Consider the following 50,949-nt stretch of genomic DNA (forward strand, 5'->3'; position numbering starts at 1 on the left):
AACCACCGAGCAGGCTCGTCGCTGGCGCTCCTCAGACCTCGCCCGCTGGACGGGTCAGGGGCGGACCAGCTTCACGACCAGCCCGTGCCCGGGCTCGGCCCGCACCTCGGCGGCCCGCAGCCCCTCGGGCAGCTCGTCGCCGAGCGCTCCGGTCTGGGCGACGGAGCCCAGCTGCAGCAGGGCGGCGCCGTCGGGGGCGAGGAGCCGGTCGATCACGGCGAGGCACTCGCGGGCGATGGCGAGGCCGTCGGTTCCACCGTCGATCGCGAGGACCGGGTCGGCGGGGAAGCAGGCGACGTGCTCGGTGAGGACCCACGGCGGGTCGGCGATGATCAGGCCGAAGGTGTGGTCGGCGTCGTACGCCGACAGGGCGACGTCGTGCACCTCGACGCGGGCGCTCAGCCCGGCGGCCTCCGCGTTCTCGAGGACGTAGCCGCAGGCGACCGGGTCCACGTCGACGCAGACGAGCCGGCGGTCGGTGCCGTGGATCGCGAGCAGGCCGATGTGGCCGACCCCGCTGCACAGCTCGAGCACGGGGCCGGGCGGCGCGGTGTCGAGGAGCTCGTGCGCCCAGTACGACTGCAGCGTGGTCCACGGGCGCGGCGTGAGCACGCGTTCGTCGTAGGTGATGTCCAGCGGGCCGAAGGCCACGGTCAGGGGGGTGGCGGGAGCGGGGAGCAGCTCGGTCATGGGGTCGTGCACCTGTCGCTGGGAGGAACGCAGCGACCCTGGGTCCGAGTCGCCTGGAGCGGCGTTACCCACGCTCCGGGGGTTCAGACCGGGTGGGGCACGGTCAGGTTCGGCGTCCGGCACAACCTCGCGACCGCGGCGCCGGCCACCCCGAGCAGCACCAGTGCCAGCACGCCGACGCCGCCCCACCCCCCTGCGGACCAGGCGGTGCCGCCGAGGGACCCGAAGACCGACGAGCCGACGTAGTAGGAGCAGAGGTAGAACGCCGCGGCCTGGCTCGAGCTCGCCCCGGCGAGGTGGGCGCGCACGGCGACCCAGCTGCTGGCGAGCCCGTGCATCACGAAGAAGCCCGCCGTCAGGCAGGCCAGCCCGACGACGACCGCCGGCAACGACGGCAGCAGGGTGCAGAGCACGCCGAGGACGGAGAGCAGGCAGCCGAACGGCAGCACCGAGCGCCGGCCGAAACGGTCGGCGAGCGCGCCCGACACCGACGAGCTGACGGTGCCGAGCGGGTAGACGAGGTACAGCAGGCTGATCGCACCCAGGCTGAGGTGGTACGGCGACGAGGTCAGCCGGAAGCCGAGGGCGTTGAAGACCGCGACGAGCGTCCCGACCGAGCAGGCGCCGAGGAGGTACAGGCTGCGCAGGGCCGGGTCGCGGAGGGCGATGCCCGACATGGCGAGGAAGCGGGCGCGGTCGTGCGGGCGTGGGGTGAAGCGACGTGAGGGCGGCAGCCAGACGGTGACCGCCAGGGCGCACAGCAGCGCGAGCGCGGCCGCCGCGGCCATCGCCCACCGCCACCCAGCGACGTCGGCGACGGGCGCGGTGACGAGGCGGCCGGCCATGCCGCCGATCGCCGTACCGCCGATGTAGAGGCCGGTGGCGCGGGCGACGGCGGAGGGCTGCAGCTCCTCGCGGAGGTACGCCGTCGCGACCGCCGGCAGCCCGGCGAGGGCCAGCCCCTCGACCAGCCGCAGGGCCAGGAAGGAGGACCACGACCAGGCGAACGGACACAGCCAGGCGACCGCGGTGGCCAGCCAGACGGAGCCCACGACCAGCGGCGTGCGGCCGAGGACCTCGGAGGCGGGACCGGCGACGAGCAGGCCGAGGGCGAGGCCGGCGGTGGTGAGCGACACGCTCAGCGTGGCCTGGGCCGGGCTGACTCCGAAGGTCGTGTGCAGCTCGGGCAGCAGGGCCTGGGTGGCGTAGAGCAGCACGAACGTCCCGAGGCCCGCGGCGAACATCGCCGCCATCACGCGCCGGTAGCCGGCACTCCCCGGTGCGTGCCCGTCGACGACCGGCGCCCCGGCCCTCTCGCTGATGCTCACCCGACGAGGGTCCGCCGGCGCAGGTCATACGTCCAATGCCTCCAACGGCGGAATCCCATACGTCAAACGTATGATGGCGGGCGTGCTGATCCGCGACCTCGACTGGATCGTGGCGCTCGCCGACACCGGGCACGTCACGGACACGGCGGCGGTCCTGGGCGTCAGCCAGCCGACCCTGTCGCGCGCGCTGGCCCGGGTCGAGGACGAGCTCGGCGTGCGGCTGTTCGAACGGGTGCCGACAGGCATCATCACCACGCCCGACGGAGAGCTGGTCGTCGAGTCGGCGCGCGAGGTGCTCGCGCGTCACCAGCAGCTGGAGCGCGAGCTGGCGGTACGACGCGACCCGGACCGGGGCGTCGTACGACTGGCCTTCCTCGACTCGATGGCGACCTCGCTGGTCCCGCAGGTGCTCCGGAGCTTCCACGAGCTGGCGCCGCTGGTCCGCGTCGAGCTGACGCAGGAGCCGGGCCACGACATCCTGCGCGACCTGCGCAGCGGGGCCGCCGAGCTGGCGATCACCTCCACCCGCCCGGAGGGCGACTTCGCCTGGGCACCCCTGCAGGAGGAGCGCCTCGTGGTGATCGTGGGCCGCAACCACCGGCTCCACCAGCGCAAGCAGGTCGCGCTGTCCGACCTCGCCGACGACGAACTCGTGACGACACCGGCCGGCTTCGGCCACCGGGTCCTCGTCGACGGGCTGCTCGCCGACGCGGGCGTCGCGCCGAAGGTGTCCTTCGAGAGCGCCGACCTGGTCACCATCGAGGGTCTCGTCGCCGCGGGCCTGGGGTTCGCGATCGTGCCCGAGGCGCAGGCCGGCCTATCGGGGACGATCAGCCTGCGGATCACGCAGGCCCGCGCCCGGCGGACGATCGGCCTGACCTGGCGCACCGACCGGCCGCTGGCGCCCGCGGCGGCACGGTTGCGCGACCACGTGGTCGACCACGCGCCGTACGGCACGACCCGCTGAGCTACGGCGCCGCGTGCAGCGGCCGCACCCGGCCGAACCCGCTGCGGTGGAACACCAGCGGGGTCTGGGTGCTCGCGTGGTCGACGTGGGCGACCGCGTGCAGCTCGAGCAGCACCAGCACGTGGTCGCCGGCCTCCACCTCGCGGTAGATCGTGCAGTCGAACTGCGCGAGGCCGTCGGCCACCAGGACCGCGCCCTCCGGCGTCGTCGTCAGCGGTACGCCGTCGAAGCGGCTGTCGACGGGACCGGCCAGCTGGCGGCAGACCACGTCGTGGTGGTCGGCGAGCACGGTGACGCCGAGGTGCGGGGCGGCGCGCAGGTCGGGCCAGGTCTTCGACGTCGCCGCGAGGTTGATCGACACGAGCGGCGGATCGAGGCTCACCGAGGTGAAGGAGCTGGCGGCCAGGCCGAGCGGACGGCCGCCGACCTCGGCCGCGACGGCCACGACGCCGCTGGGGAAGACGCCGAAGGCCTGGCGGAGCCGGGCCGGGTCGAGGTCCTGGTTGGTCGCGAGGACGGTCATCGAGCACCGCTCGTGGCCGGCTCGCTGACCACGTCGGGCAGCTCGGGTCCCAGCTTGAGCGACTCGAGGAAGAGCACGATGGTCGCGGCGACGGACCGGTGGGAGGCGTCGTTGAGGACGTCGTGGCGGCCGCCGTTGACCAGCCGGACACGGACGTCGGGCACGCCGTCGTAGAGGGCGAGGGCGTCGGTGGGCGCGGTCACCGGGTCGGCGGAGCCGTGCAGCACGAGCACCGGCTTGCCCGGGCCCTCGGGCGCCACGGACGCCCACGGCAGCGGCAGGTTGAGGCCGCCGCGGGCGAAGCCGGCGTCCTCGCCGATCACGCGGCGGTGGACGGGGCAGGCGGTGCGGGCCTCGACCTCGTCCTCCCACGAGCCGACACCGGCCGAGCCGGGCAGGGCGACGCCGGCCACGACCACGCCGTCGACCGGCAGGGACGGCGCGAGCAGCGCGGCGAGGGCCGCGCCGGAGTCGGTGCCGACCAGCACCTTCGGCGCCGGGAGCGACTCGTCGGCGAGCAGCTTCTCGACCTGCTCGTGGGCCGCGTCGAGGTCGTCGAGGTCGACGGGCACCAGGCGCACGCGCCAGGCGTCCGCGGACAGCCGGCGCCCGAAGCGCTCGTACGACGCGGGGGTCTCGCCCCGTCCGGGCAGCACGACCAGGGTGCCGCGCGGCGTACCGCCGGCGGGCTCGTCCCAGGCAGTCACGGTCATCGGTGGCTCTCCTTCTCAGCGGCCGGACGTGCCCACGTGGACGTGAACCAGTGGACGGCGCCGGTGTCGGGGTCGTAGGAACGGCGCGGCAGGGTGCCGATGTCGGCGCCGTAGACGTGGATGCCGACGACCGGCACGTCACCGCCGCAGCGGACCTGGTGGACGTCGTCGTCGGTGGTGCAGCAGACGGTCACCTGGCCGGTGGTCCACTCGTCGGTGCCCTCCTCGACCAGCGGCACGTCGGGCACGGTCGGCTTGGCGAAGCGGGTCTCGACCTCGGTGCCACTGTGGATCCCGACCACGCCCCACGTCTCGTGGCCGTGCACGGGCGTGCCCTGGCCGACGTTCCAGACCGCGCTGGCGATCGAGAAGGAGCCGTCGGCGGCGACGTGCAGTGGGTACATCACGTAGCGCTGCGGGTCCGGCACGGTCTTGTCGGCCGGCAGCGCGAAGCCGGCGGCGAGGGTCGCCTCCAGGTCGTCGCGGACCGCCGCGGTGAGTGCCTGCTCGTCGATGCCGTCCGCGATCAGCCCCGCCACCCGCTCGGCGAAGGCGGCGAGCTCCGGGACGTCGGTCTCGACGGGGACGATCTGCTGCTGGGTCATGCGTTCTCCTTCGTCAGGGTCGCCCGGTAGGCGGCGATCCGGTCCCGAAGACCGGGTACGGCGACCGAGCGGGCCAGGGCCGCGAGCTCGGCGTCGCTGTCGTGGGGTGGGCGGGGCGGGTGGGGCGCGCGCAGCACGTCGGGCAACGCGGCCGGCACGCCGGTGGTCAGGTCGGGCCCCATCTCGGCCCGGCGCACGGTGCCGAGCGCGACGCCGAACGCGGAGCCGGGGAAGCGCAGGGTGACCGAGGGGTCCACCAGCCGGTGGTCGCAGGCGAGCACGAGATCGGCCCCCGCACCGACCGCGGCACCCTCCGCCACCGCGACGGTCGGGTACGGCGCCGCGACCAGCCGTTCCAGCAGCAGTCCGATGCGCAGGAAGCGCGACGCCAGCGAGGCGTCGGTCTCCGTGTCGAGCCCGCCGAGGTCGAAGCCGGCCGCGAAGTGCCGCGCGTTGCCGCGGAGCACCAGCGCCTCGGGTGGCGCCGTGGTGGCCTCGTCGAGCACGCCGTGCAGCGCCTCGACCAGCGCGGCGGACAGCGCGTTGGCGCGGTCGGGGCGGTCCAGGGTGACCGTCCAGACGTCGCCGCGCTCGACACGGACGCTCATCGGGCCGCCGCCCACTCGTCGTGCACGGCGTCGTCGGCGCCGAGGCGTGGCGCCCCACGGTCCAACCGCGGCGAGAGTCCCTCGACCCGGACCGGGAAGAGCACGGTCGGCGTCGGGCCCGCGACCGGTACGTCGAGCGTGCCGACCAGGCCGGTGGCCTCGACGTGCGGGTCAGCGAGGACCTCGCCGAAGGTGTTGACCGGACCGCACGGCACGCCACGCTCGCGCAGCGCGGTCAGCCAGTGGTCGCGCTTCTCCTCGGCGAACCGCTCCTGCAGCAGTCCCTCGAGCTCGTGCTGGTGGTGTACGCGGTCGAGCTGCGTGCGGAACCGGGGGTCCTGCACCAGGTCCGGTGCCCCGACGACCTCGGCGACCGCCGCCCAGAGCCGGTCGTTGCCCGCGGCCACCGTGAAGTCCCCGTCCGCGGCGGTGAATCCCTGGTAGGGCGCATTGCGCGGGTGCGCGGTGCCGAGCCGTCGCGGCTCGACGCCGGATCCCCAGTACTCGCTGGTCTGCAGCGCGGAGACCCCGAGCAGGCAGTCGAGCATCGGGCAGTCGACCCGCACCGACGTCCCGCTCCCCCGGACCTGGGGCAGCAACGCAGCGATCGTGTACGCCGCGTAGAGCCCGGCCGTGAAGTCGCCGACCGGCACGCCCGCCTTGACCGGTCCGCCGGCGGCCTCGCCGGTGACGCTCATCAGCCCGGACATCCCCTGGATCACGACGTCGTAGGCGCCGTCGTTGACGTACGGGCTGGACAGCCCGTAGCCCGAGATCGAGCAGTAGACCAGGCCCGGGTGGCCGACACGCACGGCGTCGTACCCGAGGCCGAGGCGATCGAGCACGCCCGGCCGGTAGTTCTCGACGACCACGTCGGCCGCCGCGACGAGCTGCTGCACGCGCGCCAGGTCGTCCGGGTCCTTGAGGTCGGCGACCACCGAGCGCTTGTTGCGGTTGACCGAGGCGAAGTTGTGGCTGAACCGCTCCTCGCCATCGTCGGCGAAGGGCGGCCAGGCTCGCATCTGGTCACCCGTCGGCGGCTCGACCTTGACCACGTCGGCGCCGAGGTCCGCGAGCAGCATGCCCGCGAACGGCCCCGCGGCGACATGCGCCAGCTCGACGACCCGCACTCCTTCCAACGGACGCACGGCTAGTGCACCGTCCCGGACGCCATCGGACGCTGCGCGCACACATGGCACGCACCTCGCGGCGTTGCCGCCACTTGCAAGACGGCCCGGTATGGCTGCGTGCCGGCGCCTTGCGATGCACGCACCCTGAGCACGCCCACCAGCCGACGGCATCCGGGACGGCACACTAGACAGCCGCCGTCTCGGTACGTCGGGTGGCGGCGCGGTGGGCGAGCTCCTGGCGGACCAGCGGCAGCAGGTCGCGGCCGTAGTCGATGGCGTCCTGCAACGGGTCGTAGCCGCGGATCAGCACGGTGTCGACGCCGATCTCGACGTAGTCGAGGATCGCGGCCGCGACGGTCTCCGGCGACCCGACGAGGGCGGTCGAGTTCCCGCCGCCGCCAACGGCCTGTGCCGTCGGGGTCCACAGGCAGCGGTCGTGCAGCTCGCCCTTCTCGGCGACGGCCAGCAGCCGCTGGGAGCCGGCGTTCTCGGGCGCCCGGCCCTGCGGGTGCATCTGGCCGACCTTCTGCTTGAACGCCGCCCCGACGGCGCCGTTGATCGTGTCGAGGATGCCGTGCGCCCGCTCCCACGCGGCCTCGTCGGTCGCGCCGAGGATCGGCCGGAAGGACACCGAGATCCTCGGTCGCTCCGGCCGGCCGGCCGCGGCGGCACTGGCGGCGACGGTGGCGACCTGCTCGCCGGTCTCCTTCAGCGGCTCCCCCCACAGCATGTAGGTGTCGGCGTGCCTGCCCCCGACGACGTACGCCGCCGGGGAGCTGCCGCCGAAGAAGAGCTCCAGGTGCCGGTCGTGGTGCGGGAAGACCTGCGGGGTGGCGCCCTCGAAGCGGTAGTAGCGGCCCTCGAAGTCGCGCGGTCCCTTCGTGTCCCACGCCGCGCGCAGGACCTGGAGGTACTCGTCGGTGCGGTCGTAGCGCTCGTCGTGCGGCAGGTAGTCGCCCTCGCGGCGCTGCTCGACGTCGCTGCTGCCGGTGACGATGTTCAGCGCCACGCGGCCCTTGCTGAACTGGTCGAGCGTCGTGAAGGTCCGCGCCGCCAGCGTCGGGTGGACCACGCCGGGGCGGTGCGCGACGAGCAGGCCGAGGCGCTCGGTGTGCGCGGCGGCGTACGCCGCGACCTGGCTGCCCTCGGCCCAGCCCGAGCCGTAGCCGATCAGGACACGGTCGAAGCCGCCGTCCTCGTGCGCCCTCGCGAAGCGGGCGGTGTAGTCGGGGTCGACGACGGCGGCGTTGCCGGGACGGATCTCGGAGGCGTCGGCCGTGCCGATCATGCCGAGGATCTCGACGTCGTGGTAGCGGGCGTCGTGGGTCATGCGGACTCCTTGTGGGGGTGGGGTGGGGCGAGGCGCTCGCGCCAGGTCGTCGCGACGTGGCAGGCGGCCTGCCGGGCAGGGGCGTGCGGGAGCGGAGCCGGGCGCGGCTGGTCGGCGCACGCGTCGTGGACGAACGGGCACCGGTGCGCGAACCCACAGCCGAGGTCGGCGGGCCACGCCGGCGCATCCGGCGCAGGCTTGAGCTGGTCGGGTCGCAGCCGGTCCTCGTCGCCGATGCTCGGCGCCGACGCGGTGAGCAGGGCCGTGTAGGGGTGGGCCGGGTCCTCGAGTACGTCGCGGATCGGGCCCTGCTCGACGATCCGGCCGCGGTAGAACACCGCGACCCGGTCGGCGATCCCGGCCAGGGAGCTCAGGTCGTGGGCGATGATCACGACCGCGAGGTCGAGGTCGCGGCGCAGCTGGTCGAGCAGGTTGAGCACGAGGTTGCGGTTGGACACGTCGAGCGCGGACACGGGCTCGTCGCAGAACAGCAGGCGCGGCCGGGTGCTGATCGCGCGGGCCAGCGAGGCGCGCTGCCGCTGACCGCCGGAGAGCTGGCGCGGGTGGCGGGCGAGGACGGCGTCGGGGTCGAGCCCGACCAGCCGCAGCGACTCGACCACCCGCTCCTGGCGCTCCGCACGGCTCAGCGTGCCGGCGATGTCCAGCGGCTCGCGGACGATCTCGCCGATGGTCAGGTCCGGGTCGAGCGAGCGCAGCGGGTCCTGGAAGACCAGCTGCACCTGGCCCGAGCGACGAAAGGCCCTGCGGGCGCGGCCGCGCAGGCCGCCGACGTCCGAGCCGGCGAACGCGATCGTGCCGGCTGCCGGGGCGACGAGGCCGACGGTGGCGCGGGCGAGCGTGGTCTTCCCCGACCCGGTCTCGCCGACGATGCCGACGATCTCCCCCGGTCGTACGTCGAGGTCGGCCTCGGCCAGGGCCGCGCCCGTGCCGAGGTGGGTGCCCTTGCGCGGCGCCGCGTAGGACACCGACAGGCCGCGCACGCTCAGCAGGGGCACGGGCAGCTCGTGGGCGGTGGTCATGCCGGCACCTTCTGTCCGGTCGTAGCGGTCGTGGCGGTCGTGGCGGTCGTCGCGGTCGTCAGCACGCACCGGCTGGTGCGGCCGGCCCCGAGGTCGGCGACCGGCACCGGGCCGGCCGTGCAGGACGCGCTCGCCTGCGCGCAGCGCGGCGCGAACCGGCAGCCGGGCATGTCCTCGCCGGCGGCCGGCGGCTGGCCGGGGATCACGTCGAGGCGCCGGCGGTGCCAGCTGCCGATCGTCGCGACACCCATCAACGCCCGCGTGTAGGGGTGCTGCGGGTTGCGCAGCACCTCCTCCGTCGGGCCGCTCTCGACCACCTGTCCGCCGTACATCACCAGGATGCGGTCGCAGCTCTCGGCGACCACGGCGAGGTCGTGGGTGACCAGCAGCAGCGACAGTCCGTGGGTCTCGCGCAGGCGCCGCAGCAGGGCGAGGATCTCGGCCTGGATCACGACGTCGAGCGCGGTCGTCGCCTCGTCGGCGATGAGCAGCTCCGGCTCGCACGAGACCGCGATCGCGATCAGGACGCGCTGCAGCATGCCGCCGGACAGCTGGTGCGGGTACTGGTGGAAGACGCCCGCCGGGTCGTGCAGGCCGACCTCGGCGAACAGCTCGACCGAGCGCTCGTGCGCCGCGCGCCGCGAGAGACCGGTCTTGATCCGCAGCTGCTCGGCGAGCTGGTGGCCGACCGTCAGCGACGGGTTGAGGTACGACGCCGGGTCCTGGAACACCGCACCCACCCGCGCCGCGCGGACGCGGTCCCACGTCGAGCGACGGGCGCCGGTGAGCTCCACCTCGTCCGCACCGTCCCCGAGCACGATCCGGCCGGCGTCGACGCGACCGGTCGCGGGCAGCAGGCCGAGCACGGCCCGGCAGGTGAGGGTCTTGCCGCTGCCGGACTCGCCGACCAGCCCGACGGACTCGCCGCGGCGGATGGCGAACGAGACGTCCTGGACGGCGACCAGGCCGTCCGCCACGGAGACCTGCAGGTCGTTGACCCGGAGCGTGTTCTCAGGCTGGGACGACATCGGGTCGCTCCTCTCGGACGGAGGTGGAGGGGGACGGGCGGGGACGGCGCCGGGGCGATGCGGTCGCGCCGGTGGCGTCGCGGATCGCGTCGGCGAGCAGGTTCAGGGACCCGACGGTCGCCATCATCAGCACGGCGGGGTACACCGGCGCCCAGGGCTGCTGCGCGAGGTAGCCGAGGTCGGATGAGAGCATCCCGCCCCACGTCGGCGCGGGCGGCGTCACGCCGAGGCCGAGGAAGGCGAGCGAGGCGACGACCAGCAGCGCGGACCCGGTGACGTGGGCGGCGGTGACGGCCACGTTCGGGAGCACCTTGCTCCAGATGTGCTTGCGCAGCGTCCACCACTCGGTGGCCCCCATCAGCTCGGCCGCCTCGACGTACTGGACCTTGCGCAGGCCCAGCGTCGCGGCCCTCGTGACGCGGTAGAAGATCGGGCTGATCAGCACGCCGATCGCGACCATCGCCTGCTGCAGGCCGTTGCCGAGGGTGCCGGCGACGGCGATCGCGAAGACGGTGAACGGCAGCACGACGAGGGTGTCGCTGATCCGCAGCGTCACCCACTCCAGGCGCGGCCCGAGCCACGCCGAGACCAGGCCGGCCGGGACGCCGAGCAGGCCGCCGATGGCGACCGCCTCGACCGCACCGACCACGGAGAGCCGGGTGCCCTCCATCAGGCGGCTGAGCACGTCGCGCCCGACGTAGTCGGTGCCGAGCAGGTGGTCCGCGCTCGGCCCCTGCAGGACGCGGTCGGTGTACTGCTGCAGCGGGTCGTGGGGCGCCAGGGCTCCGCCGAACAGGGCGAGGAAGCCGACGCCGGCCAGGACCAGCAGGGCGAAACGGGCGCTGGGCACCCGCCACAGGGCGAGGATCGTCGTGGGGTGGGTCATGACGCGGCTCCTACGGTCGTGCCGTCGCCGCGGCGGGCGACCGGGTTGAGCAGGGTCTGGAGCACGTTGATCACCAGGCTGGCGGCGACCACGACGACGGCGGTGACGAGCAGCGTCCCCAGCACGACCGGTACGTCGCCGCGCTCGGCGGACTGCAGGGCGAGCTGCGCGACGCCGGGGAGCCCGAAGAGCTTCTCGGTCATCACGGCACCGCCGATGATGAGCGGGATGGCGAGGCCGATCACCGCGAGGGTCGGGCCGGCGGCATTGCGCAGCACGTGCCCGAACAGGACCCGACGGCGGCCGAAGCCCCGCATCTCGGCCCCGATCGCGTAGTTCTCGCGCAGCTCCCCGGTGAGCGACGTGCGCAGCTGGCGGGCGATCGACGCGGCGACGTCGAGGCTCAGGGCGAGGCCGGGCAGGATCGAGAAGCGCAGCCACTCCAGCGGGTCCTGGCCGATCGGCACGTAGCCGCCGGCCGGCAGCACCTGCAGCTTGACGGCGAAGACGACGATCAGCGCCATGCCGATCACGAACGGCGGCAGCGTCCCCAGCAGGGAGCACACCAGCGTGACCACGCGGTCGAACACACCGCCGTTGCTCAGCGCGGCGCCGATGCCGGCACCGCCGCCGATCAGGATCGCCAGCACCAGCGCGAGGGCGGCGATCGACAGGTCGACCGGCAGCGCGGTGCGGATGCTGTCGGTGACCGGGATCGTCGTGAACCAGGAGCGACCGAGGTCGCCGGTCAGCGCGTGCCCGACCCAGCTGAAGTACTGCGCGACGAGCGAGCGGTCGAGGCCGAACTCGTGGTTGAGCCGGTCGATGTCCTCCTGCGTCGCGGTCTCCCCGAGCGCGGCGGCGGCAGGGTTGCTGTCGCTCAGCGCACCGAGGGCGAAGGTGATCACGGACGCCAGCAGGAGCACGGTGACCGTGACGGCCACGATGCCGGCCAGCGAGCGCAGCCACGGAAGCGTGCGTCGTACGGCGGCCGCGACCGCCCCGCCGGCGCCGCCGACGGCAGTGGCCGCGCCGGTCGCCGGCGAGGCGGGTGCGGCGATGCTCACGAGGTCGACACCCCCTCGAAGCGACGCAGGCTCGGCGACTTCGGCAGCTCGGAGACGCCCTTGCGGGCGATGATCGACGGCGTCAGGTAGAGGAAGGTGTTGGGGAAGCTCGTGACCGCGATCCTCGTCGCCTCCTGGAGCAGCGCCGGGTACGACGGGTCGTCGGTCGGCGTCTCCTTGACCTTCTTCAGCTGCGCCTCGAGCTTGGCGTTGGTCTGCCGCGCCGGGTTCATGAGCCCCTCGGCGCCGAAGAGCACCTGGAAGGCCTGCACCGGCGACTCGCGGCCCGCGAAGCCGTCGTAGGTCAGGGCCTTGGCGCGCTCGATGTAGACGAGCTGGGTGTGCTGGGTGCCCGGGATGTTCTCGATCCTCGCGTCGATGCCCACCTCCTTGAGCTGGGCCTGGATCAGCTCGACCGCGGCCGGGGCGAAGCCCGAGCTGGTCAGCACGGCCGGGACCGGCTTGGTGTAGCCGGCGTCGGCGAGCAGCTGGCGCGCCTTGTCCGGGTCGTGGGCGTAGATGTCCGCGAGCTCGGGGTTGTAGCCGACGTACCCGGGCGGGAAGGGCTGGTAGTTGACGTCACCGATGCCGAAGTTGGCGACCTCCTTGATCTTCTCGCGGTCGATGGCGAACTTGAGCGCCTCGACGACGGCAGGGTCGTTCCACGGTGCCTTGCCCGCGTGGACGTCGAGCACGCTGACGAACATCGACTCGAGGACCTGCACGTCCAGCCCGGCGTCCTTGGCCTGCTGGACCTGCGCACCGCCGAGCCGGGCCAGGTTGTACTGGCCGGACTGCACGGCGGCGACCACGGTCGCCGGGTCCGCCTGCGGGTACAGCTCGAAGTTGTCGACCTTGATCTCGTCGGCCGCGAAGAAATTCGGGTTCTTCTTCGCCGACGCGTGGTCGTTCTGGACGTACTTGGTGACCTGGAAGGGGCCCGAGCCGGCGGGCTGGGTGGCCAGCGACGCTGCGTCCTTCTCGAACACCGCCGGGTTGACGACCATGCCGGTCTTGCCGGCGAAGAGCAACGGGTACTGGTAGTCGACCTCGCTCAGCTCCACCACGACGTCGCGGGCGCCGGAGGCCGTGACCTTCTTGATCGTCTTCATCTGCGGCGCGATGAGCGAGCCGGACTGGGTGCGGCCGCGCTCGATCGACTTCGCGACGGCGGTGGCGTCCAGCGGGCTGCCGTCGCTGAACTTCAGGCCCGCGCGCAGGGTGAAGGTGACCTTCTTGCCCGACGCGTCGTACTTCCAGGACTCGGCGAGCCACGGGATGGCGTTGCCCTGCTGGTCCAGCGCCGTGATCGGGTCGTAGGCGAGCGCCAGCATCTGCACGTCGGAGCCGGCCGAGGAGGTGACCGGGTCCCAGGTGGTCGGCAGCTGCCAGGCCCACTTGATGGTGCCGGCGCCGCCGCCGGAACCGGTGCCGGTCGACGTGCCGCCGCAGGCCTCGAGCGCCAGGATCAGGCCGGCGCCGAGGCTGGCGCCCAGGAAGGCACGGCGGTTGAGGTTCGTGGCGGGCTGGCGGGTACGGAGGGACATCGAGGTCTCTTTCGTGCGGTGTTCTCGGGTGGATGGGTACGACGGGTGTCCGAGCGCCCGGTGGGTGCGACCGGGCGCCCGGAGCTCTAGGGGGTCACCGCCGCGGCGCGGGCCGCGGTGTGACGGTTGACCGGGACGGGGAGCCCGAGATGTCCCCGCAGGGTGGTCGCTTCGTAGTCGGCGCGGAACACGCCGCGCTCCTGGAGGATCGGCACGACCTCGTCGACGAAGCGACGGAAGTTGGCCGGGTGGTCGACGCCGACGTTGAAGCCGTCGCAGGCGCGGGCCTCCCACCACTCGACGAGCTTGTCGGCGACGGTGGCGGCGGAGCCGACGAACTCGCTCTTGCGGAAGTAGCGTGTCGCCTCGACGGTCTGGCGCAGCGTCCAGCCGTTCTCGACGGCACGCTCGGTGACGGCCTTGGCCTGGGTGAAGAACGAGCGGCGCCCGTGCTCGAGGGTCTCGGCCGGGAAGGGCGCGTCGAGGTCGTACTGGGTGAAGTCGTGCCAGCCGAACGGGCGGCCGAACTCCTCGAGCGCGGCCTCGAAGGTGTGGTCGCGGTCGTTGTTGAAGGCCTCGATCTCGCGGGCCTCCTCGTCGGTGTCGCCGACGACGACCTTGATGCCGGGCATGATCACGAGCTCGTCGGGGTTGCGGCCGAACTTCGTGCGGGCGCGGGTCTTGAGGTCGTCGTAGAACGCCTGGCCGGCAGGGATGTCGGGCGCGTGGGTGAAGATCCCCTCCCCCACGCTGGCGCCGAGGTCGCGGCCCTGGTCGGAGTCGCCGGCCTGGAAGACGACCGGGTGGCCCTGCGGCGAGCGGACCAGGTTGAGCGGGCCGCGGACCTTGAAGTGCTCGCCCTCGTGGTCGAGGACGTGCTGCTTGGTGCGATCGAGGAAGACGCCGCTCTCCCGGTCGCGGACGAAGGCGTCGTCCTCGTAGGAGTCCCACAGCGCGCGGGCGAGCTCGACGAACTCCTGCGCCCGGCCGTAGCGGGTGTCGTAGTCGTAGTGCTCCTCGAGCCCGTAGTTGGTCGCGGTCCCGGCGTCGCCGGTGGTGACCACGTTCCAGCCCGCGCGACCGCCGCTGATCAGGTCGAGGGAGCCGAGGCGTCGTACCAGGTTGAAGGGGCTGTTGAAGCTCGTCGTCGCGGTGCCCACCAGCCCGATCCGGCTGGTCTGGGTGGCGAGCGCGCTGAGCAGGGTCAGCGGCTCGAGCCGGTTGAGGTAGTGGGGCGGCGAGTACGGCGTGATGAACTGGCTGTCGACGATGAAGACGAGGTCGAAGCGCCCCCGCTCGGCCAGCTGCGCGATCTCGATGAACCACGCGATGCTCACGCTCGCATCGCCCGGGATCTCGGGGTCGAGCCACAGCGTGTGGCTGCCCGGACCACCCGTGCCGTAGGGCACCGCACCCAGGTGGATCTGCCGCGTCGAGGCCATGGACGGCTCGCTCCCTCACTCGTTCCGATGTTTGTCTACAAAATTACTCTGGTTTGAGTGAGAGATCCAACGAGGCTTCATGATCCGAACCGATCACGCGGCGTGATCGATCAGGGATTACTCTGGTTACATGACCAAGATTCTGGACATTGCCCCGCTGCGCAGCCTCGTCGCCGTCGCGGACTGCGGCGGTTTCCAGCGCGCCGCCGACCACCTGCACCTGAGCCAGGGCGCGGTGAGCCAGCACGTACGACGTCTCGAGGGCGCGGTCGGCACCAAGCTCGTCGAGAAGCACGGGCGCGGGTCGCGCTTCACCGCGGGCGGCGAGCGCCTGGTCGGCCACGCCCGGCAAATCCTCGCCGCGCACGACGACACCCTGCGGGCCTTCGCCGTCGAGGAGGTCCCGCAGATCACGATCGGCTCGACCGAGCACGCCGCCGCCCAGCTCCTGCCGGCGCTCGCGGCCGCCCTCGATGCCGCAGGGTCCCGGTTCCGGTTCCGCATCGACCGCGGCACCCGCCTGCGCGAGGGGCTCGCGGCCGGGTCGGTCGACCTCGCGCTGATGCTCAACACCAACGACCCCGACGCGCTCGTGGTCGGCGACCTCGACCTGGCCTGGTACTCCTCCCCCACGTGGGCGCCGCCGGTCGCCCCCGCGCCGGTGCCGGTCGTCGCCTTCGACAGCCCGTGCACGCTGCGCAGCCGAGCCCTCGAGACGCTCGCCGCGCACGGGGTTCCCGCGGTCATCGGCGCCGAGGCGATCCAGCTGGCCGGGGTCCAGGCAGCCGTCGGCGCCGGTCTCGGCGTCGCCCTGATGGCCACGCTCGGTCAGACGCCCGAGGGCCTGGTCCGGCGCGACGACCTGCCGACCCCCGAGCCGATCCGGTTGCACGTGTGCTCCCGTCCCGGCCTGCCGACCGAGGCCGCCGAGGCGACGGCGGCGGCACTGCGACCCCTGCTCGCCGTCAGGTCCATGGCCTGACGGCGGCGGATCTCGTCGACCCCGGCCTCAGCCCTTCAGGGCAGGGAAGTCCTCGTCGCGGTACTCGCCCGTCGGCCGGTTGCCCTCGACCTCCGTCTCCCGTCGGCGCAGCTCGACCCGGCGGATCTTCCCGGAGATCGTCTTCGGCAGCTCGAAGAACTCGAGCCGTCGTACCCGGAGGTACGGGGCCAGGTGCTCACGCGCGTGGCGCAGGATCGACTCCGCCGTCTCCGCGGTCGGCGCGTACCCGTCCACCAGGGCGACGTAGGCCTTCGGGACGGCCAGCCGCACCGCGTCGGGCGCCGGCACGACCGCGGCCTCCGCGACCGCCGGGTGCTCGATCAGCACGGACTCCAGCTCGAACGGGCTCACCTTGTAGTCCGAGGCCTTGAACACGTCGTCGGTGCGCCCGATGTAGGTGATGCAGCCGTCCTCGTCGCGGGACGCGACGTCACCGGTGTGGTAGAAACCACCGGCCATCGCCTCGGCGTTCTTGTCCGGATCACCCTGGTAGCCGGTCATCAGCGTCAGCGGGCCGGCGCCGTCACGGACGGCGAGGTCGAGGCAGATCTCGCCCTCACCGACACCGTCGACGACGGTGCCCTCGAGCGGGTCGACCAGCACGACCGGCACACCGGGGAGCGGACGGCCCATCGAACCGGACTTCACGGGTCGCCCTGGCGGGTTCGCGATCGCGGCCGTCATCTCGGTCTGCCCGAACCCGTCGCGGATCGTCAGGCCCCAGTGCCTCTCGACCTGGCTGATCACCTCGGGGTTGAGGGGCTCGCCGGCCGCGATCGCCTCGCGCAGCGCACCCTTCCCACCGGACAGGTCGGCGTTGATGAGCATCCGCCAGACCGTCGGCGGCGCACAGAACGTGGTCACGCCCTCGGTCCGGATCTGCCCGAGCAGGGCGGAGGCGTCGAAGCGCGCGTAGTTGTAGACGAACACCGTGGCCTCGGCCAGCCACGGCGCGAAGAAGTTCGACCAGGCGTGCTTCGCCCAGCCGGGGCTGGAGATGTTCAGGTGCACGTCGCCGGGCTGCAGGCCCAGCCAGTACATCGTCGACAGGTGACCCACCGGGTACGACGTGTGCGTGTGCTCCACCAGCTTCGGCCGCGACGTGGTGCCCGAGGTGAAGTAGAGCAGCAGCCGGTCGTCGCTGGCGTTGCCCGGGTGCGGCACCGGAGCAGCCGGCGTCTCGAAGGCGGCGGCGTACCGGATCCAGCCGGCAGGGGCCTCACCGACCGCCACCCGGAGGTAGTCACCCGGCACCTCGTCGAACTTCACCGCGTCGGCGGCGTTGACGACCACGGCACGGGCGTCGCCCCGCGCCAGCCGGTCGACCAGCTCGGCCGGTCCGACCGCCGTCGTGGTCGGCATGATCACCGCGCCCAGCCGGATCAGCGCGAGCATCGACTCCCACAGCTCGACCTGGTTGCCGAGCATCACCACGACGCTGTCACCGGCACGGACGCCCTGCGCGGCGAGGTGGTTCGCGACCTGCTCCGATCGGGTGACCAGCTCCCCGAACGTGTACGACGCCCGCGCGCCGTCCTCCTCGACGATCACCAGGCCGGGCCGGTCGCTGTCGCGGGCGAACGCGTCGAACCAGTCGTGGACGAAGTTGAACGTCGGTCCCACGTCGGGCCAGCGGAACTCCTCCACGGCCGCGGGGAGGTCGGTGCGCAGGACCAGCAGGCGGTCGCGCGTGGCGCGCAGCTCGGTCGAGACGGAGGTCGTGATGCTCATGGTCGAAGGCTCGCTTCCCGGAGGCCTGTTGGGCACCCCCGATCGAAGGTGGATCCCCGGGCCGGAGGACGAAGGACCTCCGGCCCGGGGCGAACGGGATACGCCAGGTCAGGCGTTCGACGCGACGCGGGCGTCACGCAGCATGCCGGTGCCGGGGTGGCAGTTGACGTACTCGAAGAGCTGCTCGGAACCGCTCGACACCGAGACCTCGTGGTAGAGGCGCAGCTTGTCGAGACCCTCGGCGACCCGGAAGAAGGTCGTGAAGATGCGCAGGTGCGTGGGGTGCGACTCGGCCCAGCGCTCGAGCTTGTCGAGCGAGCTCCAGTGGCCGATGTTGTAGCTCTCGTCGATCGGGTTGCCGTCGAGGTCGATGCTGTGGACGTAGCGGTTGCTGTAGCAACCCACCGATTCGCCGTTGTCCCGCAGGAAGTCCATGCCCGCCTCGAGCGTCGGCTGGATCTCGTCGAGGTAGAGCGAGCGCTCCTCCTCGCCGGCCTCGATCCACTCCTGGCCGGAGCGGATGAGGGCGATGTTGTCGTGGCCGCGGACGACCACCCGCCCACCGGCGGCCGGGTCCCCTTCGACCACGGTCAGTCCGCCGTTCGACTGCATCCAGTCGGTCTGCGAGATCGGGAACCGCTCGCGCATCGAGCCCCAGTACCCGTGCTCGTTGATGTCGCCACTGATGCCGCCCATCACGGCGCCGACGCCGGGCAGCTGCTCCTGGAAGGCGTACAGCGTCTCGAACTGGTCGACCCGTGGAGCGACGACCTCGCGGAAGTGGCCGAGGCCGTCGTGCAGGCGGTCGTCCGACTCCCACCAACCGGCGACGGCCTCCGAGCGCAGCCAACGGCCGTACGCCGCCGGGTCCGCCCAGTAGGCGACGACCATCAGGTTGTGGTGGTCCCGGTTGTCGACGTGGTGGGTGAGGTCGTGGTGGACCGGCCCGTCGGGGCCGTCGAAGGTGCCGACGATCGTGCGCAGCGCGGCCAGCGCATCGCCCCGGCGCTCGGGGTCGTCGTACTGGACGCCGAGGTAGGCCATCACGACCTGCTGCAACGACGCGTCGGCGCGGGCCACCCACATCGGGAAGGGCGGCTGGTAGTCGTCGGGCACCCGGCGCGAGAGCGTGCGGGGGCACTTCAGGTGGGTGTCGATCGCGGATTCCATGGTTCCTCCTGGGGTTCACAAGGGGTTGGTTGGCTGCCGGTCACCAGGCGGCGTTGCTGATCCGGCGCAGGCCGGCTGCGGTGTGCACCTCGCCGAGATCGGCGGGCACGGGGGCGACACCCGGACCGCCGGCGCGGACCCAGTGCGCGACGACTCGAGCCCGGTCGACGGTGTTGACCTCGGTGACCCAGGCGGGGCGGGCGCCGCCGGTCCGGGCCGCGGGGGACGGGTTGACGACCACGACGTTGGACAGGTCGCAGGCCCAGAGGCAGTCGACCGCGAGGAGCTCGGCATCCTCACCGAGCTCCTCCCCGAGGGCCAGGGCGATGGCGTCGTGGTCGACGTCGGGGTGCTTGCGCCGGGTGCCGCAGCAGCAGCCCCGGCACATCCGGACCCGCGGCCCGCGGTCGCCGGCCACGGCGCTCAGGCCCCGACGAGGTGCGCGGCGCGTGTCGGCACGGTGGTGCGGGGCTGGCCGAGCCAGGCGCAGGTGGCACCCAGGGCCAGCCACATCAGGCCGATCTGGGCCAGCGACGCGACCCGGAAGCGCCAGATCAGGTCGGCCGGCACGTTCGCCGGCACCGGGTCCGCGGCGTGGGGAAGGACAGCGACGAGCACGGCGGCGCCGACCACACCGAGCACCGCCGCGGCCACCGCACGGGTCCCGGGGGTCAGCGAGCCGGCGCGCGCGACGCCGGTCACCAGCGCAGCCAGGGCGACCGCGCAGACGATCGTCCCGAGATAGGTGGCCGTGCGCAGGTCGACGGTGGCGGGGTCGCCGACCGCAGGTGGGTTGGCGGGCACCACCATCGCCGGCGCGACGGTGAAGGTGAGGAAGCCCAGGCCCGCGAGGACCATGGTGCTCGCGGCCGGGGTGCGTCCCGGCAGGCGGGACGCGAGGAAGCGGTGCGTGAGCGCGAACGCGATGCCGATGAGGACACCGACGACGAGCACGGTCACCAGCCCCGCGACGACCTGTTCGGGACGCGACACCAGGGCCTCGGACCCGTGCTCGTGCGCCGTTCCGGAACCGTGCTCATGGGCGGCACCGGCCTCCTCGATGGCGATGGCCGCCCGGATCGAGGGCTCGACCAGCCAGTACATCGCCGCCGCGCCGAGACCTCCCGCGACGGCACCCGCGAGGGCGCCGTCGCCGACGGTGCGGCCGAGGGTCGGGGCGGACATCGTCCGCCTCGCTCAGTGGCACGGCACGCCGAGGGCGTGCCGTGCGTCGTGGGTGACCTCGTGCAGGTACGACGCCGCGTCGGCGGAGAGCAGCAGGCCGTTCTCCTGCAGGAGGAACAGCACGCCGAGCAGGGCGACGAGGGCGAGCGCGAGCCCGGCGGTGGGGGCCGCGTAGCGGCCCGGGACGAGAGTGGTGTGTGCCATGACGTACTCCGATCAGTGGTGGGTGCGGCGGGCCGGGTCGACGGCGATCGGCTCGGTGTGTGCCTCGTGGTGGTTGCGGTTCGCCGGGACGGCGAGCACGTCGCGGGTCTGGCGGCCGAGCTCGTCGGTGCTGAGCAGGCCGAGGTCGGCGAGCACCGACTCGAGCGCCGCGAGCCAGTGCTCGTAGTACGACCAGCCGCGGTCGCTGGTCCCGGTGCGCTCCTCCCAGCCGCTGATCGAGGTGATCAGCGCCTGCTGGAAGGCAGTCCAGTCGAACCCCAGCTCGCGGTGGGCGGAGACCGCCATCGCGAACGCCCGGATCTCCCAGGGGTGTTCGAAGGAGAGCTGCTCCGGGCTGGCCTCCGGCAGGTCGCAGACCAGGTCGGTGATCCGGTCGCGCGCCGCGACCTGGTCCACCGGGTCGGCGTACGGCGCCGGGAGCATCAGGCCACCGCCCCGACCGGGCCGACGCCGATCATGGCGTCGCGGGTGACCAGGGCGAGGAGCTGCTCGTCGCTCCAGCCCTCGGTGCCGGCGGGCCGCTGCGGCAGGACCCAGTAGCGCATCTCGCTGCTGGAGTCCCAGACCCGGACCTCGACGTCGTCGGGGACGGTGAAGCCGAAGGACTCGCGCAGCACCTTGCGCGGCTCGCGGGTGATCGCGGCGCGGTACTGGGGGTCCTTGTACCAGTTCGGCGGGAGGCCGAGCACCGGCCACGGGTAGCAGGAGCACAGGGTGCAGACGATGACGTTGTGCACCGCCTCGGTGTTCTCCACGACGACCATGTCCTCGCCCTGCAGGCCGCTGATGCCCAGCTCCTTGCAGGCCTCGCTGGCGTCCGCAACGAGGCGGGCCTTGAAAGCCGGGTCGGTCCAGGCGCGGACGACGACCTGCGCGCCGAGCTGCGGACCGACCTCGTTCTCGTAGATCTCGACCATCCGGTCGATCGCCTGGGTGGTCATCACGCCGGACTCGATGAGCATCGACTCGAGCGCCTTGACGCGTGCCGCGATCTCCTCCGGGGTGCGAACGGTGCTGCTCATGCGGGGACTCCTTCGGTGCTGGTGGTGACGAGGTCCAGGTAGGGGTCCCAGACGTCGAAGTAGACGGACTGGTTGGGCTCTGCGTGCTCGGCACCCCAGAGCTCCTCGGCGCTGAACTTCACGGTGTAGACGTGCTCGGGCTGCTCGCCGAGGCCGTTGCCGGCGGTGTCGGGATAGATGAAGACACCGTGCGCGAGCACGATCTCGCCGACCGCCCCGCGGACGTAGCGGGCCCGACGGGTGTGGCCCTTCGGAGCGCTCCGGTCCACCCGCACCACGTCGCCGACGCGGAACCGCGCTGCCCTCTCGACGTCGCGCTTGGCCGTGGCACCCGACGGCACGACGGCCTCGACGAAGGCCAGCAGCTCCGGGTCGTCCGCGTGCTCGGGAAGCGGGGCGTCCGGGTTCGCGAGGTAGTGCGCCGTACGACGGTCCAGCTCGGCCATGTCGAGCTTGCCGAGCTGCTCACCGAAGTGTTCGACGGTGTGCACCCAGTGCTCGTAGTAGGGCGACTTCAGGTAGACCGCCGGGTCGATCAGTTCGATGCCGTGGCGGAACTGGTCCACGCCGAAGAAGCCGGCGCGGAAGCACATCGCGAACATCGGGAAGACCGCGCGCTCCCAGTCGGCGCGGAAGACGGGTTCCTCGTCGGGGACGACGACGGGTCCGATCCCATCGGTGCCGGCGAGGTCGAAGACTCCGTTCATGCGGTGAGCTCCTTCTGGTGGTGGGGTGCGGTGAAGGTTCCGAGCGTCTGCTCGAAGCTGTGGGCCGCGCGCAGCACGCCGGCGTCGTCGAACATCCGGCCGACGACCATCAGGCCGACGGGCAGGTCGCCGGACAGCCCGGCCGGGATGCTGCAGGCCGGATGGCCGGTGACGTCGAAGGGCGCCGTGTTGGAGACCATCTCCAGCGCGCGGGTGACGACCTCCTCGACCCCGGCGTCCGACGCCGGGATGAGGCTGGCCGTGATGGGCAGGGTCGGCATGACCAGCACGTCGTACGACGCCAGCACGTCGTCGTACGCGGCAGCGAGGACGTGCTCGAGGTTGCGGGCCTTGCCGTAGGCGGCGCCGTAGCCGTTGCGCAACGCCCAGGTGCCACCGAGCGCGACCAGCTTGACCGTCTCGGAGAAGGCCGCCGGGTCGCGGCGCCAGCGCTCGCCGTAGAACGCCATCTGGTCAGGGTCGTAGGCGCCCTTCCAGTTCAGGCCGTAGGCATTGCCCTGGATCATCTGCCAGGTGGCGCCCTCCACCGAGATGACGTCCCACAGCGCGGCACCGTGCTTGTGCCACGGGACGGCCACCTCCTCGGCGACGTGACCGGCGGCGGTCAGCCGCTCGATGGCGGAACGGACGACCGCGTTGACACCCGGGTCGGAGTTGGCCTGGTCGAAGCCCTCGGTCACGACACCGATCCGCAGCCCACCGTCGAGGCGGTCGAGGCCGGCGACGTAGTCGTCGCCGGAGATCCCCCTGGGCTGGCGCGGGTCGCGGCCATCGGCGCCGGCGATCACGCCCAGCATCGCGGCCGCGTCGGCGACGGTCGGCGCGATCGGACCGAGGTGGTCGATGGACTGCTCGATCGGGAAGGCGCCCGTGTACGGCACGAGGCCGAAGGTCGGCTTGTGGCCGACGACGCCGCAGAAGGCGGCCGGGATCCGGATCGAGCCGCCCTGGTCACCGCCGATCGCGAGGTCGACCTCGCCGGCGGCCACGAGCGCCGCGCTGCCGCTGGAGGAACCGCCGCTGGTGCGGTCGAGGTCCCACGGATTGCGCACGGGCCCGGACTTCGAGGTGTGCGAGGCACCCGAGAAGCAGAGGTCCTCGCACACGGACTTGCCGGCGATGGTGGCGCCGGCGTCGAGGAGGCGGGTGACCACGGTCGCGTCGACGGCCGGGACGAACCCCCTCACCGTCTCGGAGCCGTTCATCATCGGCACGCCGGCGACGGCGATGTTGTCCTTGATCGCCACGCGCCGGCCCGAGAGCGGGCCGTCGGCGGCGCCGGTCAGCTCGGTGGTGACGTACCACGCGCCGAGCCCGTTGCCGGTCGGCTCGCTCCAGGTCCGCTCGGGGACGACGGGGGCCACCTCGGCGTCGTACAGCTCGTCGACGACGGCCCACGAGCCCAGCAGTCCGGTGGCCGCGGCGTGGTAGAAGTCCACGTCTCCGGCCGGGATGCCGAGCCCCAGCTCGCTCGCCAGCTCATCGATCGCCGCTCGGGACGGCAGGTCCATGGCATTCCTCCGCTTCGTCTTGGGTGCTGCATCGGTCCTGGCGGCAGAGCGAACGCCCCCGGCGGGGGCCGGGTCAACGGATCGGCGGCCGTGCGGGCGTTCTGGATACGGAGGGTCAAGGCAAGGCGACCCAGGTGCACGACGACGGTCACAAAAGGGGGTAGGGCCTTGACCACCGCTGGGAGCGCGCTCACTGTTGACCCATGTCGGGGTGGTTCGAGATCAGTGCCGCGGACCGGCCGGCCACGGAACGGGCGGAGTACTGGCGCAACAGCGTGTGCGACCAGTTCGTCCCCCTCGCGGTCGAGCCGGACGGCGACCTGCTCCGGGGCCGGGTCGCCGGCGGCAACGTGGCGGAGATCCGCATGCGCCGGATGCGCGCGACCCGCCACCGGTTCGAGCGACGCGGCGCCGACATCGCCGAGACCGACCCCGAGGTGCTGCACCTGCTCCACATGGACCATGGCGAGACGCTGGTGGAGCAGGACGACCGCACGGCTGCCGTGCGCGCCGGCGACCTGCTGCTCTACGACAGCACGCGCCCGTTCCGGTTCCGCACCGACGACGACTTCCAGTTCACGATCTGCCTGCTGCCCAAGCGGCTGCTGCCCGTCCCCGAGCGGGTGCAGCGCCAGTGGACGGCCCGCGCGCTGCCCACGACCGGGGGCGTCGCCGCGGCCGTGGCACCCTTCCTCTGCTCGCTGACACGCGCCACCTCGGACGCCGATGCCGCGCAGCAGCTCGCCCTGCAGCAGGCGATGGTGAGCATGTACGTCGCCCTGCTGTCCGAGGCCGGCCTCGGCGGGAACCCGCCGGCGGTCAACCTCTCGCTGGCGAAGTCCTTCATCGCCCGCAACCTCGGCGACCCGGGGCTGACCCCGGCCGATGTCGCGGCGGCGTGCAGCATCTCCCTCAGCTACCTGCACCGCCTCTTCGCCAACGACGACGCGACGGTCGCCGGCTACGTGCGGGAGCAGCGTCTCCAGGCCGTCCACCGCGACCTGCTCGACGCGGCGGTCGAGGAGCCCGTCGCGCACGTGGCGGAGCGGTGGGGCATCACCGACCCGGCCCACTTCAGCCGGATGTTCAAGAAGCGGTTCGGGGTCTCTCCGGGCGAGCTGCGCCGGGCCGCGCGCCAGTAGGTCCAGCGCTTTCGGCGGCCCCGCGACCGTATCCAGCGGCCCCCTCGCGCTGTTACGTTCCACGCATGGGCACGGCTGCTGACTTCGTCGTCGTCGGTGCGGGTTCGGCAGGTGCGGTCGTGGCCGCGCGGCTGTCCGAGGACCCGGCCGTCCAGGTGGTGCTGATCGAGGCGGGCGGCCACCCACCCGCGGCCGAGCTGATGCCGGCGGCGGCTCCCGCCGTCCAGCTCGACAAGGACACCGACTGGATGTTCACCGCCCACGCCGGCGGCGCCGGGCGCGGGCTCGCCGAGGGCCGGATGATGGTCCCGCGCGGCAAGATGCTCGGCGGCTCCTCGGGCATGAACTACATGGCCTACGTGCGCGGCCACCCCGGCGACTTCGACGCGTGGGCGGCCGGCGGCGCCACCGGGTGGGGGTACGACGACGTGCTCCCCTACTTCCGCAAGAGCGAGGGCCTCGTGCCCAGCGACGCGATCCCCGTCGACGCGGCGGCCCACGGGACCGACGGCCCGCTCGGGGTCTCGGTCCGCCAGCCGGTGCTGCCCGGAGCGCGCGCGTTCGTCGACGCGGCGGTCGCGGCCGGCATCCCCGAGGGCGACTACAACGGTCACGACCGGGGCGGTCCCGACGGCGTGGTCTCGCTGCTGCAGACGACGACGCGCGACGGCAGGCGCGCCAGCACCTACCACGCCTTCCTGGAGGGCGAGGTCGAGCAGCGCCCCAACCTGTCGATCGTGACCCACGGCCACGCGACCCGGATCGTCCTCGAGGGCGAGGCCGGCGCGCTGCGGGCGACCGGCGTCGAGCTGATCGGCGACGACGGCACGCGGCAGACCATCACCGCACGCAAGGAGGTGCTGGTCTGCGCCGGGGCCGTCGGCTCGCCGCAGCTGCTGATGCTGTCGGGCATCGGCGAGCGCGAGCACCTGGCGTCGTACGGCATCGAGTGCCTGCTCGACGCGCCCGAGGTCGGCCGGCACCTCAAGGACCACCTGCAGCTGGGCGTGATGTTCCCGGCGCCCGGCCTCGGCGTCTCGATGGCCGCGATAGGCGTGGCGATGGGCCCGGACGCGCTGCGCGCCCCGGCCGGCCCGCTGCCCGCGGACCCCGCCGAGGACGCCGCGCTGCCGCCGGAGCTCGCCGTGCTGCGCGCGGAGGCGGAGCGCCAGCTCGTCGAGTGGTTCACCACCGGCACCGGCCTGGCGTCGTCCTCGCTCTACGACGCCAGCGCGTGGTTCTCCACCGGGCTCGGCGACCCCCACACCCACGACGCGCAGATCGGCCTGTTCGCGTGCGGCTACAACGCCGACATCTGGCGCGGTTGCCTCCGGGTCGCACCCGAGGAGTACTTCGCGGATCCCGAGACGGTCCTCTCGCCGATGGCCGAGAGCATGATCGTGCTGCCCAACCCGGTGCAGCCGCACAGCGAGGGCGCGATCCGGCTGGCGAGCTCCGACCCCCTGGCCGCGCCGGACATCCAGATGAACTACTACGACGACCCGCACGACATGGCCGTGATGATCGCGACCGTGCGCCGCGCGCTCGCGATCGTCGAGCAGCTCCGCACCCGCCACGAGATCGGCGACGTGCACGTCCCGGCGGCCCTCGCCGAGCGCCACGGCCACACCCCCGGCGCCGAGCCCAGCGACGCGCTCATCGAGGACCTCGCGCGGCACTACTCGTTCACGGTCTACCACCTCACCAGCACCTGCCGGATCGGCTCGGTCGTCGACCCGGAGCTGCGCGTGCTCGGTGTCGACGGGCTGCGCGTCGCCGACGCGAGCGTGATGCCGAACGTGGTGAGCGGCAACACCAACGCCGCCGCGATCATGATCGGCGAGAAGGCCGCCGAGCTGGTCGCGACGACGCACGGCGTCGGGCTGGCCGACTTCGTCGGCCGCTAGGGCGTGTCGGGCAAGCGCCTCACACCGCGACCAGCGGGTAGCGCTCCCGGCAGAACTCGGCCAACCGCTCCGCGACGGCCGCCAGCTCGGGCGCCGCGTGGTGGCGCGGGTGCCAGGCGGCGTACAGCGTGAGCCGCAGCAGTGAGCGTCCGTCGAGGACGGGCGTCGGCACCAGGTCGAACCGCGGGTCGTCGGAGAGGACCGCGACCCCGCGGCCCGACGCGGCGAGGGCCAGCGCGACCTGCGGGCTCGCGCACTCCACCACCTCGAGCGGCGCCGCGCCGGCGCGGACCAGCGCCTCGTCGAGGCGGCTGCGCGATCCCGCGGTCGGGTCGAGCGTGAGCAACGGGTACGCCGCGAGGTCCGCCACCGAGACGGACGAGCGCCCGGCCACCGCGTGCCCGGCCCGCGCGTAGGCCCACACCGGCAGCTCGGCGACGACGGCGCTGGCGAGGTGGCGCGGGGGCGGGGTCGCGAGCACGGCCAGGTCGAGCCGGTCGCCCAGGCCCTCGACGGCCTCGGCGCCCGTCGCCTCCTCGACCGTGATCAGCGGGTCGTCGGTGGACAGCGTGGCGAGGAAGGGAGCGACCACGTCGGTCAGCGTGGTGACGGGTGCGGCGGCGCGGATCCGTTCGAGCCGGCCCGCCGCGAGCGCCTCGGCGAGCGAGCGTGCGGCCTCGGCGGCGGACAGCACGTCGCGTGCGGCGGCCAGGAACGAGTGGCCCGCCGAGGTCAGGTTGAGCCGGCGGTGGTGACGGTGGAAGAGGGCGACGCCGACCTGCCGCTCGAGCTGCTGGAGCTGGCGGGAGAGCGCAGGCTGGGTGACGTGCAGGGCGTCGGCAGCGGCGCTCACCGAGCCCAGCTCGACCACCGTGCTGAAGGTCGTGAGCAGCCGGAGGTCCACACCCAGCATCATATGCTGCGAGAACATGGAAATGTGAACCAACAGGCATTGGACGACATGCAGGGGCAAGGCTGACCATGGGCTGGTGAGCACCGACACCACCACCCCCACCCAGGCCCGCCGCCTCCTCACCCCGCTGCCCGGCCCGCGTTCGCGCGCGCTGATGGAGCGCAAGACCTCCGCCGTCGCGAACGGCGTCGGTACGACGCTGCCCGTGTTCGCGGCGCACGCCGGCGGCGGCCTGCTCGAGGACGTCGACGGCAACATCCTGATCGACCTCGGCTCCGGCATCGCCGTGACGACCGTCGGCGCCAGCGAGCCCCGCGTCGTGGCCGCCGTGCAGCAGCAGGTCGCCGACTTCACGCACACCTGCTTCATGGTCACGCCCTACGAGGGGTACGTCGCCGTCGCCGAGCACCTCAACCGGCTCACCCCCGGCGACCACGAGAAGCGCTCGGTGCTCTTCAACTCCGGCGCCGAGGCCGTCGAGAACGCCGTGAAGATCGCCCGCCACGCGACGGGTCGCGACGCGGTGGTCGTCTTCGACCACGCCTACCACGGTCGCACCAACCTCACGATGGCGATGACGGCCAAGAACATGCCCTACAAGCACGGCTTCGGGCCGTTCGCCAGCGAGGTCTACCGCGCTCCCCTGTCCTACCCGTACCGCGACGGTGGCCTCGACGGCGCGACCGCCGCGGCCCACGCGATCGACGTCATCGAGAAGCAGGTCGGCGCGGAGAACCTCGCCGCCGTCGTGATCGAGCCGATCCAGGGCGAGGGCGGCTTCATCGTCCCGGCCGACGGCTTCCTGCCGGCGCTGGTCGCCTGGTGCCGTGCCAACGGCGTGGTGTTCGTGGCGGACGAGGTGCAGAGCGGTTTCGCCCGCACCGGTGCGCTGTTCGCCTGCGACCACGAGGGCGTCGTACCGGACCTCATCGTGACGGCCAAGGGCATCGCCGGCGGTCTCCCGCTGTCGGCGGTCACCGGCCGCGCCGAGCTGATGGACGCGGTCCACCCCGGCGGCCTCGGCGGCACGTACGGCGGCAACCCGATCGCTTGCGCGGCCGCGCTCGCCGTCATCGAGACGATCGAGCAGGACGGCCTGGTCGAGCGGGCCCGCGCCATCGAGGAGCGGATCACCACCCGCCTGCGCGCCATCGGTACGACGGACGGCCGGATCGGCGACGTCCGGGGCCGCGGCGCCATGGTCGCCGTCGAGCTGGTCGAGGCCGGGACGACGACGCCGGACCCCGCGCTGGCCAAGGAGATCGCGACCCGCTCGCACGCCGAGGGCGTCATCGTGCTGACCTGCGGCACCTACGGCAACGTGCTCCGCTTCCTCCCGCCGCTGTCGATCACCGACGCGCAGCTGGACGAGGCCTTCGACGTCATCGAGGCTGCCCTCGCCGCGGTCCCGGCGGTCGCGAAGTGAGCATCGACGTCGCTCCCCCGCGCACCGAGGTCGACTCGAACCCGCTCGGCGACGCGCTGCGCCAGCTGCGTGCGGCCTGCGACCGGCTCGGCCTGGACGCCGGCACGTACGCCATGCTGGCCACCCCGCGTCGCGAGATGACCGTGAGCATCCCGCTGCGCCGCGACAGCGGCGAGGTCGAGGTGCTGACCGGTCACCGCGTGCAGCACAACTTCTCCCGCGGCCCCGCCAAGGGCGGCCTGCGCTACAGCCCCGAGGTGGACCTCGACGAGGTCCGCGCGCTGGCGATGTGGATGACGTGGAAGTGCGCCCTGCTCGACGTGCCCTACGGCGGCGCGAAGGGCGGCGTACGCATCGACCCGCGCAACTACAGCGAGGACGAGCTGCAGCGGGTCACCCGCCGCTACGCCAGCGAGATCGGCCCGATCATCGGCCCCTCGCGGGACATCCCCGCCCCCGACATCGGCACCGACGAGAAGACCATGGCCTGGATCATGGACACCCACTCGGTGAGCGTGGGCCACACCGTCCTCGGCGTGGTGACCGGCAAGCCGATCAGCCTCGGCGGCTCGCTCGGCCGCGCGATGGCGACCTCGCGCGGCGTGGTCGAGGTCGCCCTGGCCGCGCTCGACACGCTCGGCCTGGCGCCGGCCGCGACGACCGCCGCGGTGCAGGGCTTCGGCAAGGTCGGTCGCGGTGCGGCCGAGCTGCTCGCGGAGGCCGGCGTCCGGGTGGTCGCCGCCAGCGACCAGTACGGCGGCGTGCACGACCCCGCCGGTCTCGACGTGCCCGCGCTCTGCGCGCACGTCGACGTGACCGGCAGCGTCGTGGGCTTCGCGGACCCGATCGACAACGCCGACCTGCTCGAGCTCGAGGTCGACCTGCTCGTCCCCGCGGCGGTCGAGGGCGTGATCCACGCCGGCAACGCCGACCGGATCCGCGCCAGGGCCGTCGTCGAGGGCGCCAACGGACCCACCAGCACGGACGCCGACCAGGTCCTCGCGGACCGCGGCGTGCTCGTCGTACCGGACATCCTGGCGAACGCCGGCGGCGTCGTCGTCTCCTACTTCGAGTGGGTGCAGGCCAACCAGGCGTACTGGTGGACCGAGGACGAGGTGAACGAGCGCCTCGCCACCCGCATGCAGCTGGCGTGGCAGCGCGTCCACGAGCGCGCCACCTCCGAAGGCATCACCCTCCGCGAGGCGGCGACCTGCATCGCCGTCGAGCGCGTCGCCCACGCCCACCACCAGAGAGGCCTCTACCCGTGACATCCCTCGACCAGATCATCGCCCGCCTCGCCCCCGAGGCCGGTGTCCTCGTCGGCGGCGAGTGGCTCGCCGGTGAGCTCGGCACCTACGACGTCGACGACCCCGCCGACAAGCGGGTCCTCGCCGCGGTCGGCAACGGCGGCGCCGCCCAGGCGACCGCCGCGGTCGACGCCGCGGCGGCGGCCGCTGCGGAGTGGGCCGCGACCAGCCCGCGCCAGCGCTCCGTCGTGCTGCACCGGACGTTCGAGCTGATGCACCGCGACCTCGAGGAGCTCGCGGCCCTCATCTGCGCCGAGAACGGCAAGTCCGCCGCCGACGCGCGCGCCGAGGTCGGGTACGCCGCCGAGTTCTTCCGCTGGTTCGCCGAGGAGGCGGTCCGCATCGACGGCAGCTACGGCAGTGCCCCGGCCGGCGGCGTCCGCACCGTCGTGACGCGTCGCCCGGTGGGCGTCGCGGCGCTCATCACGCCGTGGAACTTCCCCGCCGCGATGGCGACCCGCAAGATCGCGCCGGCGCTGGCCGCCGGCTGCACGGTCGTCCTCAAGCCCGCCGCGGAGACGCCGCTGACCGCCTTCGCGGTGGCCCGGCTGCTGGCCGAGGCCGGCGTCCCGGCGGGTGTCGTCAACGTCGTACCGACCACGGAGCCGGAGGCGGTCGTCAGCACCTGGCTGGCGGACCCGCGCGTGCGCAAGGTGTCCTTCACCGGCTCGACCGGCGTCGGCCGTCACCTGCTGCGCCAGGCCGCGGACCGCGTGCTCAACGCGTCGATGGAGCTCGGCGGCAACGCCCCCTTCATCGTCACCGAGGACGCCGACGTGGCGGCCGCGGTGGACGGCGCGATGATCGCGAAGTTCCGCGGCGGCGGGCAGGCCTGCACGGCCGCCAACCGGTTCTACGTGCACGCCTCGGTCGCCGAGGAGTTCACCGCCGCCCTGTCCGCACGGGTCACCGCCCTGCGGGTCGGCCGGGGTGCGGACGCGTCGACGGAGATCGGCCCGCTCATCGACGGCCGCGCCGTCGACCGGGTGACCTCGCTCGTCGAGGACGCCGTCGCCTCGGGCGCCCGGGTGGTGGCGCGGGCCGAGGTGCCCGCCGAGCTGAGCGGCCACTTCTTCCCGCCGACCGTCGTCACCGGTGTCGCGCCCGACGCGCGCCTGGTGCGCGAGGAGATCTTCGCCCCCGTGGCGCCGATCATCACCTGGACCGACGAGGCCGAGCTGCTCGCGCTGGTCAACGACAGCGAGATGGGCCTGGCGGCGTACCTCTACGCGGGCGAGCTGAAGCGCGCGCTCCAGCTCGCCGAGCAGGTCGACGCCGGCATGATCGGCATCAACCGCGGCCTGGTCTCCGACCCGGCCGCGCCGTTCGGTGGCGTGAAGCAGAGCGGCATCGGCCGCGAGGGTGCCCACGAGGGCATCGAGGAGTACCAGGAGACCCAGTACTTCAGCGTCGACTGGAGCTGAACCGCCGAACCGCTTGTAACTCGGTGTTCGGGTGCACTGCCACGGGGTCCTGACCGGTCAGGACCCTGTGGCAGTAGTCACGAACACCGAGTTACAAGCGCGGCAGCGGCGCGGGGGTCAGTGGTCGAGGCCGGTGACCCGGATGCCCGAGTGGGTCTTGTACTTCCGGTTGATCGAGATCAGCACCGCAGTGAACGGCTCGAGGACACGGGCCAGGCGGAGCTTGCCGCCGTCGACACCCGGACGACCCGTGACGGAGGCGGCGAGGTCGATCGCGACCTGCTTGCCCTCGACCGAGTCACCCACCACGATCACGTCCTCGTCGAGGAACTCCTCATCGCCCCACAACGCGGGGGCGGCGACGTTGTGGAACGCCCCCACCACCACGGCCTCCGGCTGCAGCGCCTGGGCCGACTCCGCGGCCGAGCCCTCGCCACCGTTGACCACCCGACCGTGGGCGCCGCGCTTGTCGAACGCCAGCGGGTTCACGCACGAGATGACCGTCTTGCCCGCCAGCTGCAGGGACGCGACCAGCTCGTCGTGGCCGTCGTACGGCACCGCCAGCAGCACCACGTCCGCCGACGCGACCGCGTCGGCGTTCGCGGCACCACGAGCCGTGCCCGCACCGGCAACCGAGACGAGGCGAGCGTTCACCTCGTCGGCGACAGCCGACGCCTTCCCAGCAGCACGCGAGCCCAGGACGATGTCGTGGCCGTGACGCGCGAACCGGTAGCCCAGGCCCTTGCCCTGCGGGCCGGTGCCACCGATCACGGCGACGGTGTGACGAGAGGTGCTCATGCGATCCGGATCATCTTCTTGTTGACGAACTCCTCGATGCCCAGGCTGCCGAGCTCGCGCCCGTAGCCGGACAGCCGGACGCCGCCGAAGGGCAGCTCCACGGCCTCGAGGCCGACGCCGTTGACGAAGACCATGCCGACCTCCAGGGCGCTGGCGACGCGGTCGGCCTGCTCCGGGTCGGTCGTGTAGACGTACGACCCGAGGCCGTACGGCGTGTCGTTGGCGATCCGGATCGCGTCGGCCTCGTCGCTCGCGCGGAAGACCATGGCGACCGGGCCGAAGAACTCCTGGTGGTACGCCGGGTTGTCCGGTGCCACGTCGGTGAGCACGCCGACCGGGTGGAAGGCGCCGTCCCGCTCGCCCGAGGCGACCAGGTGCGCGCCCGCGGCGACCGCGGCGTCGACCTGGGCGGCAAGGCCCTCGGCGGCGGCGAGCGAGGACAGCGGCGCCGCAACGGCGGCGGCAGAGACCCGCTGGTGCAGCGCGGCCACGAAGTCGTCGTAGAGCTCGTCGACGACGACGAAGCGCTTGGCGCCGTTGCAGGCCTGGCCGACGTTGCCGGTGCGCGCGGACAGCGCGTCGTCGACGGCGGCGTCGAGGTCGTCGGTCGAGAGCAGCACGAACGGGTCCGCGCCGCCGAGCTCGAGCACGCACTTCTTGAGGTGGCGCCCGGCGATCTCGCCGACGATCGAGCCGGCCCGCTCCGAGCCGGTCAGGGAGACGCCCTGGATGCGGGGATCCGCGATCACGTCGGCGATCTGGTCGTTGGTCGCGTAGACGTTGACGAAGGCGCCCTCCGGCAGCCCGGCGTCGCGGAAGATCGCGGCCTGCAGTGCCGCCGAGCGCGGGCACTGCGCCGCGTGCTTGAGGACGATCGTGTTGCCCGTGACCAGGTTCGGCGCCGCGAAGCGGGCGACCTGGTAGACCGGGTAGTTCCACGGCATGATCCCGAGCAGCGCGCCGACCGGCTGGCGGCGCAGCAGCGCGCGACCGCTGCCGCCCAGCAGCTCGATCTCCTGATCGGCGAGGAACTGCTCCGCGCGATCGGAGTAGTACTGGTAGATGTCGGCCGAGAAGAGCACCTCGCCCTCGGCGGCGCCCAGCGCCTTGCCCATCTCCTCATTGATCGCCTTGGCGAGCTCGCCGGCCCGCTCGCGGTGCAGCTCGGCGACCCGGCGGACCAGCGCGGCGCGCTCGGCCACGGTCGACGTACGGCCCCACTCGGCGTACGCCGACGCGGCCGAGGCGACCGCGGCGGCCACCTCCTCGTCGGTCGCGGACGGGAAGGTCTCGACGACCTGCCCGGTGGCGGGGTTGCGGACGGCGTACTTGCTCATGAGGGCTCCTCGGAGAGGTCGATCGAGACGCGGGGGTCGAGGGCGAGGGTGCCGGGGTCGACGATGCAGGAACCGCCGTCGACGGGCAGCACGACGCCGTTGACGTACGACGCCGCGTCGGACAGCAGCCACGCGACGGTGGCGGCGATCTCGGCGGGCTGGGCGGCCCGGCGCTGGGGGACGACGGCCGTGGCGAGGCGGTAGGCGTCCTCGGTGGAGAGGCCGCGCTCCGCCCCGAGCTCGGCCATCTCCATGTCGCCCATCTCGGTGGCGGTCCAGCCCGGGCAGATCGCGTTGGCGCGCAGCCCGTCGCGGCCGTGGTCGACGGCGAGCGACTGGGTGAGCAGCAGGAGGCCGGCCTTGCTGGCGGAGTAGGCGGCCATCCCGTCGCTGGCGCGCAGGGCGGCGACGGACGACACGCTGACCACCGCGCCGCGTGCGGCGAGGAGGTGCGGCAGCGCGGCCCGCACCAGCAGGAAGGGCGAGGTGAGGTTGACCCGGATCGTGTCGTCCCACTGCTCGGGGGTGACCTCGTCGACCCGGCCGACGTGGATGATCCCGTGGTTGACGACGAGCCCGTCGAGCCGGCCGAAGGTGGCGACCGTTTCCGCGACGACCTGCTCCACACCAGCGTTCTCGCTGACGTCGGCGACGACGACGTGGGCGCCCGTCTCCTCGGCCACCGCGCGCAGCGGCGCCTCGCGCCGGCCGCAGATCACGACCCGGTCGCCGTTGCCGGCGAGCAGGCGGGCGATCGCGGCGCCGATGCCGGTGCCGCCACCGGTGACGAGGACGACCTTGCCGCTCACCGGTCGGCCGCGACGTCGTCGAGGAAGTAGTCGACGAGCGCGCCCGCCCGGACCCGTACGTCGGCGTCGAGGGACGCCACGTGCTCCAGCAGCACCTCGGGGTCGAGCCCGCGGTCGCGCGCCATCTGCGCACCGCCGTCCTCGACCCACCCGCGGACGCTCTCCTCGTCCACCTCCGGGTGGAACTGGACGGCGAGGTTGCGCCGCAGCACGAACGCCTGCGGCGCCGCGGCGCTGACCCCGACGACCGTCGCGTCCGCCGGCGGCACGAACTTGTCGTAGTGCCACTGCGTCCAGACCCCGGCCACCGCCGGCACCCCGGCGACCACGTGCGGGCCGATCTCCGGAGCCGGCGAAGCCACGACCTCGCCCCCATGGGCCTGGGCGAGCATCTGGCCGCCGAAGCAGATCCCGAGGACGGGTACGCCGGCCTCGTCGGCCGTGTGCAGCAGCTCCAGCTCCGGCTTCACCCAGGAGGCGACCTCGTCGCTGTAGACGCTCCACCGCGCACCGAGCACCAGCAGCGCGTCGTAGTCGCGCGGGTCCGGGAGGTCGGCGTCCACACCGGGGTCCTCGAAGCGGTCGGGCGGGACGACCTGGACCCGCTCGACGTCGTACCCGCGCTGGACGAAGCGCTCCTCGATGCCGCCGGCAGCGAGGTAGTCGTGGCCGATCAGGAGCAGGCGCCTGCCCATCAGCCCATCGCCTCCGCCCGCTTCATGACGTCCTTGCAGAACGTCTCCATCCCGGACTGGTCGTCGATGTACATCGACGGCTTGATGCAGATGGTGGTGAAGCCCTGCTCGAGCTGCTCGGGGATCGAGTCCATCGACTCCGCGAGGTCCGCCGGCGAGTGGTCGTCCGGGAAGGAGTAGCGCACGCCGCCGACCATCTCGAGCTCCGCCATGTCGCGCCCGGCCTCGGCCATCGCCTCGCGGATGACCCGCAGGTCCTCCTCGGTCGGACGGCCGAACGGGTGGAAGCCGTGGCCGTACTTCACGATCCGCTCGACGACAGCGCCGTGCGCCTTCTGCCCGCCGAACCACATCCGCGGACCCTCGGGCCGGAACGCCTTCGGCTCGAGGTAGATGTCCTCGAAGTCGAAGTAGTGGCCGTGGTGGGTGGCCGGCGACTGCTCGAACACGAGCTTCATCACCTCGAGCTGCTCGCTGAGGATCTTGCCGCGCTCACGGAAGGGCACGCCCATGGCGGCGTACTCGTCCTTGCTCCAGCTCACGTTCGGCTGGACGACCAGCCGGCCCTCCGAGATCAGGTCCAGCGTGCCGAGCTCGCGGGCGAGCAGCAGCGGGTGGCGCAGCGGCGCGAGGACCGCCGCACCGACCAGGCGGATCCGCTCGGTGACGCTGGCGATCGCGGAGAACAGCATGAGCGAGTTCGGCCAGGGCATGAGCGGGTCCTGGTTGCCGGGCGCCGCGTAGTCACGCGGGTTGCCCATCACACCCTTGTCGCTGGCGTCGGGACCGAGGACGACGTGCTCGGAGATCATCACCGAGTCGAAGCCGGTGTCCTCGGCGATCCGGGCCCAGGTGACCAGGTCGCCCAGGTTGCGGCCGTCGGTGAGGGTCCAGTTCTCGCTGAGGATCATCAGCATCCGGGGTGCGGGCACGGCGAAGGTCCTCAGTGGGTGTTGGACAGGTCGGGCTTGCGGATGCCGCGGAACTCCCAGTCGCCACCCTGAGCCGTCGAGAGGACCTCCTCGCTCTCGGTCGGCTGTGCGCCGACGTCGCTGCGGATCGGCGTGGGGCCCTCGACGATGTGGTTGCGCAGGGTGCCCAGGCCCTCGACCTCGACCTCGACCACGTCGCCGGGGTGGACCGTGCGCGAGATGGCCGGCGTACCGGACAGCAGGATGTCGCCCGGGTGCAACGTGATCGTGCGCGCGATGTCGGCGACGAGGTAGTGCATGTCCCACTTCATCTCGCGGGTGTTGCCGTCCTGGCGGACCTCGCCGTTGACGATCGTGCGGATCTGCTTGTCGCGGAAGTCCCAGCCCTCGACGATGCCGGGGCCGATCGGGCACAGCGTGTCGGCGCCCTTGACGCGCAGCATCGAGCCGGAGTCGGTGTCGCGGAAGTCGTGGAGGCCGTAGTCGTTGCCGACGGAGTAGCCGCGGATGTAGTCCCCCGCCTCCTCCGGCGAGATGTTGCGCGCCGTCCTGCCGATGACGATCGCGATCTCGCCCTCGTAGTTGAGCCACTTGCAGCCCTGCGGCCGCACGACGGCCGAGTCGTGCGCATTGAGCGCGGAGACCGGCTTGTGGAAGTACGTCGGCGCCGGCGGCAGCGTGGTCAGCATCTCCTCGACGCGCGAGGAGTAGTTCAGGTGGACGCACACGATCTTGCTCGGGGTGACCGGCGGCAGGTGGACCGCGTCGGCGATGGCGACCGTGCGGCCGTCCCCGGCGACGAGGGTCTCGCCCTCGCGGCGGACGTCGACGGCGTTGCCGTCGAGGAGGATGCGGCGGTACTCGGTGGTCATGTCAGGTGTTTCCTCTCGGCGGGTCAGCCGGCGGCCGGCACGTCGGCACCGGAACCGCTCATCTGGCGGACGTAGTCGGGGTCGGTGGGGGTGGGGCGGGGAGCGGGGAAGCCGCCCTCCGGGCGGTCGAACCAGAGGTGCACCTGTCCGGTGCCGATGGAGTTCTCGTACTCGCCGTACTGGCGGCCGGGAGCGGTGCAGTCGCCCTCGCCGAGAGCGCCCATCATCATCAGGTAGTGCTGGAACCGGGCCTCCGGCTTGAAGCGGTAGAACTCGTCCATCGTGTCGAGCACGCGCGCGTGGTCGCCCTGCTTGAACCAGCCGATCCGCTCCGCGTCGGCGGCCGCGGCCTCCGGCGTGAAGATGTGCTCGACACCCGAGGCCTCGTGGTCGCGCAGCCGGCGCAGCGGCCAGAAGGTGTGGGACATGGCACCGGAGGCGACCAGCAGCACCTTGCGGTCCGACTCCGCGATCGCGGCACCGAGCGCGCGGCCCAGGCGCAACGCGTCCTCCCCGTCGGCGGTCTGGCACACGCCGATGGAGATCCACCTCTTCTCGGGCAGGCCCTGGCCGAGGTACTCCCACACGTTGGTCGTCGCGTAGAAGATCGGCAGGTGGTCGTCCTCGATGGAGGTGATCCAGGTGCTGTGGTCCGCGGCCTTGCCGGCGATCAGCGCGGCCAGCTCGGGGTCACCGGCGAAGTCGTAGGGCCGCTGGCTCATGCCGCGCGGCAGCTCCTCGGAGGTGAACAGCCCGGAGCGGCGCTCCTGCCCGGTGACGACCCACTCGACGGTGGTCGCCCAGTGCGAGTCGAGGACCACGACCGTGTCGTAGTCGAGCACGTCGAAGACCTCGCGCCGCAGCTGCTGCAGGCCGGACACGAGCGTGGTGTCCGGACCGTCGTTGAGCTCGCGCCGGATCTCCTCCGGCAGCACGATCGTGGGGACGTGCGCGACCAGGCCCGCGCCGACGACCTCACCCATCAGGAGTCACCTCCACTCGTCCAGCCGGTCGGGGAGAACACGCTGTTCTTGATGTCGGTGTAGAAGTCGAAGGACCAGATGCCGCCCTCACGACCGATGCCCGACTTGCCGTTGCCGCCGAAGGGGGCGTTGAGGTCGCGCACGAAGAAGCAGTTGACCCACACCGTGCCGGCGTCGAGCGCCGCGGACACCCGCTCGGCGCGGTCCCTGTCGCCGGTGACGATCGTCGCGGCGAGCCCGAAGGGGGTGTCGTTGGCCTTGGCGACCGCCTCCTCCTCGGTCTCGAACGTGCTGATCGTGACGACCGGACCGAAGACCTCCTCGGTCATGATCTCCGAGTCGTCGCGGGCGTCCACGAGGATCGTCGGCCGGTAGTAGAGGCCGCCCAGCTCCCGGTTGGGGCCACCGCCCAGCAGCGGGCGGGCACCGTCGGCGACGGCCCGCTCGACGAAGCCGGAGACCTGCTCGAAGTGGCGCCGTGCGACCAGCGCCGAGACGTCGGTCGACTCGTCGCGGGGGTCGCCCTGGACCAGCTGCGAGGCGCCCTCGACGACGCGGCGGGTGAACTCCTCGGCCAGGCTCGTGTGGACGTACATCCGCGCGGCCTTGAGGCAGACCTGGCCCGCGTTGTCGAACTGCTCGACCGCGATCTCGACGGCGAGGTCAAGGTCGGCGTCCTCGAAGACGAGGAGCGGCGACTTGCCGCCGAGCTCGTAGGACAGCGGCACGATGTTGGTGGCGGCGGCCTTGGCGATCACACCGGCGGTCGGGACCGAGCCGGTGAAGGCGAGCCGGTTGATGCCCGGGTGCGCGGTCAGCGGCGCACCCGCGTCGGCGCCGGTGCCCTGGACGACGTTGAAGACGCCCGCCGGTACGCCGGCCTCGTGCATGATGTCGGCGAGCAGGCTCGCCGTCAGCGGCGCCCACTCCGGCGGCTTGACGACGACGGTGTTGCCCGCGGCGAGGGCCGGGCCGATCCGCCAGCTGGCGAGCATCAGCGGCGCGTTCCACGGCGTGATGACGGCGACCACGCCGGCCGGGTCGTAGGAGATCCGCTCGCGGTGGCCGCGGCCGGGCACCTCCATGTCGGGGTGGCCCAGCTGGTGCTCGGCGAAGTCGGCGAAGGCGCGGAAGTTCATGGCCACGCGGGGCATCACGCCCCGGCGGTGGCTGCGGATCAGCGATCCGTTGTCGCGCGTCTCGACCAGGGAGAGATCCTCGACGCGCGCCTCGATCCCGTCGGCGACGGCGCGCAGGATGTCGCTGCGCTCCTTGACCGACAGCGCGGCCCACGCGGGGAAGGCCGCACGGGCAGCGGCGACCGCAGCGTCGACCTCGGTCGTCGTCCCTGCGTGGACGTGGGCGAGGACCGACTCGTCGATCGGCGAGATGTCGACGAAGGTGTCGGCAGAGGCGACCCGCTGGCCACCGATCCAGTGGCGGGTGTCGACCTCGACGCCCTCGACGAGGGCGATGTGCTCCGGGCGGTCGGCGCTCATCGCGCGGGCTCCCAGGTGCCGTCGGTGTTGGTGGCGAGCGTCGAGCCGCCGTCCCAGACGACGCCGACCTGGCGGTAGTAGCCACCGATGACCTCTTGCACCGGCAGGCGGTGCAGCTCCTCGGTCGGGGACTCGAAGAGCTCGACCTCGACGTCACCGGTCCAGGTCGGGCCGCCCTCGAAGGACGCGCCGCCGGAGGCGATGAGCTCGCCGTATGCGTCGGGGCTGTTCCTCGCGATGCCCGGGTAGACGCGGTGGTGCGCCATCGGGTGGCCGTTGACGAAGCCGTTGGTCGGCGACTCCTCCTTGAGGGTCAGCACGGCCTGCGCGAGGCGGCGGTCGCCGGCGGCCAGCGTGGCGCCGAAGACACCGCCGGCGGCGACCTGCGGCGCGCCCTGGCTGAACGGGTGCGGGCGGGTCTGCCACATCGAGCCGAGCTTCTTCGGGTAGCCCTGGTGGATGCCGCGGGCGATCGCGAAGTCCTTGTCGACCCAGATGTGGACGCAGCGGGAGTAGGTCACGCCCTCGTAGGCACAGCGGACGACGACGAAGGCCTCCTTGTACTGCGACCGCACCGGGTCGAGCAACTCCTCGCGCGAGCCGGAGCAGGACTGCCAGTCCGCCCAGATCAGCGCGACCGCGCCCGGGTCCTCGGGCGCGAGCTCGAGCGGCTCGGGGAGGAGCTCGGCGACACGGCCCGGGTCGGTGCGGTACTCGACCGTCAGGAGGTCACCGGAGTAGTACCACGGCGGCGACGGGATCACGGAGGACTGACCGGTCGCGGTCCGGGGGTAGAAGAACCCCTTCGTGTTGTTCATCGGGCCTCAGCTTCAGGTCGGGAGAAAGATCGTTCGGATCCGTACGATAGCCACCCTGGAACCGAAAGACCACCCTTGCGCGCAAACTTCTCGGGAGATATTGTTCGGATCCGAACGATCTCTGGAGACGCGCTGCCCAGCAACGCACAGAACGGATGGAGAGAAGCCGTGGACAAGCCGCCGTACGTCCCCCTCGAGGACGTCGACCTGGTCGATCTCGACCGCTTCGCCGGCCCCGAGGCATGGGGCATGCTCGACACCCTGCGCAAGGAGTCCCCTGTCCACTGGCAGCGCGAGACCGACGGCGGCAGCGGATTCTGGGCGGTCACCCGGCACGCCGACATCTGCGAGGTCGACAAGGACCCCGAGACCTACACGTCGACCGGCTTCGTCAACCTCGAGGAGGTCGACGAGGACCTGCGCGAGGCCCGCCGCTCCATCCTCGAGATGGACGGCCTGCGCCACCGCGCCCTGCGCAAGCTGATCTCCCGCGAGTTCAGCCGCCCCAACCTGATGCGCAACTACGAGGCCCTCCTCCGCGACATCACCCGCACGACCGTCGACGCGGCCCTCGCCAAGGGCGAGTTCGACTTCGTCGAGGACGTCAGCGCGGACTTCCCGATCCAGGTGCTCGCCCGCCTGCTCGACGTACCGCAGGAGAGGACGGGGCAGCTGATCGACTGGGGCAACGAGATCATCGGCTTCTCGGACCCCGAGCACGCGAAGATCCTGATCTCCGACGCCGCGAGCGAGCAGTACAAGCACCTGCCGTTCCGCTCCCCCGTCTCGCAGGAGGTCTTCGACTACGGCCGCGAGCTCGCCGCGATCCGCAAGGGCGGCGACGGCACCGACCTGGTCAGCCAGCTCGTCAACAAGATCCCCGAGGACGGACAGGCCATGTCGGCCTCGGAGTACGACTCGTACTTCCTGCTCCTCGTCGTCGCCGGCAACGAGACCACCCGGCACACCATCACGCACTCGATGCTCGCCCTGCTCGAGCACCCCGAGCAGCTCGCCAAGCTGCAGGCGGACCCGTCGCTCATCCCCGACGCCGTCGAGGAGTTCCTCCGGTGGGCCTCCCCGGTCTACCACTTCCGTCGCACCGCCACCCGCGACGTCGAGCTCGGCGGCCAGACGATCAAGGAGGGCGAGAAGGTGGTCATGTGGTTCGCCTCCGGCAACCGCGACGAGGACGTCTTCGACGACCCCTACGCCTTCGACGTCACCCGCCGGGACATCGACCACGTCACCTTCGGCAAGGGCAGCCCGCACCTGTGCATGGGCAACAACCTGGCCCGCATGGAGATCCGGCTGATGTTCGAGGAGCTGATCCCCCGCCTCGCGTCGATCGAGCTGAACGGCGAGGTCCGCCGGGTCCGCAGCAACTTCGTCAACGGCATCAAGACGCTGCCGGTCAAGGTCACCACGCACTGAACAGACCCGGCCGGCTGCGGCTCGGCGTCGTGACCCCCTCGAGTGGGCACAGACCGCAGATTTTCGGCCGATTTCTCTGCGGTCTGTGACCAAACGAGGGGTCACCAACACGCAACAGACCCACACGAGCCGGGCGGCCGCGTCAGCGGCGGCGCGGACGAAGTCCGTGCCGCCAACCGCGCCGCCCAGCCGACCGGCCGGGGCCCGGGGTCAAGGCCGCCGAAGGCGCCGCGCAGCGGGCGAGCGAAGCGANGCGCGGCCGCCCCAGGAGCCCCTGCGGCGTGAACCAGCAGCACAGCCAGTCCCAGCAGCGCGGCCAGAGGCTTCGAGGCTCGGCGCTGGCGCGCCTCACACCTCAACCACCGGACGGGGCGAGATTCCTTGACCCACCCGGGCCGCGCCACTAACGTCCCATCTGTACACAGCCGTTGACAGATCGGATCCCCGCCGTGCCGAGGAAGGCTCCCACCACCCTGGCCGGCACCGTCACGTCCCTGGGCAACACCAGCGGGGTCGCCAACATCATCATGCAGCTCTCGCTGCCGGCGGTCGGCGAGGGCGTCAGCGAGAGCCGGGTGACCTCGGGCAGCCCGCGCCGCCACCCGGTGAAGCGCGGTCGGACGACGGGGCAGTACCTCGCGCTCGCGGTGATGGGCGACGACGACGACCGTACGGCGATGCGCGAGGCCGTGGCGGAGGTCCACCGGCACGTGCACTCCACCCCGGACAGCCCGGTCCGCTACAGCGGCAACGCGGCGGACCTGCAGCTGTGGGTGGCGGCCTGCCTGTTCCGCTTCTACCTCGACCAGTACACGCTGCTCCACGGCCCGCTCGAGCGCGACCAGCTCGACGTGCTCACCCGGGCGGCGCAGCCGCTGGCGACCGGCGTCAACGTCCGCGCTGCGGACTGGCCGGCCGACTGGGCCGCGTTCGAGGCGTACTGGGCGGGGATGGTGCCGCGGCTGTCGATCTCCGAGGAGGTACGGCGCGACTTCGAGTCGCTCGCCGACCTCAGCTTCCTCGCCGAGGCCTGGGGCCTGCCGGGACGGCTGCTCAGCCGGGTGGCCGGGCGGACCTACCACTTCCTGACGCGCGGCAACCTGCCGCCGGAGTTCCGCGCGCTGATGGGCTGGACGTGGTCCACGCAGGACCAGCGCTGGTTCGACCGGGCGCTCCGCGGGTTGCGGCTGCTCGACCGCCTGGGCAACCGGGTGGCGATCCGGATGGTCTACCGCCTCTACGTCCTCGACTTCCGGGTACGACGCCGGCTCGGCCTGCCGGTGCTCGGCCGCCTGAAGGTGTCGGACGTGATGGTCCGCGACGGGGGCGACCAGCGGTGGCTGGCCCGCCGTACCACCAGGGCCCGCTGACGAACGGACGGACTATTCGGGACCAAGTCCCACCACCCGGTCCTCAGGTGGGACGGACCCGGACCGATCGGGCCTCGTGAGCGACGGATTGCTCATCCCCGCCGACGGACCGGCACCGATGCTTCACCGACCCCTGGGTCGGTGACTTTGCCGAAGAGGTCGTTTCGTGTCCTTCGCAGCGTCCGACGCAGTCGGGTTCGTGTTGCACACGGCGATCAACGGACTGTCCACGCGACAGAACGTGATCGCGGACAACATCGCCAACGTCGACACCCCCGGCTTCCGGGCGCGGAGTGTCGAGTTCGAGTCCGCGCTGGAGCGCGCCATCGAGCGTGGCGGCGCGATGACCTCGGGCCCCGGAGCCATCGGTGCGACGGTCGAGGCGACGGAGACCCCGGTCGGTGCCAACGACAACAACGTCGACCTCCGCAAGGAGTCGATCGCGGCGATCCAGACGCAGTACCAGTACCAGATCATGGGCCGCGCGATCAGCGACCGCAGCTCCCGGCTGAGCACGATGGGCGGTGCCTTCTAGTGGGCGCCTTCGACACCCTGCGGATCGCGAACACCGCCCTCGGCGCCCACCAGGTGTGGCTGGACGCTCTCGCCGACAACATCGCCAACGTCAACACGGTCCGCTCGACCGACGACGAGGCGTTCCGCGCGACGTACGTCGTGTTCGGCGCACGCGGCGACGGCGGCGTGGACGTCGACGGCTTCGCCCAGTCCGCGGCCGAGGGTCGCGTCGTCAGCTCGCCGGACCACCCGCTGGCGGACGAGGACGGCTACGTGCGGCTCCCGGACACGGACATGTCCTCGCAGATGAGCCAGCTGGTCATGGCCCAGCGCGGCTACCAGGCCTCGGTCCAGGTGACCAAGACCGCGCAGGACACCTACACCGCGGCCCTGCAGATCGGGAACCGCTGATGGACATCTCGCCCCTCCAGTTCCCGACCGTGGCCGGCTCGGCCGCGGTCAACCCGGCCATGGCGCTCTCGCCGTCGACCGCTGTCCAGGCGCCGGCCGGCACCGACACCGAGTTCGGCTCGATGGTCCTCGACGGCCTCGACCGGCTCGAGGGCCTGACCGACAAGGCCGACGGCCTCGCCGTCCAGGCCGCGACGGGCAAGCTCGAGAACATCCACGACTACACGATCGCCGCGAGCGAGGCGTCGGTCGCCAGCCAGCTCACGGTGGCGCTGCGCAACAAGGCGGTCGAGGCGTTCAACGAGATCATGCGGATGCAGGTCTGAGGGCTGATCGATGCAGCAACGACTGAACCTCGCACTCACCCGGACCCGGGACACCTTCGCGGCCTTCACCGCGGGGCAGAAGGCCGTCGCCGTCGTCGGTACGGCGGCCCTGCTCCTCGCCGCCTTCCTCGTCTTCCGTTGGGTCTCGGCGCCCACCTACGCCCCGCTCTACTCGAACCTCTCCGGCGAGGACGCCAGCGCGATCGTGGACGAGCTCGACGCCGAGGGCGTCTCGTACGAGCTCGCCGACGGCGGCAGCACCGTCATGGTGCCGCGCAACGACGTCTACGCCAGCCGCGTGAAGCTGCAGGGCAAGGGCCTGCCGGGCAACTCGGGCACCGGCGGCTACGAAGTCCTCAAGGACCAGGGCCTGTCCACCTCCGAGTCGCAGGAGAACACCAACTTCAAGCGCGCGATGGAGGGTGAGGTCGCCAAGACCCTCGAGGCGATGGACGGCGTCAATACGGCGATCGTGCACCTCGCGATGCCGGAGGCGAAGGTCTTCAGCGACGAGCAGGAGCCCACCACCGCGTCCGTGCTGATCGACACCACCCCGGGTGCCGAGCTGGACGACGAGCAGGTCCAGTCGATGGTCAGCCTGGTCGCGCGCAGCATCGACGGCCTGGACCCGAAGAACGTCACGATCAGCGACGCGGCCGGCAAGCTGCTGACCGCGGACAGCGCGGACGGCACCACCGGCGCAGCCTCCACGCGGGCCAAGCAGGTCGAGGCCTTCCAGAACTCGATGCGCGACAAGATCAAGACCGCGCTCGACACCTGGGTGGGTCCCGGCAACTCGACGACGACCGTCACGGCCGACCTCGACTTCGACAAGTCGACCACGGACAGCCGGTCCTACAGCAACGAGAAGAAGAACCCGCCGAAGTCGCAGACGAAGACGTCGGAGAAGTACTCGGGCACCAACCCCAACAGCCAGGCCGGCGGCGTGGTCGGCCCCGACGGGCAGATGGACCCGACGGCCGGCGCCAACGGCGACGGCACCTACGAGAACAACTCCGAGACCCGCGACAACGCGCTCGACGAGGTCGTGGAGCGTCGCGAGTCGGCCCCGGGCGGCGTGAAGTCGCTGCACATCGCGGTGACCCTCGACGCCACCGCCGCGGCGGACATCCAGCCCGAGGTCGTCAAGGACCAGATCGCCAGCGCGGCCGGCATCGACCCGCAGCGCGGCGACACGATCGAGGTCGCGGTGCTGCCCTTCGACAAGAGCGTCGCCGAGGCCAACGCCGCCGAGATCGCGGCAGCCAAGGCGGCCGAGGCCGCGGACCGCAAGAACGCGCTGATCCGCAACGGCGCGATCGGCGGCGGCGTGCTCCTCCTCGTGCTGATCGGGTGGTGGCAGGCCCGGCGCCGGGCGAAGGCCCGCGACCAGGCGACGTCGTACGTCGTCGAGCAGCTCCGCCTCGACGCGGCCAACCGCGCGCCGGTGCTCGAGTCCCCCGCCCTGGCGGCCCTCGATGCGGCCGAGGACGACGAGTCCGACTCGATGCGCGAGGACCTGATCGCCCTCGTCGAGCGCCAGCCCGACGACGTCGCCGCGCTGCTGCGCGGCTGGCTCGTGGAGCCCAGGAAGTGATGGGGAAGTGACGGCCATGCTCGCCGCGGGACCGACGTCCGCGATCGTCCAGCTCGGTGTCCGCAAGGCCGCCGTGCTCCTCATCCAGCTCGGCAAGGACCGCGCCGCGCAGGTCATGTCGCACCTGTCCGACGCCGAGGTCGAGGCCATCTCCGCCGAGATCGCCCGACTCGACGCCGTGACGGCCGACGAGACCAACCAGGTGCTCAGCGAGTTCCACGACCTGGCGACGGCGCACGCGCACGTCACCCAGGGCGGCTTCGGGTTCGCGCAGCAGCTGCTCGAGCAGTCCCTCGGCCCGGAGCGCGCGAAGGAGATCATGGAGCGGCTGCACGCGGCCGCCGTCCAGATGCCCTTCCAGTTCCTGCACCGCGCGGATCCCGCGCAGCTGCGGGGATTCATCGCCGACGAGCACCCGCAGGTGATCGCGCTCGTGCTCGCCCACATGGCCGCCGACAAGGCGTCCCTGCTGCTGAGCGGTCTGCCCGCCCACCAGCAGGCCGTGGTCGCCCACCGGATCGCCGTCATGGACCGCACCTCGCCCGAGATCGTCCGGACCGTCGAGGCGATCCTCGAGCGGAAGCTGTCGTCGATGCTGCAGCCCGCCGAGGTCTCGCGCGTCGGTGGTGTCGACCCACTGGTCAACATCATCAACCGGTCGGACCGCCCGACGGAACGGCAGATCGTCGAGGGCCTCGAGGGCCTCGACCCGTCGCTGGCCGACGAGGTCAAGAGCCGGATGTTCATGTTCGAGGACATCGTCGGCCTCGACGACCGCTCGGTGCAGCAGGTGCTGCGCCAGGTCGACACCGCCGACCTCGCCCTCGCCCTCAAGGGCGTCAGCGAGTCGGTGCGCACCAAGATCACCAGCAACCTGTCGGAGCGTGCGGCGGAGAACCTCATCGACGAGGTCGAGCTGCTCGGCGCCGTCCGACTCGCACAGGTCGAGGAGGCCCAGCAGGGCGTCATCCGCACCATCCGCCAGCTCGAGGAGCAGGGCCAGATCATGGTCCGGCGAGGGAACGACGATGAGTTCGTCGTCTGAGGGCAGCGCTGTGCGAGCTCGCTCGCACAGCGCGTCGGCCGAAGGGGTTGAGGGCGCGTCCGTCCGAGGAACGAGGACGGAACCGCGCGTCTCGAAACCCGAGCCCGTCACGTTGCAGAACTCCCTGGCAGAGCTGCGGGTCGCGAACTGGACCCGTCTCGGCGGCTCCTCCGTGCTCGGCGACCCGGTGACCGAGTCCATGCTCGACGGCCTCGCCGCCAAGGCACGGGAGGCCGCCCGCGCCCAGGGGTACGCCGTGGGCTGGGCCGAGGGACGTCGGGCGGCTGCCGAGCAGGCGGCCGCCGAGGAGGCCGACCGGATCGGCCACCACGCCGCCGCGGAGGCCCGCCGCGAGGCGGAGCACGCCGCGGCCGTGGACGCGCTGGGCCGGGCCGCCGAGCAGGTCAGGGGGTTGCTCGACGGCCTGGCTGCAGCGATCGAGGAGCAGGCGACCGAGGTCGCGCTGGCGCTCACCGCCGAGATCGTGGGTGCCCGGGCGGCGTCCGCGACCGCGGCCGATGTCGTCGTCCGCGTGCTCCAGGTGCTGCCGCCGGTCCCGGTCGGCCGCGTCCGCCTGCACCCGTCGGTCGTCGGCGACGCCGCCGTGCGCGACCTCGCCGACCGTGGCCTCGAGGTCGTCCCGGACGCCGCGCTCGGCCCGGCGGACGCGCTCGTCGAGGCACCCGACGGGTCGGTCACCGACCTGCGCATCGACACGGCCATGGCCCGGGTCCGCGAGGTGCTCGCATGAGGATCTCCAGCGCCGTCCTGGACCGCGCCGTCGACGCCGCGCGGCCGCTGCACCTGGGCACCGTCACCGAGCTGGTCGGCCTGCACCTCGAGGTGCGCGGCCTGCCGGAGGCCGCCGCGGGCGACCTGCTCGAGGTCCGGACGACGGCCGGCCCGCTGCTGGCCGAGGTCGCCGCCCTGCGCGACGGAGCCGCCATCTGCCTGCCCCTCGGTACGACGACCGGCGTCCGCGTCGGCGACCACGTCCACACGACCGGCGGACCACTGCAGGTCCGGGTCGGCGACGCCCTGCGGGGCCGCGTGCTGGACGGCCTCGGCCGCCCGGTCGACGGCGGTCCGCCGCTCGACGGCCTCGAGGCCGTCTCCACCGAGCTGTCCGCCCCGGACGCGCTGTCGCGCCCGCGCATCACCGAGCCGCTCGGTCTCGGCGTCCGCGCCCTCGACGCGCTGGTGCCCGCGGGCCGCGGCCAGCGGCTCGGCATCATGGCGGGCTCCGGCGTCGGCAAGTCGTCGTTGCTCTCGATGATCGCCCGCGGGACCGACGCGGAGGTCAACGTGATCGCCCTCGTCGGCGAGCGCGGCCGCGAGGTCCGCGAGTTCATCGACGGCGACCTCGGGCCGGAGGGCCTGGCCCGCTCCGTCGTCGTCGTGGCGACCTCGGACGCACCCGCGGTCGAGCGGCTGCGCGCAGCGTTCACGGCGACCCGGATCGCCGAGTGGTTCCGCGACTCCGGCCGCGACGTGCTGCTGATGATGGACTCGCTCACCCGTGTCGCCATGGCCCAGCGCGAGATCGGCCTCTCCGCCGGCGAGCCGCCCGCGACCCGCGGCTACCCACCCAGCGTCTTCGGCCTGCTCCCCCGTCTCCTCGAGCGCGCCGGCACGTCCGCGCACGGCTCGATCACCGGTCTCTACACCGTCCTCGTCGAGGGCGACGACCTCCAGGACCCGATCGGCGACACCGCCCGCTCGATCCTCGACGGCCACGTCGTGCTGAGCCGCGAGCTCGCCACCGCCGGACACTTCCCGGCCATCGACGTGCTCGAGTCGATCTCCCGCGTGCACCGCGCCGTGACCACCCTCGACCAGCAGGGCGACGCCGCCCGGCTGCGCCGGATGCTCGCCGCCCACCGCTCCGTCCGCGAGCTCGTCGAGATCGGGGCGTACGTCGCCGGCGCCGACGAGCACGCCGACGCCGCGCTCGCCCGGCTGCCGCGCATCGAGGCCTTCCTGCAGCAGGACATGGACGAGCTCACCCCGACCACGGACACGTGGGACCGCCTCGCCGGGCTGGTCGCGTCATGAGCGCCCGGGTGCACCGCGAGGACCGCGGCCTGGCCGCCGTGGCGCGGGTCCGTGGCGTCCGCGAGACCGACAGCCGGATCGGCCTGCAGCACGTGCTGGCCGAGGAGGCCGCGCTCGCGACCCGGCTCACCGGGCTCTCGGCCACCCTCGAGTCCGCCGGTGTCGACGCGGTGTCGACGACCAGCGCGCTGGTCGCGCAGCGGACCGCACTCGCGAACGTCGGCGTCCTCGCCCGCGAGGCCCGGACCGAGCTGGCGAGCGCCGAGGTGGTCAGCGCCGAGGCCCGCACCCGCTGGGGCGCGGACCGCGCGCGCCTCGCGGCCGTGGAGCTGCTCCTCGAGCGACGAGCCCTGCGGCGTCGTACCGAGGCGGGGAGGCGGGAGGCCCGCGAGGCCGACGACCTCGCCGCCCAGCGCTGGTCCCGTGGCCGCTCGGAGGACACACCATGAGCATCGACAACGTCACCGCCCGGATCGCCTCGATCCAGGCCCAGCTGGCGCGGTTCACCACGACCTCCGCGACCACGTCGGCGTCGGCCGACTTCTCCACGGCCCTCGCCACGGCGACCGGCGCCGCAGGCGACGCGAACGGCATCACCGGCCAGGACGTGGTCGCCGAGGCCAAGAAGTACCTCGGCCTCCCCTACGTCTGGGGCGGCACCAGCAAGGAGAGGGGCGTCGACTGCTCCGGCCTCGTGCAGCAGGTCTACAAGGCCCTGGGCTACGAGCTGCCGCGCGTCTCGGCCGACCAGGCGCGGTCCGGCACGCCGGTCGCGAGCCTCGCCCAGGCCCAGCCCGGCGACCTGCTCGCGTGGGACAACTCCAGCCGCAACAACGGCGCCGACCACATCGCCATCTACATCGGCGACGGCAAGATGATCGAGGCGCCCCGCACCGGCCTGAACGTCCGCATCGTCGACGTCCCCTCCGACCCGGACATCATCCGCCGCGTGCTGCGCACCGATGCCGCGGCCTCCGGTGTCGGCGGCACGACGGGCGGCATCGCAGCCCGCGTGGGCTCCTCGACGCCGTACGCCGACCTGATCAACCGCGCCGCGGCCCGGACGGGGGTCCCCGGCGAGCTGCTCGCCGCGGTCGCGAAGCAGGAGTCCGGCTTCGACCCGAAGGCCGTCAGCCCCGCCGGCGCGCAGGGCCTGATGCAGCTGATGCCCGGCACCGCCCGCAGCCTCGGCGTCACGAACTCCTTCGACCCGGCCCAGGCCATCGACGGCGGCGCGCGCCTGCTGCGGTCGCTGCTCGACAAGTTCGGCACCCCCGAGCTGGCCCTGGCGGCCTACAACGCCGGCCCCGGCGCCGTCTCCCGCTACGACGGCATCCCGCCGTACCGGGAGACCCAGAACTACGTCCGCAACATCATGGCGATGGTGAGGAGCTAAACCCAGCATGACCATCACACCCTTCCTCCCCGGCATCCCGACGCCGGCCGCCCCCGACGGGGGTACGCCGGGCGAGGTCCCCGCCGGCGACGTCGGCGCCGCCTTCGGCGAGGCCCTCGCGGCCGCGCTCGCGGGCTCGCTCGTCGTCCCGGCCCTCCCGACAGCTCCCATGGTTGAGGTGGGAGGTGCCCCGGCACCCGCGCCCCTCCCGGCGGTTGAGGTGCGAGGCGCCCCGGCACCCGCGCCCCTCCCGGTGGTTGAGGTGCGAGGCGCCCCGGCGCCGAGCCTCGAAACCCCCGGGCCCGATGCATCCGCTGTGCCCAGCACAGTTCCAGCACCACGGCCAGAGGTTTCGAGGCTCGTCGCTGGCGCTCCTCGCACCTCAACCACCGGGGAGGTCGTCGCTGGCGCTCCTCGCACCTNNNCAACCACCGGGGAGGTCGTCGCTGGCGCTCCTC

51 protein-coding genes are annotated in these 50,949 nt (G+C 72.6%); 18 read left to right on the plus strand and 33 right to left on the minus strand.

Going from position 1 to position 50,949, the window contains the following annotated elements; translation table 11 throughout:
* Positions 1–54: 54 nt before the first annotated feature.
* Both ASE20_RS10510 and ASE20_RS10515 read right to left on the minus strand, forming a co-directional pair.
* A complete protein-coding gene (locus tag ASE20_RS10510) occupies positions 55–690 on the minus strand; it encodes a methyltransferase (protein WP_056894516.1) in 636 nt (211 codons plus the stop codon).
* 83 nt (positions 691–773) lie between these two features.
* Positions 774–2,018: an MFS transporter gene (locus ASE20_RS10515; protein WP_200952773.1), complete on the minus strand. Its 1,245-nt coding sequence runs from the start codon at positions 2,016–2,018 to the stop codon at positions 774–776.
* A gap of 82 nt (positions 2,019–2,100) precedes the next feature.
* Between ASE20_RS10515 and ASE20_RS10520 the strand changes: the two genes are divergently transcribed.
* Positions 2,101–2,985 (plus strand): LysR family transcriptional regulator, encoded by an 885-nt coding sequence (locus ASE20_RS10520; RefSeq protein ID WP_056895142.1) that lies wholly within the window; start codon positions 2,101–2,103, stop codon positions 2,983–2,985.
* A 1-nt stretch (position 2,986) separates the two neighbouring features.
* Here ASE20_RS10520 and ASE20_RS10525 read toward each other — a convergent pair whose 3' ends face one another.
* From ASE20_RS10525 to ASE20_RS10580, 12 genes are all read right to left on the minus strand, one after another.
* On the minus strand, positions 2,987–3,508 hold the full coding sequence (locus tag ASE20_RS10525) for a flavin reductase family protein (RefSeq protein ID WP_056894517.1): 522 nt from the start codon (positions 3,506–3,508) through the stop codon (positions 2,987–2,989).
* The gene (locus ASE20_RS10530) at positions 3,505–4,221 is read right to left on the minus strand and encodes an alpha/beta hydrolase (RefSeq protein ID WP_056894518.1); all 717 of its coding nucleotides are present in this window, start codon (positions 4,219–4,221) and stop codon (positions 3,505–3,507) included. The genes ASE20_RS10525 and ASE20_RS10530 overlap by 4 nt, the downstream gene beginning before the upstream one ends.
* Complete coding sequence (locus tag ASE20_RS10535) at positions 4,218–4,826, minus strand: cysteine dioxygenase family protein (RefSeq protein ID WP_056894519.1); 609 nt, start codon at positions 4,824–4,826, stop codon at positions 4,218–4,220. The genes ASE20_RS10530 and ASE20_RS10535 overlap by 4 nt, the downstream gene beginning before the upstream one ends.
* A complete protein-coding gene (locus ASE20_RS10540; RefSeq protein ID WP_157538493.1) occupies positions 4,823–5,434 on the minus strand; it encodes an enoyl-CoA hydratase/isomerase family protein in 612 nt (203 codons plus the stop codon). Before ASE20_RS10540 ends, ASE20_RS10535 begins: the two co-directional genes overlap by 4 nt.
* The gene (locus tag ASE20_RS10545) at positions 5,431–6,582 is read right to left on the minus strand and encodes a CaiB/BaiF CoA transferase family protein (protein WP_056894521.1); all 1,152 of its coding nucleotides are present in this window, start codon (positions 6,580–6,582) and stop codon (positions 5,431–5,433) included. Before ASE20_RS10545 ends, ASE20_RS10540 begins: the two co-directional genes overlap by 4 nt.
* A 166-nt stretch (positions 6,583–6,748) precedes the next feature.
* Positions 6,749–7,894, minus strand: coding sequence for an LLM class flavin-dependent oxidoreductase (locus ASE20_RS10550; RefSeq protein WP_056894522.1), 1,146 nt, complete (start codon positions 7,892–7,894; stop codon positions 6,749–6,751).
* Entirely contained in the window at positions 7,891–8,934 is a 1,044-nt protein-coding gene (locus ASE20_RS10555) for an ABC transporter ATP-binding protein (protein WP_056895143.1), read from the minus strand. Before ASE20_RS10555 ends, ASE20_RS10550 begins: the two co-directional genes overlap by 4 nt.
* Positions 8,931–9,962, minus strand: a complete 1,032-nt coding sequence (locus ASE20_RS10560) for an ABC transporter ATP-binding protein (protein WP_082612319.1) — start codon at positions 9,960–9,962, stop codon at positions 8,931–8,933. The genes ASE20_RS10555 and ASE20_RS10560 overlap by 4 nt, the downstream gene beginning before the upstream one ends.
* The gene (locus ASE20_RS10565) at positions 9,946–10,848 is read right to left on the minus strand and encodes an ABC transporter permease (RefSeq protein WP_056894523.1); all 903 of its coding nucleotides are present in this window, start codon (positions 10,846–10,848) and stop codon (positions 9,946–9,948) included. Before ASE20_RS10565 ends, ASE20_RS10560 begins: the two co-directional genes overlap by 17 nt.
* Complete coding sequence (locus tag ASE20_RS10570) at positions 10,845–11,915, minus strand: ABC transporter permease (protein WP_056894524.1); 1,071 nt, start codon at positions 11,913–11,915, stop codon at positions 10,845–10,847. Before ASE20_RS10570 ends, ASE20_RS10565 begins: the two co-directional genes overlap by 4 nt.
* The gene (locus ASE20_RS10575; protein WP_056894525.1) at positions 11,912–13,462 is read right to left on the minus strand and encodes an ABC transporter substrate-binding protein; all 1,551 of its coding nucleotides are present in this window, start codon (positions 13,460–13,462) and stop codon (positions 11,912–11,914) included. Before ASE20_RS10575 ends, ASE20_RS10570 begins: the two co-directional genes overlap by 4 nt.
* An 86-nt stretch (positions 13,463–13,548) precedes the next feature.
* The gene (locus tag ASE20_RS10580) at positions 13,549–14,904 is read right to left on the minus strand and encodes an LLM class flavin-dependent oxidoreductase (RefSeq protein WP_056894526.1); all 1,356 of its coding nucleotides are present in this window, start codon (positions 14,902–14,904) and stop codon (positions 13,549–13,551) included.
* A gap of 130 nt (positions 14,905–15,034) precedes the next feature.
* Here ASE20_RS10580 and ASE20_RS10585 point away from each other — a divergent pair, with 130 nt between their 5' ends.
* Positions 15,035–15,886 carry a LysR family transcriptional regulator gene (locus ASE20_RS10585; protein WP_056894527.1) on the plus strand — a complete coding sequence of 284 codons (852 nt, stop codon included), beginning with the start codon at positions 15,035–15,037 and terminating at the stop codon, positions 15,884–15,886.
* A gap of 27 nt (positions 15,887–15,913) precedes the next feature.
* Here the strand turns inward: ASE20_RS10585 and ASE20_RS10590 are convergent, their stop codons facing one another.
* The 9 genes from ASE20_RS10590 to ASE20_RS10630 all read right to left on the minus strand — a co-directional run bounded on the left by ASE20_RS10590 (position 15,914) and on the right by ASE20_RS10630 (position 23,479).
* A complete protein-coding gene (locus ASE20_RS10590) occupies positions 15,914–17,638 on the minus strand; it encodes an AMP-binding protein (protein ID WP_056894528.1) in 1,725 nt (574 codons plus the stop codon).
* A 108-nt stretch (positions 17,639–17,746) separates the two neighbouring features.
* Positions 17,747–18,808, minus strand: coding sequence for a phenylacetaldoxime dehydratase family protein (locus ASE20_RS10595; protein WP_056894529.1), 1,062 nt, complete (start codon positions 18,806–18,808; stop codon positions 17,747–17,749).
* Positions 18,809–18,848: 40 nt separating this feature from the next.
* Positions 18,849–19,226, minus strand: coding sequence for a (2Fe-2S) ferredoxin domain-containing protein (locus tag ASE20_RS10600; protein ID WP_200952774.1), 378 nt, complete (start codon positions 19,224–19,226; stop codon positions 18,849–18,851).
* Positions 19,227–19,231: 5 nt separating this feature from the next.
* Positions 19,232–19,993: a CbtA family protein gene (locus ASE20_RS10605; protein WP_056894530.1), complete on the minus strand. Its 762-nt coding sequence runs from the start codon at positions 19,991–19,993 to the stop codon at positions 19,232–19,234.
* A 12-nt stretch (positions 19,994–20,005) separates the two neighbouring features.
* A complete protein-coding gene (locus tag ASE20_RS10610) occupies positions 20,006–20,197 on the minus strand; it encodes a CbtB domain-containing protein (protein WP_056894531.1) in 192 nt (63 codons plus the stop codon).
* A 12-nt stretch (positions 20,198–20,209) separates the two neighbouring features.
* Positions 20,210–20,641, minus strand: a complete 432-nt coding sequence (locus tag ASE20_RS10615; protein WP_056894532.1) for a nitrile hydratase accessory protein — start codon at positions 20,639–20,641, stop codon at positions 20,210–20,212.
* The gene (nthA, locus tag ASE20_RS10620; RefSeq protein WP_056894533.1) at positions 20,641–21,240 is read right to left on the minus strand and encodes a nitrile hydratase subunit alpha; all 600 of its coding nucleotides are present in this window, start codon (positions 21,238–21,240) and stop codon (positions 20,641–20,643) included. The genes ASE20_RS10615 and nthA overlap by 1 nt, the downstream gene beginning before the upstream one ends.
* Positions 21,237–21,947, minus strand: coding sequence for a nitrile hydratase subunit beta (gene nthB / locus ASE20_RS10625; RefSeq protein WP_056894534.1), 711 nt, complete (start codon positions 21,945–21,947; stop codon positions 21,237–21,239). Before nthB ends, nthA begins: the two co-directional genes overlap by 4 nt.
* The gene (locus tag ASE20_RS10630) at positions 21,944–23,479 is read right to left on the minus strand and encodes an amidase (protein ID WP_056894535.1); all 1,536 of its coding nucleotides are present in this window, start codon (positions 23,477–23,479) and stop codon (positions 21,944–21,946) included. The genes nthB and ASE20_RS10630 overlap by 4 nt, the downstream gene beginning before the upstream one ends.
* 203 nt (positions 23,480–23,682) lie before the next feature.
* Here ASE20_RS10630 and ASE20_RS10635 point away from each other — a divergent pair, with 203 nt between their 5' ends.
* Both ASE20_RS10635 and ASE20_RS10640 read left to right on the plus strand, forming a co-directional pair.
* Positions 23,683–24,621 (plus strand): helix-turn-helix domain-containing protein, encoded by a 939-nt coding sequence (locus tag ASE20_RS10635; protein ID WP_056894536.1) that lies wholly within the window; start codon positions 23,683–23,685, stop codon positions 24,619–24,621.
* A gap of 65 nt (positions 24,622–24,686) precedes the next feature.
* Complete coding sequence (locus tag ASE20_RS10640) at positions 24,687–26,528, plus strand: GMC family oxidoreductase (protein WP_056894537.1); 1,842 nt, start codon at positions 24,687–24,689, stop codon at positions 26,526–26,528.
* A gap of 19 nt (positions 26,529–26,547) precedes the next feature.
* On the opposite strand, the gene ASE20_RS10645 is transcribed toward ASE20_RS10640, so the two are convergent.
* Positions 26,548–27,459 carry a LysR family transcriptional regulator gene (locus ASE20_RS10645; protein ID WP_200952775.1) on the minus strand — a complete coding sequence of 304 codons (912 nt, stop codon included), beginning with the start codon at positions 27,457–27,459 and terminating at the stop codon, positions 26,548–26,550.
* 58 nt (positions 27,460–27,517) lie between these two features.
* Here ASE20_RS10645 and gabT point away from each other — a divergent pair, with 58 nt between their 5' ends.
* From gabT to ASE20_RS10660, 3 genes are read left to right on the plus strand one after another with little or no spacing between them, the layout of a single operon-like run.
* Positions 27,518–28,867, plus strand: a complete 1,350-nt coding sequence (gene gabT / locus ASE20_RS10650; RefSeq protein WP_056894538.1) for a 4-aminobutyrate--2-oxoglutarate transaminase — start codon at positions 27,518–27,520, stop codon at positions 28,865–28,867.
* The gene (locus ASE20_RS10655; RefSeq protein ID WP_056894539.1) at positions 28,864–30,135 is read left to right on the plus strand and encodes a Glu/Leu/Phe/Val family dehydrogenase; all 1,272 of its coding nucleotides are present in this window, start codon (positions 28,864–28,866) and stop codon (positions 30,133–30,135) included. The genes gabT and ASE20_RS10655 overlap by 4 nt, the downstream gene beginning before the upstream one ends.
* Positions 30,132–31,598, plus strand: coding sequence for an NAD-dependent succinate-semialdehyde dehydrogenase (locus ASE20_RS10660; protein ID WP_056894540.1), 1,467 nt, complete (start codon positions 30,132–30,134; stop codon positions 31,596–31,598). Before ASE20_RS10655 ends, ASE20_RS10660 begins: the two co-directional genes overlap by 4 nt.
* Positions 31,599–31,715: 117 nt before the next feature.
* Here ASE20_RS10660 and npdG read toward each other — a convergent pair whose 3' ends face one another.
* Genes npdG through ASE20_RS10705 form a run of 9 tightly spaced genes read right to left on the minus strand, consistent with a single transcriptional unit; the run spans position 31,716 to position 40,341 of the window.
* Entirely contained in the window at positions 31,716–32,396 is a 681-nt protein-coding gene (gene npdG / locus ASE20_RS10665) for an NADPH-dependent F420 reductase (protein ID WP_056894541.1), read from the minus strand.
* A complete protein-coding gene (locus ASE20_RS10670; RefSeq protein WP_056894542.1) occupies positions 32,393–33,733 on the minus strand; it encodes an aldehyde dehydrogenase family protein in 1,341 nt (446 codons plus the stop codon). Before ASE20_RS10670 ends, npdG begins: the two co-directional genes overlap by 4 nt.
* Positions 33,730–34,542: an SDR family NAD(P)-dependent oxidoreductase gene (locus tag ASE20_RS10675; protein ID WP_056894543.1), complete on the minus strand. Its 813-nt coding sequence runs from the start codon at positions 34,540–34,542 to the stop codon at positions 33,730–33,732. Before ASE20_RS10675 ends, ASE20_RS10670 begins: the two co-directional genes overlap by 4 nt.
* On the minus strand, positions 34,539–35,237 hold the full coding sequence (locus ASE20_RS10680; RefSeq protein ID WP_056894544.1) for a type 1 glutamine amidotransferase: 699 nt from the start codon (positions 35,235–35,237) through the stop codon (positions 34,539–34,541). Before ASE20_RS10680 ends, ASE20_RS10675 begins: the two co-directional genes overlap by 4 nt.
* Positions 35,237–36,169 carry a TIGR03619 family F420-dependent LLM class oxidoreductase gene (locus ASE20_RS10685; RefSeq protein WP_225869075.1) on the minus strand — a complete coding sequence of 311 codons (933 nt, stop codon included), beginning with the start codon at positions 36,167–36,169 and terminating at the stop codon, positions 35,237–35,239. Before ASE20_RS10685 ends, ASE20_RS10680 begins: the two co-directional genes overlap by 1 nt.
* An 11-nt stretch (positions 36,170–36,180) precedes the next feature.
* On the minus strand, positions 36,181–37,041 hold the full coding sequence (locus tag ASE20_RS10690; protein ID WP_056894546.1) for a fumarylacetoacetate hydrolase family protein: 861 nt from the start codon (positions 37,039–37,041) through the stop codon (positions 36,181–36,183).
* Between the two features lie 23 nt (positions 37,042–37,064).
* Positions 37,065–38,024 (minus strand): catechol 1,2-dioxygenase, encoded by a 960-nt coding sequence (locus ASE20_RS10695; protein WP_056894547.1) that lies wholly within the window; start codon positions 38,022–38,024, stop codon positions 37,065–37,067.
* Entirely contained in the window at positions 38,024–39,523 is a 1,500-nt protein-coding gene (locus ASE20_RS10700) for an aldehyde dehydrogenase (RefSeq protein WP_056894548.1), read from the minus strand. Before ASE20_RS10700 ends, ASE20_RS10695 begins: the two co-directional genes overlap by 1 nt.
* Positions 39,520–40,341, minus strand: coding sequence for an acetoacetate decarboxylase family protein (locus ASE20_RS10705; protein ID WP_056894549.1), 822 nt, complete (start codon positions 40,339–40,341; stop codon positions 39,520–39,522). The genes ASE20_RS10700 and ASE20_RS10705 overlap by 4 nt, the downstream gene beginning before the upstream one ends.
* A 168-nt stretch (positions 40,342–40,509) precedes the next feature.
* Between ASE20_RS10705 and ASE20_RS10710 the strand changes: the two genes are divergently transcribed.
* From ASE20_RS10710 to ASE20_RS10760, 11 genes are all read left to right on the plus strand, one after another.
* A complete protein-coding gene (locus ASE20_RS10710) occupies positions 40,510–41,775 on the plus strand; it encodes a cytochrome P450 (RefSeq protein WP_225869076.1) in 1,266 nt (421 codons plus the stop codon).
* Between the two features lie 449 nt (positions 41,776–42,224).
* Positions 42,225–43,145: an oxygenase MpaB family protein gene (locus tag ASE20_RS10715; protein WP_200952776.1), complete on the plus strand. Its 921-nt coding sequence runs from the start codon at positions 42,225–42,227 to the stop codon at positions 43,143–43,145.
* A 166-nt stretch (positions 43,146–43,311) separates the two neighbouring features.
* Complete coding sequence (gene flgB / locus ASE20_RS10720; protein ID WP_056894551.1) at positions 43,312–43,680, plus strand: flagellar basal body rod protein FlgB; 369 nt, start codon at positions 43,312–43,314, stop codon at positions 43,678–43,680.
* The gene (locus ASE20_RS10725) at positions 43,680–44,072 is read left to right on the plus strand and encodes a flagellar basal body rod protein FlgC (RefSeq protein WP_056894552.1); all 393 of its coding nucleotides are present in this window, start codon (positions 43,680–43,682) and stop codon (positions 44,070–44,072) included. The genes flgB and ASE20_RS10725 overlap by 1 nt, the downstream gene beginning before the upstream one ends.
* A complete protein-coding gene (fliE, locus tag ASE20_RS10730) occupies positions 44,072–44,398 on the plus strand; it encodes a flagellar hook-basal body complex protein FliE (RefSeq protein ID WP_056894553.1) in 327 nt (108 codons plus the stop codon). The genes ASE20_RS10725 and fliE overlap by 1 nt, the downstream gene beginning before the upstream one ends.
* Before the next feature lie 10 nt (positions 44,399–44,408).
* Positions 44,409–45,995, plus strand: coding sequence for a flagellar basal-body MS-ring/collar protein FliF (gene fliF, locus ASE20_RS10735; RefSeq protein WP_056894554.1), 1,587 nt, complete (start codon positions 44,409–44,411; stop codon positions 45,993–45,995).
* 16 nt (positions 45,996–46,011) lie between these two features.
* Positions 46,012–47,040, plus strand: coding sequence for a flagellar motor switch protein FliG (gene fliG / locus ASE20_RS10740; protein WP_056895146.1), 1,029 nt, complete (start codon positions 46,012–46,014; stop codon positions 47,038–47,040).
* A 112-nt stretch (positions 47,041–47,152) separates the two neighbouring features.
* Positions 47,153–47,791 carry a hypothetical protein gene (locus ASE20_RS24705; RefSeq protein ID WP_056894555.1) on the plus strand — a complete coding sequence of 213 codons (639 nt, stop codon included), beginning with the start codon at positions 47,153–47,155 and terminating at the stop codon, positions 47,789–47,791.
* A complete protein-coding gene (locus tag ASE20_RS10750) occupies positions 47,788–49,095 on the plus strand; it encodes a FliI/YscN family ATPase (protein WP_056894556.1) in 1,308 nt (435 codons plus the stop codon). The genes ASE20_RS24705 and ASE20_RS10750 overlap by 4 nt, the downstream gene beginning before the upstream one ends.
* Entirely contained in the window at positions 49,092–49,544 is a 453-nt protein-coding gene (locus tag ASE20_RS10755; RefSeq protein ID WP_056917951.1) for a flagellar FliJ family protein, read from the plus strand. The genes ASE20_RS10750 and ASE20_RS10755 overlap by 4 nt, the downstream gene beginning before the upstream one ends.
* Positions 49,541–50,491: a lytic transglycosylase domain-containing protein gene (locus tag ASE20_RS10760; RefSeq protein WP_056894558.1), complete on the plus strand. Its 951-nt coding sequence runs from the start codon at positions 49,541–49,543 to the stop codon at positions 50,489–50,491. Before ASE20_RS10755 ends, ASE20_RS10760 begins: the two co-directional genes overlap by 4 nt.
* Positions 50,492–50,949: the final 458 nt, after the last annotated feature.

It is taken from the genome of Nocardioides sp. Root240, from assembly GCF_001428825.1.
Taxonomy (GTDB): Bacteria; Actinomycetota; Actinomycetes; order Propionibacteriales; family Nocardioidaceae; genus Nocardioides.

Excerpts from the sequence above, each read along its gene's own strand:
- ASE20_RS10510 (WP_056894516.1), bottom strand. The coding sequence starts at position 690 with ATGACCGAGCTGCTCCCCGCTCCCGCCACCCCCCTGACCGTGGCCTTC.
- ASE20_RS10525 (WP_056894517.1), bottom strand. The coding sequence starts at position 3,508 with ATGACCGTCCTCGCGACCAACCAGGACCTCGACCCGGCCCGGCTCCGC.
- ASE20_RS10530 (WP_056894518.1), bottom strand. The coding sequence starts at position 4,221 with ATGACCGTGACTGCCTGGGACGAGCCCGCCGGCGGTACGCCGCGCGGC.
- ASE20_RS10535 (WP_056894519.1), bottom strand. The coding sequence starts at position 4,826 with ATGACCCAGCAGCAGATCGTCCCCGTCGAGACCGACGTCCCGGAGCTC.
- ASE20_RS10540 (WP_157538493.1), bottom strand. The coding sequence starts at position 5,434 with ATGAGCGTCCGTGTCGAGCGCGGCGACGTCTGGACGGTCACCCTGGAC.
- ASE20_RS10550 (WP_056894522.1), bottom strand. The coding sequence starts at position 7,894 with ATGACCCACGACGCCCGCTACCACGACGTCGAGATCCTCGGCATGATC.
- ASE20_RS10555 (WP_056895143.1), bottom strand. The coding sequence starts at position 8,934 with ATGACCACCGCCCACGAGCTGCCCGTGCCCCTGCTGAGCGTGCGCGGC.
- ASE20_RS10560 (WP_082612319.1), bottom strand. The coding sequence starts at position 9,962 with ATGTCGTCCCAGCCTGAGAACACGCTCCGGGTCAACGACCTGCAGGTC.
- ASE20_RS10565 (WP_056894523.1), bottom strand. The coding sequence starts at position 10,848 with ATGACCCACCCCACGACGATCCTCGCCCTGTGGCGGGTGCCCAGCGCC.
- ASE20_RS10575 (WP_056894525.1), bottom strand. The coding sequence starts at position 13,462 with ATGTCCCTCCGTACCCGCCAGCCCGCCACGAACCTCAACCGCCGTGCC.
- ASE20_RS10580 (WP_056894526.1), bottom strand. The coding sequence starts at position 14,904 with ATGGCCTCGACGCGGCAGATCCACCTGGGTGCGGTGCCCTACGGCACG.
- ASE20_RS10585 (WP_056894527.1), top strand. The coding sequence starts at position 15,035 with ATGACCAAGATTCTGGACATTGCCCCGCTGCGCAGCCTCGTCGCCGTC.
- ASE20_RS10590 (WP_056894528.1), bottom strand. The coding sequence starts at position 17,638 with ATGAGCATCACGACCTCCGTCTCGACCGAGCTGCGCGCCACGCGCGAC.
- ASE20_RS10595 (WP_056894529.1), bottom strand. The coding sequence starts at position 18,808 with ATGGAATCCGCGATCGACACCCACCTGAAGTGCCCCCGCACGCTCTCG.
- ASE20_RS10605 (WP_056894530.1), bottom strand. The coding sequence starts at position 19,993 with ATGTCCGCCCCGACCCTCGGCCGCACCGTCGGCGACGGCGCCCTCGCG.
- ASE20_RS10610 (WP_056894531.1), bottom strand. The coding sequence starts at position 20,197 with ATGGCACACACCACTCTCGTCCCGGGCCGCTACGCGGCCCCCACCGCC.
- ASE20_RS10615 (WP_056894532.1), bottom strand. The coding sequence starts at position 20,641 with ATGCTCCCGGCGCCGTACGCCGACCCGGTGGACCAGGTCGCGGCGCGC.
- nthA (WP_056894533.1), bottom strand. The coding sequence starts at position 21,240 with ATGAGCAGCACCGTTCGCACCCCGGAGGAGATCGCGGCACGCGTCAAG.
- nthB (WP_056894534.1), bottom strand. The coding sequence starts at position 21,947 with ATGAACGGAGTCTTCGACCTCGCCGGCACCGATGGGATCGGACCCGTC.
- ASE20_RS10630 (WP_056894535.1), bottom strand. The coding sequence starts at position 23,479 with ATGGACCTGCCGTCCCGAGCGGCGATCGATGAGCTGGCGAGCGAGCTG.
- ASE20_RS10635 (WP_056894536.1), top strand. The coding sequence starts at position 23,683 with ATGTCGGGGTGGTTCGAGATCAGTGCCGCGGACCGGCCGGCCACGGAA.
- ASE20_RS10640 (WP_056894537.1), top strand. The coding sequence starts at position 24,687 with ATGGGCACGGCTGCTGACTTCGTCGTCGTCGGTGCGGGTTCGGCAGGT.
- ASE20_RS10645 (WP_200952775.1), bottom strand. The coding sequence starts at position 27,459 with ATGTTCTCGCAGCATATGATGCTGGGTGTGGACCTCCGGCTGCTCACG.
- npdG (WP_056894541.1), bottom strand. The coding sequence starts at position 32,396 with ATGAGCACCTCTCGTCACACCGTCGCCGTGATCGGTGGCACCGGCCCG.
- ASE20_RS10670 (WP_056894542.1), bottom strand. The coding sequence starts at position 33,733 with ATGAGCAAGTACGCCGTCCGCAACCCCGCCACCGGGCAGGTCGTCGAG.
- ASE20_RS10680 (WP_056894544.1), bottom strand. The coding sequence starts at position 35,237 with ATGGGCAGGCGCCTGCTCCTGATCGGCCACGACTACCTCGCTGCCGGC.
- ASE20_RS10690 (WP_056894546.1), bottom strand. The coding sequence starts at position 37,041 with ATGACCACCGAGTACCGCCGCATCCTCCTCGACGGCAACGCCGTCGAC.
- ASE20_RS10695 (WP_056894547.1), bottom strand. The coding sequence starts at position 38,024 with ATGGGTGAGGTCGTCGGCGCGGGCCTGGTCGCGCACGTCCCCACGATC.
- ASE20_RS10700 (WP_056894548.1), bottom strand. The coding sequence starts at position 39,523 with ATGAGCGCCGACCGCCCGGAGCACATCGCCCTCGTCGAGGGCGTCGAG.
- ASE20_RS10705 (WP_056894549.1), bottom strand. The coding sequence starts at position 40,341 with ATGAACAACACGAAGGGGTTCTTCTACCCCCGGACCGCGACCGGTCAG.
- fliE (WP_056894553.1), top strand. The coding sequence starts at position 44,072 with ATGGACATCTCGCCCCTCCAGTTCCCGACCGTGGCCGGCTCGGCCGCG.
- fliF (WP_056894554.1), top strand. The coding sequence starts at position 44,409 with ATGCAGCAACGACTGAACCTCGCACTCACCCGGACCCGGGACACCTTC.
- fliG (WP_056895146.1), top strand. The coding sequence starts at position 46,012 with ATGCTCGCCGCGGGACCGACGTCCGCGATCGTCCAGCTCGGTGTCCGC.
- ASE20_RS10750 (WP_056894556.1), top strand. The coding sequence starts at position 47,788 with ATGAGGATCTCCAGCGCCGTCCTGGACCGCGCCGTCGACGCCGCGCGG.
- ASE20_RS10755 (WP_056917951.1), top strand. The coding sequence starts at position 49,092 with ATGAGCGCCCGGGTGCACCGCGAGGACCGCGGCCTGGCCGCCGTGGCG.
- ASE20_RS10760 (WP_056894558.1), top strand. The coding sequence starts at position 49,541 with ATGAGCATCGACAACGTCACCGCCCGGATCGCCTCGATCCAGGCCCAG.